We start from the raw sequence: 56,464 nt of genomic DNA, 5'->3' as shown, positions 1-56,464 counted from the left end.
GGCCCGGTCGCCGCGGTTGTGGGCGGCGGCGTCGGAGCCATCCTTGTCACACTGGCATGGGCCAAGCTATTTCCGGAACTCAGGCGGGCTCGCACGTTCGATCCCCCCACCAATCTCGAGATTCCTCCCAAGGAGATGACCACATGAAGGCCAATACGATCCTCGAGACGATCGGCAACACGCCGCATATCCGCGTCCAGAAGCTGTTCCCGGGCTCCGAGGTCTGGGTGAAGTCCGAGCGCTCGAATCCGGGCGGCTCGATCAAGGACCGCATCGCGCTGGCCATGATCGAGGCGGCCGAGCGTGACGGCAGCCTGCAGCCGGGTGGCACGATCGTCGAGCCGACCAGCGGCAACACCGGCGTCGGCCTGGCAATGGTCGCCGCGGTAAAGGGCTACAAGCTCGTTCTGGTCATGCCGGAAAGCATGTCGGTGGAGCGCCGCCGCCTGATGCTCGCCTATGGTGCCACCTTCGACCTCACCCCGCGTGAAAAGGGCATGAAGGGTGCGATCGAGCGGGCGATGGAGATCGTCGAGACGACGCCCGGCGCCTGGATGCCGCAGCAGTTCGAGAACCCGGCGAACATCGATGTGCACGTGAAGACCACGGCGCAGGAGATCCTCAACGACTTCGCCGATGCGCCGATCGACGTGGTGATCACCGGCGTCGGCACCGGCGGCCACATCACCGGGGTTGCCGAAACGCTGAAGAAGGCTTGGCCGAACCTCAAGGTCTATGCGGTGGAGCCCGAGCTCTCGCCGGTGATTTCGGGCGGCCAGCCCGGCCCGCACCCGATCCAGGGCATCGGCGCGGGCTTCGTGCCGCGCAATCTCCATACCGATGCGATCGACGGCGTGATCAAGGTCGATGCCGGCATCGCCAAGGACATGGCCCGCCGCGCGGCACGCGAGGAAGGCATGCTGGTCGGCATCTCCTCGGGCGCAACCCTGGCGGCGATTCTCCAGAAGCTTCCCGACCTGCCGGAGGGCAGCCGGGTGCTCGGGTTCAATTATGATACAGGCGAGCGCTATCTGAGCGTTCCGGATTTCCTTCCGGAGAGCTGAGACCACTGGAATTGCCCCCCGGTTAACGGTAACTTCCCCGAGTCGGGGAAACGTATTTCCGGGGGGGAATTCGTGCGCAATGCGATGATTCTGGTGAGCGTGATGCTCGCCATCTATCTGGGGTGGCCGCTCGCCTTTGGAGGCAAGCCGCGTGGACTGGAGACGCCGGCCGAGGCGCGGGGCGTGACCACTGTCCCAAAACAGGCCAAGCCAGCGGTACTTGCCTCGGCGGCCAAGCCGCCCATGGCGCCCACCCGGCCCGAGAGCTGCTACAAGCGCTATCAGCGCGAAGTGAAGCTCTGCTCGGGTGACGCCGAGGCGGCATGCAAGTTCGGCGCGGCCGATCATTGGGACATGTGCGAAGCCACCGGCTTCTGGCCGAACTGAGCCTTCGTAGGGCAGCTGGCGGGGCATTGCGGCGTTTCGGCGCCGCAATGGTTCCAACCGTGCGACTTCTGCGTTATGGGCGGCGACCCCATGCCGACCCTCCCTTCCCTTCGCACCATCGGAGCGCCCGCGCTTCGCGTCTCGCCCCTGCTGGCGGCGTTGCTCGGTCTCGTCACGATCGTGGCGATCGCGCTGCCGCTCTGGCTGGTCGCGCATACGCCGCGAACGGTCGTCCACAAGCCTGGGCCGGTGAAGGTGTCGCACCGGGTAGTGCCGAAGTCCGAACTGCCCGACGTCGAGCCGGTCGAGCTCCAGGTCGTCAACCCCGACGACGCCCGGACCTATAACGCCTCCATCCCCTTTTCCACCCTGCCCAATCCGTCGGCGCGGCCGTTCAACATCTTCGGCGCCGAAGACAGCCGCGCGCGTGCGGTCGATTGCCTTGCCGCCGCGGTCTATTACGAGGCTGGCGACGACACGGTCGGCCAGCAGGCCGTGGCGCAGGTCATCATCAACCGTGCCCGGCATCCCGCCTTCCCCAAATCGATCTGCGGCGTGGTGTTCCAGGGCTCGGAGCGCTCCACCGGCTGCCAGTTCACCTTCACCTGCGACGGCGCGATGCTGCGCTACACGCCGACCGCTACCGCCTGGGAGCGCGCGCGCTATGTCGCGCGGATCGCGCTGAACGGCTCGGTCTACAAGCCGGTCGGCCACGCCACCCATTATCACACCGACTGGGTGGTGCCCTATTGGAGCGCCAGCCTCGAGAAGATCACCGAGGTCCATACCCATCTCTTCTTCCGCTGGGCGGGCTGGTGGGGCACCCCGCCGGCATTCAACCGCGCCTATACCGGCGTGGAGCCCAACATCGCGCTGATGGCGCGGCTCGCCCCGGCGAATTTTCAGCCCGACCCCGCGCTGGAGGGGCTGCTGCCCGGCGCGGTGGGCACCGATGGCGCGTTCATCGATCCCGCCTCGATCCCGCAAAGTGCCGTCCCCGCGCCGATGGCGGTCGAGGGTGGCGGCGAATCGAACAACTTCATGCTGACGCTCCCCCAGGGCATCAACCCCGATGCCTTCGCCGCCCTCGCCATCCGCACCTGTGGCGAGCGGCCCTATTGCAAGTTCATGGCCTGGGCCGACGGCAAGCAGACCCCGGCCAAATTGCCGCTGTCGAGCGCCCAGGTCTCGACCATGTCGTTCAGCTACCTGCGCGACGAGACGCAGGGCTTCGCCAAGGCGCTGTGGAATTGCGCCCAGTTCCGCCGTCCCAGCCCGGTCCAGTGCATGCGCGCCCAGATCCCGACCGAGGCGGCCACAGCTCCCGCCGCTGCCGCGACGCCGATCCCCGGCGCCACGCCACTGGCCGCACCCACCCCGCTCACCGGCGTGCGGCGCAAGGCCGATGCGATGGTGCCGCCGGCGACCGCGCCAGCCAATGTACCCGCCCAGGGCAGGGGCGCGGTGAGCTTCACCCTGCCCGTGCCCAGGCCCTCGCCGACCCCGCGCCCGACGCCCGAGGCGCGCTAGTCGACCCGGGCGGCGAGCGCCTGCGCCAGAGCGAGTGCGGCATCCAGTGGCGCGTCCGTGACATCGGGCCGATGCATGCCGCTCGCGCCGGCGGTATCCACGCGCACCGTCGCCACACCCAACCGTCGCTGCAGCCAGCTGCGCCGCACGGTGAGCGTCTGGATCGACTCGAACGGCACGATCCAGTCACGCTGCGACAGCACCCCGCGCATCACCTGCAGGCTGGTGTCGCGCAGGGCATAGCGGTGGTGGCTGCGCTGGAAGAGCGCGATGACCACGGAGACCGGGACGAGCAGCAGCCCCCACCAGAGCAGCGGCAGGAACCAGCCGGCGATCCCGAATGCCAGCGCCACCGGCAGGCCGTGACGGAATGCCGAGCGCAGGATGTGCGCCGGAGCCACCGGGCGCAGGCCGATCCGTTCGAAGGGCGGCAAGGGCGTGGCGGCGATGACCTGCGCGGCCTCCTCCGCGGTGGCGAAGGGCGCCAGTTCCTGGCGACCGGTGGGATCGTCGCTGCCGCCGAGCGTCTGCACCGCGACGGTGTTCCACCCCAGGCGGCCGCTGATCGCGCCGCGATGAACCAGACCGAGCTGGATGCGACGATCCGCGATCACGATCTCCGACCGGGTCAGCAGCCCGCGAACGCGGCGGAAGCGGCCCGGCTCATGGGTGAGCGTGAAACCATAGTCACGCAACAGGGTGCGCACGATGCCGGCGATCACGCCGAGCAGCAGCGCCACGACGAGCACCAGCGCCAGCGCCAGGAGGCTGAACTGGGCGATGGCGACGCGCTCGGCCTCGCCGAACCACTTCTCCCAATCGAACTTCACCACCCGATCGAGCGAGTGGATCGCACCATAGATCGCCGCGAGCCAGAGCATCGAGAAGCCGAATACGCCACGCAGAAGCACTCGGCCGAGCGACATTGCATAGACGGTGCGGCGCACCGGCTCGGCATTGGCGGGCTCGTCTCCTGCAACGACGGTAGCGACCGGATGGTAGGAACGCAGCAGGGCGCGCAACCGCTCGGCCTCGGCCAGCGAAACACTGTCCAGCTCACCTTCCTCCGCCTTGCCGCCACCGGTCTCGATCCGGACCAGCGCCAGGCCGAAGATACGGGCAAAGGGGCCGCGCTCGATCGACACGTCCTGGATCCGACCCCGCGGGATCGATCGGCGCTCTCGGCGAAGCACGCCGTGCTGGATCAGCACCTCCTCCTCGCCGATCGTGTAGGTGAAACACCACCAGCCGAGCCAGGTCGAGACGATCACCGCCGCGGCAATGGCGGCGAACGCGCCGAACGCCAGCACGGGATGGAACTCGCGCCCCATGAAGCCAAGCGCGAGCGGCGGTACGACAAGCGTGGAGGGAGCCCGCTTCACGAACCGCATGATCACGGTGAGGATGTGGAGCCGCCGCGGCGCGGCACCCGCGTCAGTCATGGGCGGCGCTGCCGATACGCTGGCGGATCGCGTCGCGGATTTCCTCGGCGGTGGTGCGGGAGACGCCGGGCAGGACGACGATATTGCCGTCGCTCCCCGCGGTGTGGAGGACCAGCGTCGCGACACCGAAGAGTCGTTCGAGCACGTCCTGGGACACGTCGATATGCTGGACCCGGAGGACCGGCACGATGGTGTGGACGCGGGTGAGCAAGCCATATTCGACATGGAGCTCACTGCCGGTGAAGGCATAGCCCCAGCGCCGCCAGCGCCGTCCCGGCGCGAAGACGGTGATCCATAACGCGAGCAGCAGCACCGGCCCCAGGATCACCCCATGCATCGGCAAGTCGGGCACGAAGATTTCCGCAGCGATTGCTGCAGCCAGCAGGATCAGCGCGGTGCGGATCGCGCGCAGGCGGATCACATGAAGCTGCCCACGCTCGAGCGGCGTGAGCGGTACGAACGACAAGGTCATCAAAGGACTATCGATACCCCCGGGTTGCAGCTCAAGTGTCTTACTACACCATAACGGTTCCAGCATGACATATCGCGCCAAACTTTATGAAGCAGACGCCACGGGGGGCCTCATTCCTCCCCGCCGATCTGCCGCCAACGCGTACCCACGCCCTCCCGGATGAGTTTGTAGACGACATTGTTCGGGTGTTTCGGTGCGCAGAAACCCGATAAATTATAGGTCCTGCCCGCCTCGCGCAGTTCGGTGAGATAGCCGGGACCATCGGTACAGATCACCAGCTCGGCAGAATCCTTATTCGGCATGCGCGCGGGATCGAACAGCAGGGCACGGACGCGGCGCGCGATGCCGGCATAGGTGCAATCGCCCTGCAGGCAGAAGGCGAAGTTCGGCGAGCGCTCCGGGACCAGGCGACAGCGGGTCTGCGACAGATTGCACTGGTAGCGGACCGTATCCAGCGAGGCGACCGCCTCTCCCTTCTCGCCCCGAGTGATGGTTACGACATTGCGCTCGCCCCCACGCAGCGCCGGGGTGGTGCTGAAACGAAGGGCGTCGTGGCCAACATCGCCGAGCTTGGGACTGGCGAAGGGATTGCGATCGCCAGGCTTCGTCAGCCAGGAGTCGCCGCTGGTGCGATCGGGGTCCTTGCCGGAGGCGAAATCATCCGTACCCAGCAGCAACAGCAACGCGAATGTGAGCATCGTGCACCTCCCCTCGGGTGGCGCACGCAACCATTTGAAATCCTACATTGCAAGGGGATTGGCGGCGTCCTCTTGCGAAGGCGCCGCCCCAAATCGTCATCCCGGCGAAAGCCGGGATCTCGGGCGGTAGGAACGGCCCGTGGCACGATACCCCGGCTTTCGCCGGGGTTACGACACCTCACGCCGCGCGGAACAGCTCCGGATCGAGCGCCATCACCGTCTCGCTGCCGGCCTCGATCTTGCGACGCAGGCCGCTCGCATCCGGGAAGAAGCGTTCGGCATAGAAGCGGGCGGTGACCAGCTTGGCTTCGTAGAACTTCGCGTCGCCCTCGCCGGTGGCCAATGCAGCGGCTGCCGCCTTGGCCATGCGGAGCCACATCAGGCCGAGCGCCACCGTGCCGGTGAGCTGCATGTACGGATAGGCGCCCGCGCCGACATCGTTCGGGTTCTTGAAGCCGTTCTGGGCGAGCCACATCGTCGCGCCCTGGAGATGGCCGAGTGCCTTCTCCAGCCCTTCGGCCAGCGCAGCGAGCTTCTCGTCGCCCTTGGCCGCGGCGGCTTCCTCGGCGACCAGCTTGAAAAAGGCCTGGACCGCGCGGCCGCCGTTCATGGCGAGCTTGCGGCCGACCAGGTCCATCGCCTGGACGCCGTTGGTGCCTTCATAGATCATCGAGATGCGGGCATCGCGGACATATTGCTCCATGCCCCATTCGGCGATGTAGCCATGGCCGCCATAGACCTGCTGGCTGTCGGTCGCGACCTTGTAGCCGATATCGGTGCCGACGCCCTTGATGACCGGGGTGAGCAGGCCGACCAGATCGGCGGCGAGCTGCCGCTCCTCCTCGGTCGGGGCGGCATGCTCGAGATCGACCTGGAGCGCTCCCCACAGGCACAGCGCCCGCATGCCCTCGGTCTGCGCCTTGGCTTCCATCAGCATGCGGCGCACGTCCGGGTGGACGAACAGCGTGTCGGCCTTTTCCTGCGGCTCCTGCGGACCGGTGAGCGCGCGGCCTTGGCGGCGGTCGTGCGCGTACTGGACGGCGTTCTGGAGGGCGACCTCGCCCACGCCCAAGCCTTGCAGGCCGACGCCGAGACGGGCGGCGTTCATCATGATGAACATCGCGGCGAGGCCCTTCATCTCCTCGCCGACGAGCCAGCCCTTGGCGCCGTCATAGTTCATAACGCAGGTCGAGTTGGCGTGGATGCCCATCTTGTGCTCGATCGAGCCGCAGGTGACTGGGTTGCGCTCGCCCAGCGTGTCGTCGTCGTTGACCAGGAACTTCGGGACCACGAAGAGCGAGATGCCCTTGGTGCTGTCCGGTGCGCCGGGGGTCTTGGCGAGGACGAGGTGGATGATGTTGCTCGTCAGGTCATGCTCGCCCGACGAGATGAAGATCTTGGTGCCGGTAATCAGGAACGAACCGTCGGCCTGGGGCTCGGCCTTGGTCTTGATCAGGCCGAGATCGGTGCCGCACTGCGGCTCGGTGAGGTTCATCGTGCCGCCCCACTCGCCCGAGACCATCTTGGGGACGTACTTGGCCTGCTGCTCGGGCGAGCCCTTGACCAGCAGCGACGCGATCGCGCCGTGGGTGAGGCCGGGATACATGGCGAAGGCCATGTTGGCGGAGATCATATACTCCTGGAACGCCGTGGAGACGACGTGCGGCATCCCCTGGCCACCGAACTCGACGGGTGCGCTCAGCGTACCCCAGCCGCTCTCGACGAACTGGTTGTACGCTTCCTTGTAGCCGGCGGGCGTGGTCACGCTGCCGTCGTCATGGCGGGTGCAGCCTTCCTGGTCGCCCGAATGGTTGAGCGGGAACAGCACCTCGGCGACGAACTGGCCGCCCTGCTCGAGCACCGCGTCTACCGTGTCGGGCGTGGCATTCTCGAAGCCGGGCAGATTGGCGTAGCGATCGAGGCCGATCACCTGATCGAGGACGAAGCGCGTGTCGCGCACCGGCGGGGTGTACTGGGGCATTTCAGGTTCCTCGGGGGTTAGTCGCTGCTCTTGAGCAGTTCGACGAATTGCTGGAGCTCGGTGATGTGCGCGTCGATGTCGCGCTTCTGGTTCTCGAGCAGCTCGATGCGTTCCAGGCAGCGCTCGAGCGTGAACTGCTTCTGGGTGCTGCGGCCGTCGCCGACATCGTAGAGATCTATCATCTCGCGGATCTCGGCCAGGCTAAAGCCGACGCGCTTGCCGCGCAGGATCCAGGCAAGCCGGGCACGGTCGCGGTGCGAATAGATGCGGGCGGTGCCGCGGCGCTCGGGACCGATCAGCCCCTCGTCCTCGTAGAAGCGCAAGGCGCGCGGCGTGACCGAGAACTCGGCGCACAGGTCCGAGATGGTGAAGGAGTCGCGGTCCGGGCGCGCATCGATCGGCGCCAGGGCCTCGAGCGGAAAGGCTGGAGCGTTCATGGGCATGGAAAATACCTTCCCCTTACGTGAACGTCAATCTCGATCGTGGCCGAGATCGACCTTTTCCTTCATCCCGGCCCTATCCGTCATCCCGGCGAAAGCCGGGATCTCGTGCGGCTCCTTTCCGGCACCTTTGCCTGAGATCCCGACTTTCGTCGGGATGACGACTACTGGCCGCCGCAGAGCCTCTTGCCGTTCGCGTCGCGCATCGCGGCGGCCTCGGCGGCCGACTCGCTGAGCCGCGTGACTTCCAGTCCCGCATAGGAGGCCCGTTTTGCGCAGAATTTATTGCAGCCATCGGGCAGCGCGCCCGGAAAGGCGATCTTGTCGCCATCGTATTTGGCGTCGAACGAGCAGCTGCCGTCCTCGCCGAACTCGATATGGAGCGACTCCCCTACCCGGCTCGCCCGGCCCGAGCCGCTGCAGGTGATGCGGTCGCCATAGTCGACGAACGCGCCGATCCGGTAGCCGAGCTCCTCGTCGGGGACGATGCAGATGCGGTCGGTGTCGCGGGCATAGAGGCCGGCGATATCGGTGTCCGCCGGGTTGCGGACCAGGCCGCGCTCGATCGCGGCCTTTTCCAGGTCCTGGGGTTTCTCCGCCTTGCCCGTGGGCGCCTGGCCGCCCGAGCAGGCGGCGAGGAGCAATACGAGGAGGAGCCCTGCCCGCTTCATCCGCGGACGAGCTTTCCGTCCTCGATGATCCGGTAGAAGCAGCTCGGCGCGCCGGTGTGGCAGGCAGGACCGCGCGGCTCGACCTTGAGCCAGACGGCGTCCTGATCGCAGTCGATCCGCGCCTCGATCACCTTGAGGACGTGGCCCGAGGTCTCGCCCTTCTTCCACAGCCTGCCGCGACTGCGCGACCAGAAGGTCGCCTCGCCGGTATCGAGCGTCGCCTGGAGCGCCTCGGCGTTCATATGGGCGAGCATCAGCACCGTGCCGTCGGGGGCTGTACACACGGCGGTGATCAGGCCGGAGGCGTCGTATTTCGGGTCGAGCAGACTGCCCGTTTCGCGATCATTGTCCACGGGGACGCTCTAGCCCAACTCGCCACCCGGGCGAAAGCCGCGGCCTCATGCCTTATCGCGAGATCCCCGCTTTCGCCGGGTTGACGGCTCCTAATGATCGCGGATCGCGTCGACCAACTCGTCCTTGTCCATCCTGGAGCGACCCTCGATGCCGATCTCCTTGGCCTCGTCGTAGAGCTGGCCCTTCGAACGGCTCTCGAGGGTGCCGCCGCGGTGGTCGATGCTGCCTTCGGCCTGGGCGTTGGCGATTCGCGCCGCCTTCTCCTTCGAGTTCCCCGCATCGCGGAGTTTCTCGTAGAGTTCATCGTTCTTGATCTGCGGTCCGTGGTCCTTGGCGGGCATGGAAACGCCTCCTTTCGCCCTGAAAAACCACCGGAAAACCCTGCAAGTTCATTTCTTTGTGACAGACCGGCGACAAATCGCACCGAAGCGCCTATATGCCCGCCCGACAGTTACAAACCCCTCGAGGGCTGATGCTTACCACAAACCCGTTCGACGACGACAAGCTGCGCGAAGAGTGCGGCATTTTCGGTGTTTCCGGCATGGACGGGGCGTCAGCCGCCGTCGCGCTTGGCCTGCATGCGCTGCAGCACCGTGGGCAGGAGGCAGCGGGCATCACCAGCTTCGATGGCCGCCAGTTCCACATCCACCGCGCGATGGGCCATGTCGCGGGCAATTTCGACCGCGATGAAGTGATCCGCGCGCTGCACGGCGACACCGCCTGCGGCCATGTCCGCTATGCCACCACGGGTGGCTCGGACCTCCGCAACGTCCAGCCGCTCTATGCCGAGCTGGCGACCGGCGGTTTCGCAGTGGCGCATAACGGCAACATCTCGAACGCGATGCGGCTGCGGCGTGACCTGGTCCGCCGCGGCGCGATCTTCCAGTCGACAAGCGACACCGAGGTGATCATCCACCTCGTCGCGACCTCGCAATACCGCACGCTGATCGATCGCTTCATCGATGCGCTGAAGCAGGTCGAGGGCGCCTATTCGCTGATCGTCATGACCCCCGAGGGCATGATTGCCTGCCGCGATCCGCTGGGCATCCGCCCGCTGGTGATGGGCAATCTGGACGATGCGATCATCTTCGCCTCGGAGACGGTGGCGCTCGACGTGGTCGGCGCCGAATATGTCCGCGACGTCGAGCCGGGCGAGCTGGTGATCGTCAAGGGCGGCGAGCTCAGCTCGCACAAGCCCTTCGCGCCGGTCAGCGCACGGCCGTGCATCTTCGAATATGTCTATTTCTCGCGCCCGGATTCGATCAGCGACAACCGCTCGGTCTATTCGGTGCGCAAGGCGATCGGCGCGCAGCTGGCGATCGAAAGTCCGGTCGAGGCCGACCTGGTCGTCCCCGTTCCAGATTCCGGCGTGCCGGCGGCGATCGGCTACGCCCAGCAGAGCGGCATTCCGTTCGAGCTCGGCATCATCCGCTCGCACTATGTCGGCCGCACCTTCATCCAGCCGGGCGACAAGGTTCGCCATCTGGGCGTGAAGCTGAAGCACAATGCCAATCGCGAGCTGATCAAGGGCAAGCGCGTGGTGCTGATCGACGATTCGATCGTGCGCGGCACCACCAGCCTCAAGATCGTGCAGATGATGCGCGAGGCAGGCGCGGCGGAGGTGCACATGCGCATTGCCTCGCCGCCGACGCGGCACAGCTGCTTCTACGGCGTCGATACGCCCGAGCGCGCCAAGCTGCTCGCCGCAAAGCTCGACGTGGGCGGGATGACCGACTTCATCCATGCCGACAGCCTGTCGTTCATCAGCATCGACGGCCTGTACAAGGCGCTGGGCGAAGCGCATCGCGCCGACATCCATCCGAAATACTGCGATGCGTGCTTCACCGGTGAATATCCGACGACGCTGACCGACCAGGACGAGAACGGCCCGCCGACCGACCAGTTCGCGTTGCTACACGAGCGCGTGGGCTGACACCGGGATGAGCGAGGGGGCACTTTCGGGGCGCACGGCGCTCGTCACCGGCGCGAGCCGGGGCATCGGCGCCGCGACTGCGCTGGCGCTGGCCGGCCAGGGCGCGCATGTGATCCTCACCGCGCGAACCGCGGGCGGGCTCGAGGAAGTCGAGGAGGCGATCTTCGCCGCCGGTGGGTCGGCAACGATCGCGCCGATGGATCTGACCGAGAATGACAGCATCGCCAGGCTGGCCGAGGCGATCTTGGGCCGCTGGACGGCGCTGGACATACTGGTGCTCAATGCCGCCCAGCTCGGCACGCTGAGCGCAGTGCCGGCGATCGACTTCAAGGAATTCGCCAAGGTGCTGACGCTCAACGTCACGGCCCAGGCGGCGATCCTCGCGGCGTTCGACCCGATGCTCAAGGCGTCGAGCGGCGCGCGGGTGATCGGTGTTACCTCGAGCGTAGGCCGCACCGCGCGCGCCTATTGGGGCGTCTATGGCGCGTCCAAGGCGGCGTTCGAGAACCTCCTGCTCACCTATGGCGAGGAAGTTGCGCACATCAGCAAGGTGCGCGTGGGCATCCTTGATCCGGGCGCGACCCGCACCAAGATGCGCGCACGCGCCTTCCCGGGCGAGGATCCGGCGACGGTGAAGGCGCCGGAAGTGGTGGCCGAGCGCATCGCCGCGCTGGCGGTGTCGGGGTTCGAAGCCGGGCATTTCGAGCGGGTCGCGTAAATCCCGTCATCCCGACGAAAGTCGGGATCTCGTGCGCCTCCTTCCCCGCGCCTTCGCCTGCGATCCCGGCTTTCGCCGGGATGATGGTTATTTGGCAGCAGCCTCGAACAGCCGGTTGAGGAATGCCGTGCGTGCCTGGCCATAGGCGTCGTCGCTGGCCTTGGGCGCCGCGGCGGATACCGCGATCACCACCTTCGACTTCGGATCCACCCGGATCGTCTGGCCGAAAATGCCCTGGGCGCCGAACCGGCCCTCGGGATAGGTCCACCATTGATAGCCATAGCCGCGGCCCGGCACGCCGATATCGGCATGCGCACTGGTCGACTCGCGGAACCAGTCCGGGGTGACGACGCCCTTCCCGCCCTCCAGCGCGAACTGGCCCATACGGGCATAGTCGCGCAGGCTCACCGACAGGCAGCAGCCGCTGACCTCGTGCCCGGACGGATCGACCATCCAGAACGCATCCTGCTCCATGCCATAGGGCTTCCAGATCTTCTCGCTGAGATAGGTGGCGAGCGGCTTCTTCGTCGCCCGCATCACCAGCACGCCGATCAGGTTGGTCTCGCCGGTCTTGTAGACCCATTTGGTCCCGGGCGCGAACTCGCGGGGGAGCTTCTTCATGTAGAAGACCGTGGGGTCCTCCCCCGCCGGCACGGGCTCTAGGAACATGCGGGCGACGTCGGACTTCGCGTCGGTATAGTCCTCATTCCACTTCACACCCGAGGTCATGGTGAGCAGTTGGGCGATGGTCACCCCGTCATAGCCGCTGCCGGCAAGCTCGGAGATGTACCTGGTGACCGGCTCGTCGACAGACTTGATGAAGCCGTCCCGGATCGCCGCGCCGACCAGCGACGAGGTGAACGACTTGGCGACCGAGAAGCTGGTCCAGCGCCCCTGCTGCGAATAGCCGCGAGCATAGCGCTCCAGAATGATCTTGCCGTCCTTGAGCACGACCAGCCCGGCGATGTTCTGCTGGGCGATGAAGGCATCGAGATCGGCATCCGGGAAGGCGAGCAGCTTGCCGGCGGGCAGCGCGCGAACCTTGCCGCCGGCCCGGACGATATGGCCGGGGAAGAGCTTCTCCATGTGCGGGAAATTCTGGTCGCGCTGGGCCTGACTCCAGAACAGCACCTCGGCGCCGACCTTGCGCAGCCCGGAACTGTCGCCGGACTGGATCTTCACGTCGGGCGACACCACCGCCTGGGCCAGCGCCCCATGTCCCGCAAACGTTCCGAGCGCGAGCGCGCCCGCCTGCAGCCAGTTCTTCATCACCCCTCCTCTTTGACCAGGGTGAGCTGGATGACGTCGATACCGCCACCTCTGAACCCACCCTCGCAATACATCAGATAATAACGCCACAAGTTTATGAAATCAGGATCGAATTGCTTGGGTAGCGCACCAGCGGCCACGGCCGCGTCGAAACGTTCGCGCCACAGGCGGAGTGTCTCGGCATAATCGAGACCAAAGCCGGTGCGATCCCGGACCTTGAGGCCCCGAGCCGCGGCCAATGCGCCGAAGCCTTCCTCCGAGAGCAACAGCCCGCCCGGGAAGACATAGGCCTGGATGAAGTCGACGTTCGAGGCATAGTCCTCGAAGAACGCATCGTCGAAGGTGATGACCTGCAGCGCGGCGTGGCCGCCCGGCTTGAGCGTACGCGCAATGGTGTCGAGATAGGCGGGCCAATAGGCTTGGCCGACAGCCTCGGCCATCTCGATGCTGGCCACCGCGTCATAGGTGCCGGTGACGTCGCGATAGTCGGTCAGGGTGAAGCGGGCGTTCTCGGGTACCCGTGCCTCGGCCCAGGCCTTTTGCTCGGTCGACAGGGTGATGCCGTGGATTCTGCGCCCCTCGGCCACCGCCAGTTCGGCGAAGCTGCCCCAACCACAGCCGATCTCCAGTATCTCGTCGCCCGGCCCCGTGTTGGTGCGCGCGAGGATCGCCGCCAGCTTCTCGTGCTGGGCCTGTTCGAGCGACTGGCCGGGCGCGGTGAAGCGCGCGCTCGAATAGGTCATGCCGGGATCGAGCCAGAGCCGGTAGAAGTCGTTGCCCAGGTCGTAGTGGAAATGGATGTTCCGCCGCGAACCGCCGCGATGATTGCGGTTGCGCCAGTGGAGCAGGCGCTTGATCCGCTTCGACGGGCCGGTGGCGCGGGCCTGGCGAGCCAGCGCTGCGCGGTTGAGCCCGAACAGCGCGAAGAGCTGGACCGGGTCGGGGCTCGTCCATTCGCCGAGCGCCCAGGCCTGGTACCAGCCGATCGAGCCGCCGATCGCGAGACGAAGCAGCGCGCGCCAGCTGCGCAGATCGACCACCGCCGCCGGCCCCTCGGCACGCCCGCCGAGCAGCCGGGCGGTGCCGTCAGGCAGGCCGAGCGACAGGCTGCCCTGGAAGATGCCGGCGTCGATCTTGTCGAGCTGGCTGCGGAAAAATGGTGCCAGCGTGCGCGAGAACCAGCCGGGTTTCCGCGGGGAATGGTCAGGGGCGGAAGGACTTAGCGGCGCGTGCATTTCAGGGCGCACAATGCACGCGCTGGCGTATTGGGCAAGCCTAGCTTTGGGGTCGCTTCTTCACCCGCTCGCCATTGAACAGATAGCGCAGCGCCGGGCTCAGCCTGATCAGCTTCCAGATGCCATAGGAGCCGAAAAAGGCAGCGAGGCAGAGCAGGATGAACTTGGGCCAGACCGGGATCGGCAGCAGGTCGAGCCAGGGCGTGAACAGCACGATCAGCGGCTCGTGGAACAGGTAGATGACGAAGGAGGCCGAAACGAGCGCCTTCACCCAGCGACGCTCGCCATGGATGAAGTGGGCGAGCGCGCCCAGCGCTGCCTGGGTGAGGCTGATCGCCGCGACGCCGGTGAGCACCGGCCTCCAGAGGAACGGCACCAGGCGCGGATAGAAGACCACCACGATGCTGGCCGCCAGGCCGGTCAGGAACAGGATCCAGGAAAAGCGGGCGAAGCGCCGGTCGAGCGCAGGAATGCGCTGCAGCACCGCACCGAACAGGAACCAGGGCAGATAGTCGAGCGCATAGCGGGCGGAGAGGAAATTGACCGCGAAATTGTTCAGGTAGCGATAGCGCTCGAGCTGGAGCGAGCCGAGGCCGCACATGCCGAGGACCAGGCCGATGGCAAGGGTGACCGGCACGAACCACCGCACCAGCATGCGCTGCTCGCCCTTGAGCTCGGCATGGGCGAGCGGGGGCAACAGCCAGACCAGGGCGGCGAGCCCCGCCGTGTAGTAGAGCAGCACCTGGACGAACCAGAGATGCTCGAACGGGTTGCGCTCCGTCATGGTCATGATCTCCCACCACCGCGCCAGCGGGTCGGGATGACCGGTCTCGAGCAGCAGCAGGAAATGCATCGCCGGCACCAGCAGGAAGGTGCCCGCCAGGAAGGGCGGCACCAGCCGGTGAAGGCGCGACGGGAGATAGCTCGCCACGGGCCGGCGATGGAGCAGCATCGCGGCGAAATAGCCGGCGATCATGTAGAAGCCCGGCATGCGGAACAGGTGGAGATAGTCGGCGAGCTGGATGAAATCGCGCGACCGATCGTGGAAATTGGCGATCCACGGCCCCGGGCGGACGGTCAGCGAGGCATGGTAGGGAATGCCGAACAGCAGGAACACGGCCCGCAGCGCATCGAGATCATGCCGGCGCGCGCGCTCCTGGGGCGTGCGAAAGCTGCTGGCCGCGGGTTCGCCGGGGTTCATCGCGGATAGACGTTCGGAGCCGGCGCAAGTTCATGCGCTTCGAAACCGGAGATGACACCGATCGACATGAACGGCGCGATAGGCCAGTCCACCGGCAAATCAAGCCGATAGCGATAACCGTCAGACTTTGTGGGGTTCCTTGTCGACCATCCAGGTCTGCCCCTTGCCGACCAGCTTCTGGAGGTCGGCCGTCTTGCCTTCGCTCGCCGCCTTGTTCTGCGCGACAACGGCACTCTCGAAGGTCGGCGCGGGATCGTCGTACAGCACGCCCAGCGCCATCGGGAACGGGCCAAAGGGCATCTCGACGAGCATATGGGCGATGGCCCGGTTGGTGACGTTGTGGACGATCACCCCTGCCCCTTCCCAGTCGCCCTCGGTCACGTCGACCACCTTGAGGGTGAGGCTGTGCATGTCGAGGGTAAGGCCCCTGGTGCCGCCGGCGAAGAGCAGCGGCTTGCCATGCTCGGCCCAGAGCTGGCCCAGCGCTGCATTGGGTTTGGCAGTGAAGGGCTCGAAGACCTCGTCATTGTAGACGATGCAGTTCTGGAAGATCTCGACGAACGCCGCGCCCTGATGCGCATGCGCGGCCTTGAGGACGCTCGGCAGGTTCTTGTGCACGTCGATCCCGCGGGCGACGAAACGGGCTCCTGCCCCCAGTGCGAAGGCGCAGGGTTTGGCGGGATGGTCGACCGAGCCGAACGGGGTGGAGGGCGAGCGGGTGCCTTCCCGACTCGTCGGCGAGTATTGGCCCTTGGTGAGGCCGTAGATCTCGTTGTTGAACAGCAGGAACTGGCAGTTCAGGTTGCGCCGGAGCAGGTGCATCGTGTGGTTGCCGCCGATCGACAGCGCATCGCCGTCGCCGGTGATGATCCACACGTCGAGGTCCGGATTGGCCAGCTTGACCCCCGTCGCCACCGCCGGCGCACGGCCGTGGATGGTGTGGAAGCCATAGGTTTCCATGTAATAGGGGAAGCGCGACGAACAGCCGATGCCGCTGACGAACACCGTGTTCTCCGGCGCGACGCCCAGTTCGGGCATGGTCCGCTGCACGGCTTTCAGGATCGCATAGTCGCCGCAGCCCGGGCACCAGCGGACCTCCTGGTCGGTCTCCCAGTCCTTGGGGGTGCTCGGGCGTATCGTCGTGATCTCGTTCATCGTCGAGTTCCCTAGAAACGGTCCACGGCCTGGCCGGGCCGGAGATAGCCATAGACGCGGAAGCCCTGCTCGGTCGCATGACCGGCGAGACCGATCGCCTTGAGATGGGAGAGAATCTCGGGCCGGTCGGCATCGGTGCGCGGCAGGATGTCGACGAACTCGATGTCCGCGTATCCGCCAATCCGGAAATGATAATACCACTCGCTGTCCGATGCGCCGTAGTGGCCCGAGAGCATCATGCACCGGAAATCCGGCGGCGAGGCCATGCCGTACATGGCGAGGCGCAGCTCATCCCATTTCGTGTCGTTCGCCGCGGAAGTGAGCAGTGCCTTCTGCCGCGCCGCGCCGGCCGGGATCCACTGCGTCATGGGTTCACCGCCTCCGGGCTGGGAAGCTGGCTGTCGCTGGGCGGGAGTTCCTGGTCGAAATCGGCGCCGATGTGCTGGGCGATCGCGGCTTCGATCTCGGCGATGCGGAAGGGCTGGCCCGAGACCTTGGCGAGCGATTTGGCGTCGACCAGATACTGGTCGCGCAGCAGCGTCTTGAGCTGGCCCGTGTTCATTTCCGGTACGAGAACATGCTCATAACTAGCTAACAGATCACCGAGATTACTCGGAAGCGGCCAGATGTGCCGGATATGGACATGGCTGACGTCATGCCCCCTGGCCCGTGCCCGCCGCACCGCCTGGGCGATCGGGCCATAGGTCGAGCCCCAGCCGACCACGACGAGCTTGCCGCCCGCCTGCCCCTGCTCGACCGCCTGGTCGGGGATCTCGATGCCCAGCACCTTGTCGCGGCGGATGTCGGTCATCGCCTGGTGATTGGCGGGGGAATAGTCGATGTTGCCCGACCCCTGGGCCTTCTCGATGCCGCCGATGCGGTGGAGCAGGCCCGGCGTGCCCGGCTTCACCCAGGGGCGCTTGAGCTTGTTGTCGCGACCATAGGGCTGGAACTTCTCGCCCTCGGGCGGGACCTCGGTGTGGAAGCGCACCGGGAACGGCTCGTAGGTCGACATGTCCGGCACCTTCCAGGGCTCGGCGGCATTCTGGAGATAGCCATCGGTGAGCAGCATCACCGGGGTCATGTACTGCGTCGCGATGCGCACCGCCTCGATCGCGACGTCGAAGCAGTCCGCAGCCGAACGGGCAGCGATCACCGGGATCGGGGAGTCACCATTTCTACCGTAAACTGCCTGGTATAGATCCGATTGCTCAGTTTTCGTGGGAAGTCCGGTCGAGGGACCGCCGCGCTGCGCGTTGACGATCACCAGCGGCAGTTCGGTCATGATCGCCAGGCCGATCGCCTCGGTCTTGAGGGCGATGCCCGGGCCCGAGGAGCAGGTGACGCCAAGGCTGCCGGCATAGGCGCTGCCCAGGGCGGAGGCGACCGCGGCGATCTCGTCCTCGGCCTGGAAGGTGGTGACGTTGTACTCCTTGTAGCGCGACAGCGTATGCAGGATCGCGCTGGCCGGAGTGATCGGATAACCACCGAAGAACATCGGCAGGCCTGCCAGCTGTGCCCCTGCGACAAGGCCGAGCGAGATCGACTCCGCCCCTGTGACGGTGCGGTACAGCCCCGGCTCCGCGGGCGCGGCGGCAACTTGGCGCTGGCTGATGCCCATCGCGCCCAGTTCGGCGGTCTCGCCGTAAGCGTGGCCGGCGTTGAGCGCGGCGATGTTCGCCTCGGCCAGGTCGGGCGCCTTGGCGAACTTGGCCTTGAGCCAGTCGACCAGAGGCTGGCGATCCCGGTCGAACATCCAGAGCGCCAGGCCCAGCGTCCACATGTTCTTGCAGCGCAGCGCCTCCTTGTTGCCGAGGCCGAAGGGCTTCACGGCATCGAGGGTGAGCTGCGAGATGTTGAGCTTGAGCAGCTGCCACTTCGCCAGGCTGCCATCCTCGAGCGGATTGGCGGCGTATTTCGCCTTGTCGAGGTTGCGCTGGCCGAACTCGCCCTCGTCGGCGATGATGAGCCCGCCGGGCTTGAGCGCATCGACATTGGTCTTGAGCGCCGCCGGGTTCATCGCGACGAGCACGTCGGGCTGGTCGCCGGCGGTGTCGATCTGGGCCGAGCCGAAATTGATCTGGAAGGCAGACACGCCGAACAGCGTGCCCTGGGGCGCACGGATCTCGGCGGGGAAGTCCGGGAAGGTGGCCAGATCGTTGCCCGCCAGGGCGGTGGAGAGCGTGAACTGGCCGCCGGTGAGCTGCATGCCGTCGCCGGAATCACCGGCGAAGCGAACCACGATCGCCTCAGGTGCGGGATGCGCCGACGCCTCCTCGGGCGTGAGCGTATGCGCGGCAGTCGCCACAGCCGGTCTCCTGCAATTTTATATCGTTGTGCAGATGTCTACGCCCCAAATTCAAAGCTGCAAAGCCCGGCCCGCAACTCCCTGTCCCAGCGCGAGGATCGAGGCGACGTGGCGCCGCGATACTTCGAGCGCATCCTCGCCGTACCCGCCGCCTAATGCACTTGCGAACGGTATGCCGCGTGACGTCATGACGCCGGAAATCCAGCGATCCCGCGCGATCAGCCCGTCATAGGACAGCGCCAGCCGGCCCAGCCGGTCGCCGGCCAGCGGATCGACTCCGGCCTGATAAAGAACCAGATCGGGTGCGAAACTTTCGAGCAAGGGGAGCAGCGTCCGCTCCAGCGTCTCCATATATTCCGCGTCCCCCACCCCATCCCGCAACGGCACGTCGAGCGTTGAGTGCGCCTTGCGGACCGGGAAGTTCTTCTCGGCATGGATCGAATAGGTCGCGATCTCCGGCCGACCGGCGGTGAGCGAGGCGGTGCCGTCGCCCTGATGGACGTCGCAATCGACGATCAGGATGCGGTCGACCGTCCGCTCCTCGACCAGCCGCACCGCGGCGAGCGCCAGGTCGTTGAACACGCAGAAACCCGCGCCGGTGCTGGCGAGCGCGTGATGGCTGCCGCCGGCGGTATTGGCCGCGAAGCCATGCTCCAGCGCCAGGCGCGCTGCGAGCCAGGTGCCGCCGGGCACCGCCTGGGAACGCCGCGCCACCGCCGGCGTGACCGGAAAACCGATGCGACGTTCTTTCTCGGGCGGGACCGAAGCGCTCAGCACCTCTTCGACATAGTCGGGATCGTGCACCGCCTCGAGCCAGCAGCGCGGCATCGGCTCGGGCTGGTGCCAGGTGAAGACGGCCCCTTCCTCGCGCAGCAGGTCGCGGACCAGACCGTTCTTGTTCCACTGATACTGGCTGCGCTTCGGGGCCGGGGCGACATAATCGGGATGGTGGACGAGGTGGATCACGCACTTAATCTAAGAACGCCGTCATCTCGGCGAAAGCCGGGTTCTCAGGCGGCACCTTCCTCGCGCTACGGCACGAGATCCCGGCTTTCGCCGGGGTGACGATAGGGCTAGGTGCGTGCCCATGATCGACATCGCTTCCCTTCCCTATCGCCCCTGCGCGGGCGTGATGCTGCTCAACCGCCATGGCCAGGTGTTCGTCGGCCAGCGGCTCGATTCGGTGGTCGAGGCCTGGCAGATGCCGCAGGGCGGTATCGATCCGGGCGAGGAACCGATCGATGCCGCCTGGCGCGAACTGTGGGAAGAGACCGGCGTCGAGCGCCAGCATGCGGAGCTGATCGCCCAGGCCCCGGAAGAGCTGTTCTACGACCTGCCCGAGGACCTGGTCGGCCGGCTCTGGAAGGGCAAATGGCGCGGCCAGCGCCAGCGCTGGTTCCTGTTCCGCTTCCTCGGCGAGGACCAGGACGTCAACATCGAGACCGCCGAGCCGGAATTCCGCGCCTGGCGCTGGGCGGAGCCGAAAGATCTCCCCGACATCATCGTTCCCTTCAAGCGGGCGCTCTATAAGGAACTGTTGACCGTTTTTGAGCAACATCTCGCCTGATCCTGCCCTATTCTGGTCCCCATGACAGCGCTACGAGCCAAGCCTATGCGAGCCTCGCTTTTCGCCCTGCCATTGCTGATCGCCGCCACGCCAGCCTTTGCCGTGCCGATGGACGACGATGACAGCACCGCTGCCCTCGAAGCAGCGAACGTCTCGCCGGCGCTGAAGGCGATGCTCGAGGCCGCAATGGAATCGGGCAACGAGAACGACGTCGCGGTCATCGTCAAATATGCCCGTGCCGCGGACCCGGAGAGCGCCGACAAGCTGGTGAAGATCGCCGCCGACTGGCGCGATTCCCGGCTGAAAAAGGCGCAGGCCAAGATCCGCAGCGCCGATTTCTTCGCGCTGGTGAAGGGCCATGCCGAGCTGGGCGGCTATGTCACCACCGGCAACACGGAAAACGTCGGCATCGCCGCGGCCATGGAACTGAAGCGCGATGGGCTCGACTGGCGCCACAAGCTGCGCGTCCAGGCGGATTACCAGGAGAGCCTGGGCATCACCACGCGCGAACGCTATCTCGCCGCATACGAACCCAACTGGAAGTTCGACGACCGCGCCTATCTCTATGGCGCCGCCCAATATGAAAGCGACCGTTTCTCGGGCTTCAGCGACCGTGTCTCGCTGTCGAGCGGGATCGGCTACAGCGCGATCAAGTCGCCGGCGGTAAAGCTCGACCTCGAAGTCGGCCCGGCCTTCCGCTACACCCGCTTCATTGCCCAGCCGGCCGAGAGCAATGCCGCCGCGCGCGGCAGCCTGGATTTTGGCTGGAAGATCACCAGGGGCATCTCGGTGACGCAGAACGCCTCGGCCTATCTGCAGAATGCCAACAGCACTGTCTCATCCAAGTCGGCGCTGCTTACCAAGCTCTTTGGACCGCTCTCAGCGCAGTTCAGCTATTCGCTGCAATATGAAAGCACCCCGGCGATCGGTCGCAAGAGCACCGATTCTACCAGTCGCGCGGCATTGGTCGTCGATTTCTGACATCCTATTCCCAGATTGCATGAGCTACCGTGCTGGGCGGGGCTGACGGCAATAATATTTCGCGCTAGGTCCGGTGGATGACCGAGCTTTCCAAGATCGAACGCGCGGCAGTGGAGAGGGTCGCGGCGGCGCCGATGCTGGCGCATACCGAGGCCTGGACGGCGATCAACAGCGGCACCCGCAACATCGCGGGGCTCGCCCGCATGGCCGATGCGCTGGCCGACGCTTTCTCCGTCCTGCCCGGCCACCTCGCGCTGATCGAGCCCGAGGCCGCCAGTAGCGTGACCGCCGACGGGCAGGTGCTGCCGCTGGCGCATGGCCATCATCTCCACCTCGCCGTACGGCCAGACGCGCCGGTACAGCTGCTGCTGACCGGGCACATGGACACCGTCTACGGTGTCGACCATCCCTTCCAGGCGAACAACTGGCTGCCCGACGGCAATCTCAACGCGCCGGGCGCCGCCGACATGAAGGGCGGGCTCGCCCTCATGCTCGCCGCGCTGGAGGCGGTGGAGGAAAGCCCGCTCGCCGCGCATATCGGCTATGAGGTGCTGATCAATTCGGACGAGGAGACCGGCTCTTTCTCCTCCGCCGGCCTGATCGCGGGCGCGGCCAAGGGCAAGGTCGCGGCGCTCACCTATGAGCCCGCCTTGCCCGACGGTACGCTGGCGGGCGCGCGCGGCGGCACCGGCAATTTCTCGATCGTAGTGCACGGCAAATCGGCCCATGCCGGACGCAATCCGGACGAGGGCCGCAATGCGCTGGTCGCCGCCGCGGACCTCGCAATGCGGCTCAACGACGCCAAGGCTCCCGGCCTGGCGGTGAACCCGGCGAAGATCGACGGCGGCGGGCCGAACAATGTCGTGCCCGACCTCGCCGTCCTGCGCATCAATTTCCGGCCGAAGGATGCCGAGGCGATCACCAGGGCCCGGATCGCCATCGACCAAGCAGTGGCGATCGTGTCGGTGAAGCATGACGTGCGTATCCACGTTCATGGCAGTTTCAACCGCCCGCCCAAGCCCCTGGACCCGGGTGCTGAGAAACTGTTCGAACTGGTCAAGGCGTGCGGCGCCGATCTGGGCATTCCGGTCGCCTGGAAATTCTCCGGCGGTGTCTGCGACGGCAACAACATTGCCGCGTGCGGCGTGCCTGTCGTCGACACGATGGGCGCGCGCGGGGGCCTGATCCACAGCGCAGACGAGTTCCTGATCCCGGAGAGCCTGGCCGAGCGCGCCGCCCTCTCCGCCGTCACCATGTTGCGTATCGCCGAGAAGGGGAAATTATGAGCTTCGTGATCCGTGCCGCCCGCGACGAGGATCTGCAGGCGCTCTACGAGATGGCGAAGCTGACCGGCGGCGGCTTCACCAATCTCCAGCCCGAGAAGGAAGTGCTGCGCGCCAAGCTTGCGCGCAGCCACGCCGCGTTCGATCGCCCCGAGGACGAGAGCGGCGACGACGTGTTCGTGCTGGTGCTTGAGAATGTCGACACCGGCGAGGTCCGCGGGACCTGCCAGATCTTCACTGCGGTTGGGCAGCGCTGGCCCTTCTATTCCTATCGCCTCGCCACCGAGACCAAGCATAGCGAGGAGCTCGGCCGCACCTTCCGCGCCGAGACGCTGAGCCTGGTGAACGACCTCGAAGGCGCGAGCGAGGTGGGCGGGCTGTTCCTCCATCCGGGCGAACGCGCCGGCGGGCTGGGCATGCTGCTTGCACGCAGCCGCTACATGTTCATCGCCCGCCACCGCCCGCGCTTTGCCGAGAAGATCCTGGCCGAGCTGCGCGGGGTGATCGACGAGGCGGGCGGCTCGCCTTTCTGGGACGGCGTCGCCGGGCGCTTCTTCGGGATGAATTTCCAGGAAGCCGACAGCTTCAATGCGATCCATGGCAACCAGTTCATCGCCGATCTGATGCCCAAGCACCCGATCTACACCGCGATGCTCTCCGAGAGTGCACGCGGAGTGATCGGCCTGCCCCACCCCTCGGGCCGCGCCGCGATGCGCATGCTGGAGAGCGAGGGCTTCGCCTGGGAACGCTATGTCGACATCTTCGACGGCGGCCCGACGATGACCGCGCGCACAGACCAGGTGAACACCGTGCGCGATGCCAGGACCGCCAAGGTGGTGGCGATCGAGACCGGCGGCGAAGCGGCTTTGGTCGCGACCGGACAGCTCACCGGCTTCCGGGTGACCCAGGGCCGTGTGTCGGTGCGAGACGGCGGCGTGGTGATCGATCCGCGCACCGCCGAACTGCTCGGCGTCGACGTCGGTGACGACGTGATGCACGTGGGCCGCTGATGCACACGGAGATCAACTTCGACGGGATCATCGGTCCCAGCCACAATTATGCCGGGCTCAGCCATGGCAACCTCGCGGCGACGCGCAACCGGGGCGAGATCTCCTATCCGCGCGCGGCAGCGCTGCAGGGGATCGCCAAGATGCGCGGCAATATCGCGCTCGGGCTGATCCAGGGGATATTGCTGCCCCATGCCCGGCCCGATCATCGCTGGCTCGCCGATCTCGGCACCCGCTTCGAGGATGCGCCGCCACACACCCAGGCCCAGGCGCTCTCCGCCTCGCCGATGTGGGCTGCCAATGCCGCGACCGTCTCGCCGGCGCCCGATACCGCCGACGGCAAGTGCCACCTGACCGTCGCGAACCTCGTGACGATGCCGCATCGCAGCCATGAATGGCCCGAGACGCTGGCCCAGCTCCGCCTCGCCTTTGCGGACCCCGCCTTCACGGTGCACGGCCCGGTGCCGGCGCCGTTCGGGGACGAGGGCGCGGCCAATCACATGCGCCTTGCCACCAGCCACGACGCGCCGGGGGTGGAGGTGTTCGTCTATGGGATCTCGGGCGGCCCCTTCCCCGCCCGCCAGCATCCCGATGCCAGCGCGGCGGTGGCACGGCGGCATCGGCTCGAGCGGGTGCTGTTCGTCCAGCAGTCCGAAGAGGCGATCGCCGCGGGGGCTTTCCACAACGACGTGGTCGCGGTGGCGAATGGCCGGGTGCTGTTCGCGCACGAGCAGGCCTTTGCCGACAAGGACCGTTTCTACGCCGATCTGCGCGCGATGCTGCCCGAGGTCGAGATCGTCGAGGTGCCTGCCGCCCAGGTGAGCCTAGCGGACGCGATCAAGTCTTACCTGTTCAACGCCCAGCTGGTCACGCTGCCTTCGGGGGAGATGGCGCTGGTGCTGCCGGGTGAGGCACGCGACACGCCGAGCGTGTGGAGCTGGCTGCAGGACCATGTCGCCGGCAATGGCCCGATCCGGCAGCTCGAGGTTGTCGATGTCCGCCAGTCTATGGCGAATGGCGGCGGGCCCGCCTGCCTGCGTTTGCGCGTGGTCTGCGATCCAGCGACGGTCGATCCGCGCTTCTTGCTCGATGTCGCGAAGGCGGACCGTATCGCGGGCGTCATCGAAACCCATTGGCCCGAGGCGATTCCGTTCGGCGCGATCGCCGATCCGGCGCTGATCGCGCAGGTCGAGACCGCCCGGCGCGCCCTGCTCGAAGCCCTGGACCTGTCGGATTAACTTACAGGTAACCATCCAATTTAACGCGAAACTACGCATTTTCGCGGTTGGCCCGGGGCTTGCTTAACCTTTGGCATGTTCTACCGCATCGGCCGCCTGTTCACGATCAAGACCAAGTTCGAGGCCTTCCTCGTCATCTACGGCCTCGCCTGCGGTGCGACCGAGCGTGGGGTGCATTATCTCGGGAAATTTCCGGGACTTGGCGGCTGGATGCTGTTCGCACTCTGCCCGATCGCGGTGTTCATGGCAGGGGCCAAGATACTCGACAGCTTCGACGTGCCCGATTGACGGGGCAATTGCGTCTGTAACGCTCGGGGGTTAGGGCCGGGAAGCTGGCCTGTGGGGAGGTTTTGAGCGCGTGCGTTTGTTTCGGGGCATCTTTTCTTCTCTGGCGGCGCAGGCGCTGCTCGCGGCCGTCGTGCCGGGCGGCCTGATGGTGTTCGTGATGCACGAAGGCCAGCAGGCCCAACTGGCCCAGCGCGACGGGGAGCGGCTCGACGCCTTTGTCCAGATCGCGGCCGAGGCCGCACGCGCCGGGCGCCCGCTCGATCAGGTCGCGCATCTGCCCGGACCGTTGGCGGGCCGCGTGCTGCTGGTGGATCCGCAGGGCCAGGCGATCGCCGGCCCGACCACCTCCCTCGCAGCAAGCGCCGAACGGCCCGTGGTGGTCGACGGGCGCACCGTGGCGACTGCGAAGCTGGTGCGGCCGCCCGAGCTCTCCGATCAGGACCGCCGCACCCTCGCCGCCCAGTATATCGGCATCGCTGCGATCGTGCTGGTGCTGTTCGTGCTGCTGCTGCTGATGGCCTATGTCTTCGCGCGGCGCTGGTCGAAGCCGCAGCTCCAGCTCTACCGGATGAGCCGCGACGTGGTGAACGGCGACCTGGACCTCTATTTCGATGAGGAAGGCCCCGCCGAAGTGGTCGCGACGATGCGAAACCTGCGGCGAATCGCCAGCCAGTTCAGCCGGCTGGAGACCGCGCGCCGCACCTGGCTGGTGTCGATCTCGGGCGAGCTCAAGGGCCCGACCGAGAATATGGGCGAGCATTTCATCAGGCTGTGCGAGATGGAGCCGCCGCTGCCGCCCGAACTGATCGGGGCGATCGAGAGCGATACTCGCCGGCTTATCCACATGGCCGAGGACCTGAACGCGGTGGCGTTGGCGGATCTCGGCCGCCTGCCGGTCACCTTCGTCCAGGTCGACCCCCGCGCGCTGATCCACAACGCGATCTATGCCGACAGGAAGCGCGCCGAGGCGCAGGGCGTGCGGCTCGAGACCAGCACGCTGCCCGAATATACGGTGATCGTGAAATGGGACGGCGCGCGAATCGAGCAGCTGTTCGGCGCGCTGATCGACAATTCGCTGCGCTACACGCCCAAGAACGGCCGGATCGTGCTGGGCCTGGAAAGCTCGCGCGATGCGTGGCGCTTGATCATCGATGACAACGCGCCAGGCGTGGATGTGATGCTCGCCCAGCGTTTGTTCGAGCCATTTTACCGCTCTTCCGATCGCGCGGACGAATCAGCCGCCTCGGGCCTGGGCTTGGCCACGGCGCGGGCTATCGTTGAGGCGCATCACGGGCGGATCGAGGCGAGCCGCTCGCCGATCGGCGGGCTGCGTGTGACGGTGATCCTCCCTGGCAATCCGCCCACCGCCTGATTCGGCCTGGCGATTCGGAACAGCAAAACCCGGTCGCGCTTGCGCCGAAGGTTTCAGCTGCGTTAGCGTCAGGTCGCCTTGCCGTCTTGGGCAGCATCGATTTTGGTGACTTCCGCCGTTGCCCGCGACGAGGGATTCCGAGCAGGCTCAATCCACCAAGAGCCAAGCCATCTCTACGCACCCGCCCGATCAGGCCCGATATGCAGCCGGTAGTGCCGTCTGGGCGCCGGCATAAGGGCTTTCCCTATCGCGATAGACGCAATCTCAGCCCCAAGGGGCTCGCAAACGGCCAACAATGCAGGGATAGGAAACGGACCGGTATCCGATCCTCCTCTGTGTCACAGCCACGTTGGATGCTGGCGTGAAGGAGTGTGGGATTTGATCGCATTCCGTCCGGATGGCATGGCTCGCGGATCAAAAAAAGGGGGTTTGTATCTATGCGTGCGATGGCTCTTGTTCTTGTTCTGGCGGGCTGCAGCGGAGACACCGGGTCCGTTGTCACGCCCTTCTCGACACCGAGCCCGACGCCTACGCCGGTGACCGCCATTCAGGCCACGCCTGTCGCCACGCTGGATGCGCCCTGGAGTATGCGCTTCACGCCCGACGGCCGTATGCTCGTTACGGAGAAGTCCGGGCGGCTTCGCATCGTCACGCAGACGGGTACCGTATCCGATCCCATCGCCAACGTGCCCGCAGTCGTTTTCTTTGGGTCGCAGGGGGGCCTGATGGACGTAGAGCTCCACCCGAGCTTTGCGACCAACCGTGTCGTGTACCTGAGCTATGTCGAGGGCACGGTGAAGAATGCTCCGATGGCTATTGCCGTTGCCCGCGCCGTGCTCACCGTCTCCGGCAATGGCGGAACGCTCAGCGACGTCAAGGTCGTATGGCGCGCGCCCAAGACCTTGCTTGACGGAAACTTCGGTGGACGGATTCGCTTCGGTCCCGACGGAAAGCTCTACATCACCTCCGGCGACACTTCGGAAGGCGCTTCGCCCGACGACTATTCAACCGGCAGGGGCAAGCTGATCCGCATCAACGACGATGGCAGCGTACCCAATGACAATCCGTTTGTAGGCGTCGCCGGCGCGGCGCCGGAAATCTGGAGCGCCGGCCACCGCAACCCGTACGGCCTCGCCTGGGATGCTGCAGGACGTCTCTGGGAAACCGAGATGGGGCCCAAGGGCGGCGACGAACTGAACCTCATCCAGAAGGGCAAGAGCTATGGCTGGTACTTCGTGTCGGAAGGAACCGCCTATGACGACACGCCGATTCCGAAGCACGGCACCCGACCGGAATATGTTGCCCCGGTCACCTTCTGGACGCCGGTGATCGCTCCCGCCGGGTTCATCATCTATCGTGGAGACCTGTTCACCGGTTGGAAAGGACAGGGCATAATCACCGGGCTGGTGTCGCACGGCCTGGTCCGCGTGCAGTTCACCGGAGATACTGCTGCGGAGGTCGCCCGGCATGATCTCGGCCAGCGCATCCGGGAAGTGGCCGAGAGCCCCGACGGTGCGCTGTGGGTGCTCGAGGACAGCCCTGGCAACCGTTTGCTTCGCGTCACTCCACGCTAGCATCGTCTCGCCCTGCCCCTCGTCTGGAGCGCAGTATCGGCGGCTGCGCCTGCGTCATTGCCCGTTACTGATGACGCAGGCGCCCCCGATGTCGGTTCGACCGGTGGCATCGCCTGCACGTTCACCGAGGCTCGGCCCGAGGGTGCAGTTGAGGTGGATCGGCTGGCCAAATGATTCGGATTGCGGGTTACCGCTTCCGACCGATGCTCCGCGCCTGAGGCTCCGAGAAGAGGGATTGCCCGCCGTGGTGCGAACGGCCGCCCATTCAGACACCGAAACCCCCAAAAACAAAAACCCCGCTAAGCCGTTGGCCTAGCGGGGTTTTCATTGGCGCGCCCGGAACGATTCGAACGTCCGACCCTCAGATTCGTAGTCTGATGCTCTATCCAGCTGAGCTACGGGCGCGCTGTGGAGGGGAGCCTTTAGAAGCGGTTTTCAGATCGTGCAAGCCGTTGCGTGCAGTTTTCCACAGGCATAAGGCGCAAACATGCGATTTATTCTGCTGATCAGCCTTTCCGCCCTCGCCGGATGCACCGAAACCACGGGTCGCTACCCGTCGTTGCTGCCCCGCCCGATCGAATCGACCAGCCTTGCCGAGCCCGAGCGCCCGGTGCCGGTCGCAACGCCGGACGCGGTACTCGACAAGCGAATCGCCGAGATTCGCGCCGGGCTCGACACGGGCACCAAGGCATTCACCGCCGGCGCACAGGACGCGGAGGCCAAGATCGCCGTCTCGCGCGGCCTTGGCCAAGGCTCCGAGCCCTGGCTGCAGGCGCAGGTGGCGATGGGTCAGCTGGCCGAATTGCGCCGCCCCGCCGTCGCTGCCCTGACCGACCTCGAGGAACTGGCGACGCAGCGCGGCGTGGACGGCCTGCCGCCCTATCCGGCGCTCGAGGCAGCCGTGACCGCAGCAGAGCAGGCCGCAGCGTCGCAGCAGGCCAGGATCGATTCGCTCGAAGCCGCGCTGGGCGGCACCCGCAACTGACGACTCAGTCGCCCGCCAGCTCCGGGTGCAGCACCCGGAGCACGGGCACCACAGAGGCATAGTCGTCGGTCCAGGGCTGGAACGCCGGCCAGCTCCCGAGCTTCCGCCAGCCCCCGCCCCGCGCCACCAGCCGATCGAGCATTTTCGGATCATGGCTGAGCGCGATCCATTCGGAAGCCGATTCGGCCTCCGGCTCCACCTGGTCGACCTTGGTGCCGCCACCGAACTTGGGCGTGGCGACGAAATGCGGCTCCGGCTCATAGGACAGCCGCACCGCCTTCCATCCGCCATCGCGCGCCGCGGCCGACACGACCGGTGCCAGCGCCATGAAGCGGTTGGAGATGTGGACGAGCAGCAACCCGTTCGGCGCCAGCACCCGGCCATAGGTGGCAAAGGCCTCGCGCGTCAGCAGGTGCATCGGCACCGTATCCGAGGAAAAGGCATCGAGCGCGAGCAGGTCGAGGCTGGCGGTCTGCGATTCGGTCAGGCGGACGCGCGCATCGCCGATCGAGATGCGCGTCTGCGGCGCACACTGGCTGAGGAAGGTGAACTTGCCCGAATCGCGGGCCAGATGGACGATCGCCGGATCGATCTCGAAGAAGCGCCAGCTCTGGCCCGGCTTCGCATAACAGGCGAGCGTACCGGTGCCGAGACCGACCACCCCGACCCGGGCGGCGGGGCCATAGAGCTCCGGCAAGGCCTGCATCGCCTGCCCCACGCCCGAACCCGGGACATAGTAGGTGGTGGGCTGGGTCGAACGGACGCCCTTGAGCTGGATGCCGTGCAGCGTCGTGCCGTGCGCCAGCTGGTTCTCGTTCTGATATTCGGTGACCGTGTAGACGCCGAAATAGCTGCGGGTACGCGCATCGGTGAGCGAGAGCTGGATCGAGCGATAGCCGCCGAACAGGATCAGTCCGCCGGCAAGCGCCGCGAGATAGGCCGGACGGCGCCCGATCGCGATCAGGCCGAGCATGGCGACCAGCACGAAGGCGACCTGTTCGTGCATCTCGCCGAGCAGCTGGCCGGGATTGGCGATGCCGATCCACACGAGCAACGCGACCAGCGCGCCGATCAGCACCGTCTTGCCGCGGGTGCCATGCCGCCAGAAATCGCCGATCATCGGAAGCAGGAAAATCTGCGGCGAGAGCACCCCCGCCGCAAGGACCAGCAGCGGATACTCATAGGTCCAGTCGAACAGGGTCGGCGCGATCAACCCGGCGAACACGCCGCCCAATGCGCCACCCACCGACATGGCGAGATAGAAGCCGGTCAGCCGGTCCGGCGCCGGCCGCAGCGCATACATGCGGGCATGAAGCGTCACCGAGACGGTGAAGAGCAGCAACAGGCCGATGATCGCGTTGACATAGGCGAGCTGCTGGTGCCCGGCCATCAGCGTGGCGCCGAACATCAGGATGATCACCGGCGCGAATTTGGTCAGGATTTCCGGCAGCACAGCATTGTCACGGAACGCCACCGAGAAGCTGAGCAGATAGAGGCCGAGCGGCAGCACCCACAGCATCGGCACCGCGACGATGTCGGTGGTGAGGAAGGTGGTGGTCGCCAGCATCAGCCCGGAAGGAACGAGGGCGAGCACGATCCAGTGCAGCACCCGGCGCCAGGGCGGCGCGGGCGTGTGGTGGGCGACGTGCGGCTCCCCTTCTTCGCGTGGCGGCAGGCGCGATGCGCAGCCGGCGACGAGGAGCAGGACCAGGACATAGCCGGCGGTCCACAGCCAGCTCTGCCCCTTCAGCGCCAGATTGGGCTCGACGAGCAGCGGATAGGCGATCAGCCCGCCAAAGCTGCCGATATTGGAGGCGGCATAGAGCGCATAGGGATCGCGGCCATGGCTGGCGATGCTGTACCAGCGCTGGAGCAGGGGCGCCTGGGCCGAGATGGCGAAGAAGAGCGGGCCGATCGAGGCCACGAGCAGCCAGGGCACCCAGAGCGCGGGCTCGGCACCGCCGGGCAGCTCCATCGCGATCACGCCGATCGGCAGCCACAGGGCGGCGATGACCAGCACGGCGATATGGATGGTCGCCTGCATCCGCGGCGGCACCCGGCCGATCCAGTGGGCATAGGCATAGCCGCCGAGCAGCAGTGCCTGATAGACCAGCATCGCGCTGTTCCACACCGCCGGCGCGCCGCCGAGCTGGGGCAGCGCCATGCGCGCCACCATCGGCTGGACGAGGAAGAGCAGGAAGGAACCGGCCAGGATCGCGGCAACGAACAGCCAGCGCGTGGCGCGCACGCCGTCCCGTGTCGTCACCCCGTCGATCGCGCCCTCCATTGGTTCAATCCCCCACTCTGCCTTGCAGCGATTCGCCTTGCCGCCGGCTGAATGGAGCGCGGAAGTTTACGAAACATACGCGACGCTGCCCCCGTTTCCCCTTCCCCGAAAGCTGGCCCGGGCCGGATAGGGCGAGATACTGGATGCGCGACGCGATCATGCGGCCGACGCAAGCAGAGGAAATCCTACTAGTAAAGGGCTCGCATGTTCCCCGTCTTGCCAGGCAATGGCGAGAGGCGTAGATCGCCGCCGTCGCGAAAAACGACGGCCCGCCGCGCCCACCATGCCCCGCGAGCCGACGAATACACGCCAGCCATGGTCCACATGGCTCGGCCAGCGTCTCCAGAAGCAACCGTCCGGCAGCAGCCGGACATCCGTGATCGGCACGTCTTGTGCCGGCTGCGGCAACAGGAGCGCGAAATGCGAAATCCGATCACCATCATCGGCGCCGGCCTTGGCGGGCTCACCCTTGCCCGCATCCTCCACCTGAACGGGATCCCGGCAATCCTCTACGAGGCAGAACCCTCTCCCGAGGCGCGCAGCCAGGGCGGACTGCTCGACATCCATGCGCATAGCGGCCAGCGGGCGCTGCGCGATGCCGGGCTCTACGACCGCTTCCTGAAGCTGATCCGGCCGAGCGAAGACGCAAAGCGCGTTACCGACGCGCAGGGCAACATCCTGCTCGACCGGCCCGGCTCGGGCGAACGCCCCGAAGTCGACCGGGGCGCATTGCGCAAGCTGCTCCTCGACTCGCTGCCCGCCGACCAGATTCGTTGGGGGCACAAGCTGGCATCGGTGTCGGCAATCGGTGACGGGCGGCACGAGATCGCCTTCGCCAATGGGTCCCGCGTCGCGAGCGACCTGCTCGTCGGCGCCGATGGCGCGTGGTCGCGGGTGCGTCCGCTGCTCTCCAGCGCTTTGCCCGACTATACCGGGACCTGCTTCGTCGAGACCCACCTGCGCGATGGGAATGGACGCCACCGGGCAAGTGCCGAGGCCATCGGCAGTGGCACGCTGATGGCGGTGGCGCCCGGCAAGGGCATATTGGCGCACCGCAATGCCGATGGCAGCCTGCACGTCTATGCCGCGCTGAACCGGCCCGAGGCATGGATCGCCGGGATCGATCTCAGTGATGCCCGGTCCGGGCTGGCGCAGATCGCCGCAGAGTTCGAGGGATGGGCGCCGGAGCTGACCGCGCTGATCACGCAGAGCGATACCCCGCCCCTCCTCCGCCCGATCCATGCGCTGCCCGCGGCGCATCGCTGGAGCCGCGTGCCGGGCGTCACCCTGCTCGGCGACGCGGCGCACCTGATGTCGCCCTTTGCCGGAGAAGGCGCCAATCTGGCGATGCTGGACGGTGCGGAACTGGCGCGCGCCCTTGTCTCCCATCCCGATGATGCGGAGGCCGCCATCGCTGCCTATGAGCGCGCGCTGTTCCCGCGCAGCGCCGGGATCGCCCGTGAGAGCGCGGAGAATCTGGAACGCTTCTTCGGCGACGCGGCGCCGCAGAGCGTGGTCGCGCTGTTCAGACCGGACGCACGATCCGATAGGTGATGTGCGGGTTGAGCCCCTCGGGCGCGTTCGGGTGGATGAAGTCCTGTTCGGGCACGCGGACCATGCCGAGCCGCTCCATCAGGCCCCAGCTGCGGCTGTTTTCGATCACCGTCATCGCCGCGACCGTCGGCACGTCGAGACTGGCCCAGGCCCAGTCGAGGCTGGCCTGGGCCGCCTCGCGCGCATAGCCCTTGCCCCAATAGGCGGGGGCGAAGCGCCAGCCGATCTCGACCTCGCCGAACAGCGGCGTACCCTCGGGGCCCGGCTTGAGCCCGCAAAAGCCGAGGAACGCGCCATCCTCCTTGCGCTCGACCGCCCAGAAGCAGTGGCCGTGCGCATCGAGGATCGCGTTCTGCCGCGCCATCGCGGCATCGGCAGCCTCGGGGTTGAGCGCCGGGCCGAGGAACTCCATCACTGCCGGATCCTGGCCCATGGCGTGCCACGCGGGACGATCGCTGTCCTGCCAGCGACGGAGGATGAGGCGTTCGGTCTCGATCATTGCGGGCGCTCCAACAGGTAGACGATCATCGCCCCTACGGGATCGTCCTGCGCATAGCCAAGGAGGCGGAAGTCGAGAGCGGGGCGACGGGACATGCGGAGCCGTTCCATCAGCCCCCAGCTGCGATCGTTCCCGATCGTGGTCCAGGCGCCGATCGCGGGGGCGTCGAGGTTCGTCCAGCCCCAGGCGATGCTCGCCTCGGCCGCCTCGCGGGCATAGCCCTTGCCCCAATGCGCTTCCGACACCCGCCAGCCGATCTCGGGCATGTTGGAAATCGGCAGGTCGTCGCCATAGTTGCTGGCGATGCGGATGCCGCAGCTGCCGATCAGTTCGCCGGTGTCGCGCAACTCGGTCGCCCAATAGGTGCAGCCGTGCTTCGCCTGGTCGTTCAGCCGCTTCTCGAACATCGCATCGATGCCGGCGGCGTCCCTGAGCCCGCCGAGCCGCGCCATCATCGCCGGCGTGTTGACCAGCGCCTCGAAGGGCGCGCGATCCTCGGGCGTCCAGGGGCGCAGGCGCAGACGGGCCGTCTCGATCATGCCGGGCGGTCGATCGTGTAGACGATCATCGCGCCGAAAGGATTGTCGGCGGGGTATTCGGGATGATGAAAATCGAGATCGGCACGGCGCACCATGCCGAGCCGTTCCATCAGGCCCCAGCTGGGCTTGTTGCCGATCACCGTCCAGGCGGCGATGCGCGGGCGATCGGTATTGGCCCATCCCCAGGCCATGCTCGCCTGCGCCGCTTCCCGGGCGATGCCCTGGCCCCAGAATTTCTCGCCGATTCGCCAGCCGATCTCGAGCTCCTCGGGCACCGGGGTGTTCGGATGGCCGCCGATGCGCAGGCCGCAAACGCCGGCCATCTCGCCGGTCTCGCGCAGTTCGACCACCCACATGCAATGGCCGTTGCGCGCCTGCTGATCGATCATCCGATCGACGATCGCATCGTGCCTGGCCTGGGGCACCGGGCCGCCGAAATGCTCCATCATCGCCGGGGTGTTGGCGAGGGCATGGAAGACGGGCTTGTCCGCCTCACGCCACGGGCGGAGGTGCAGGCGTTCGGTGGTGATCATGTTTTCCCCTCTCCGGCCTCTCCCCTGGATGGGAGAGGCATGATTATCCCAGCAGCTTCGCCGCCAGCGGCGCGTGGTAGGTGAGCACGCCCGCACAGCCGGCGCGGCGGAAGGCCATCAGCGTCTCGAGCACCAGCGCCTCGCGGTCGCCCGCGCCGACTGCTGCTGCAGCCTCGATCATCGCATACTCGCCGCTCACCTGATAGGCGAAGACCGGCACCTGGAACTCGCTCTTCACCCGCAGGATGATGTCGAGATAGGGCAGGCCCGGCTTGACCATCACGCTGTCCGCGCCCTCGGCGATGTCGAGGGCCACTTCGCGCAGGGCCTCCTCGGCATTGGCCGGGTCCATCTGATAGGTCTTCTTGTCGCCCTTGAGCAGCCCGCGCGAGCCGACCGCGTCGCGGAACGGGCCGTAAAAGGCCGAGGCGTATTTGGCGGCATAGGCCATGATCTGGACGTTGACGTGGCCGTTCGCCTCCAGCGCGGCGCGGATCGCGCCGACGCGGCCGTCCATCATGTCCGAGGGAGCGACGATGTCGGAACCTGCCTCGGCCTGGAGCAGCGCCTGGTCGACCAGCACCGCGCTGGTCTCGTCGTTGAGGACATAGCCCTGCGCGTCGACGATGCCGTCATGGCCGTGCGCGGTATAGGGATCGAGCGCCACGTCGGTGAGGACGCCGATATCGGGGACCGCGTCCTTGATCGCCCTGATCGCGCGGCACATCAGGTTGTCCGGGTTCAGCGCCTCGCGGCCGTCGTCGGTGCGCAGGGCGCGCGGGGTGTTGGGGAAGAGCGCCAGGCAGGGGATGCCGAGGTCGCGGGCCTCGCGGGCACGCGCGACGATGCCGTTCAGGCCCCAGCGCGAGACGCCGGGGAGCGCGGCGATCGGCTCCTCTTCGGTGCCTTCGGTGACGAAGAGCGGCCAGATCAGGTTCGCCGGGGTAAGAACGGTCTCGGCATGCATCCGGCGGCTCCACTCGGAAGCACGGGTGCGGCGGAGGCGGAGCGCGGGATAGTGACTCATGGAGGCGCTGATGCGCCCTCAGCAATTGGGTTGCAAGCGTCCCGCGGGCTCGGTGGTGGCGAGCGTTTCCTCCTCGACCGTAGCGGGCTCGGGCGGCACTTCGAGTATCTGGGTGCGCCAGCGGCCATGGCGGTAGTAGAGCCCGGCGAAGAGCAGCGAGAAGGCCGAACCGATCGGGAAGGACAGCCACAGCGCGTCGCTGCCGAACCAGCGCTGGCCGAAAAAGGCGAAGCCGAAGCGGATCGGGAAGAGCGTGATCGCCAGGATGACGAGCGGCGGCACGGTGGCGCCATTGGCGCGGACGGTGGAGAACAGCACCATGGTCGCGCCGAACATCACGAAGGTCCAGCTGGCGAGCAGCTGGATATGGCGGGCGATCGGGATCGCCGGGCTGTCGGCGCCGACGAACAGAGCCATGACCGGGCGGTCGAACAGGATGATCGCGCCGATCACCACGAGCGTGATGACGGTGTTGAAGACCAGGCCGGAGCGGGTGATCGCCCCTACCCGCTCCCATTTGCCGGCGCCGATATTCTGCGCGGCCATGCTCGAGACCGCGACGCCGATCGCCATCGCGGGCATCTGGATATAGGTCCAGAGCTGCTGCGAGACGGCATAGGCCGCGGCGGTATCGACGCCGAGGCGGTTGACGAGGCCGATCATGGTGAGGCCGGCGGTGGACATCACGAGCATCTGCGCGCCCATCGGCAGGCCCTTGGCGACGATCGTGCGGACCAGCGCCCCCTCGGGGACCAGATAGCGCAGTTCGGCGCCGCGCAGGCGGATCGGCAGGTCGCGCAGATAGACGTAGAACAGCAGGCCGAGCGACGAGACGATGCCGGCGATCAGCGTCGCGGTAGCGGAGCCGGCGATCCCCATGCGCGGGAACGGGCCGATGCCCTCGATCAGCAGCGGGTTGAGGCCCGCGTCGATGATCACGCTGAGCAGCATGAACCAGAGCGGGGTGATCGAATCGCCGGTGCCGCGCAGGCTCATCTGGATGAGCACGCCGAGCATGCTGAACGGCAGGCCGAGGAAAATGACGCGCAGATAGGCGAGCGCCATGGCCTGCGCCTCGCCCGGCGTGGCGAGCAGGTGGAGGATCTGCGGGGCGAACAGCCAGCCCAGGATCGCGATGACCACCGCGCCGCCCATCACTAGCCCGATCGCCGAACCGAAGGCACGCCGCGCCGCCTCGACGTCGCGCCGGCCCATCGACTGGCCGATCAGGATCGTCGCGGCCATGCCGAAGCCGAACACCGCCGAGAACATCAGGAACATGATGATGTTGGCGTTGCTGGTCGCCGCCAGCGCCTGCTCGCCCAGGAAGCGCCCGACCCAGATCGAGTTGATCGAGCCGTTCAGAGACTGGAGTATGTTTGAGCCGAGCGTAGGCAGCGCGAACAGCAACAGGGTCTTGCCGATCGGGCCCTGGGTCAGATCGTGGCGTTGGGGAGGACCGGCCATTTCGCTCGCTTCGCTGGGGCGGGAAGAGGACCTCCCCGCCCGCCCTTCACCAGCACCCGGCGGCGGTCAGGTCAAGCCGCCTGGGGTCGCCTGCGGCGCATCATCCAGATCGCGAGGGTGCCCAGGGCGAACAAGCCGATCGCCTCTTCCGGGATCGGGCTGGGCCCGCCGCCGGGATTGCCGGTGCTGGGCGGATTGTAGGTGCCCGTATAGGTGCCGAGGTGGAACTCGCCATTCTGGACGAGGCTGCCGAACACCGCCGATCCCTGGATGTAGTTGCCCGTGGTCGCGGCCGCGTTCGGCGCGAGCACCGAGCCGCCCCAGGCAGTGGTGGCGTTCAGCGTCTTCGCGTCGGGGAAGTTCCAGACGACATGCTCGCCCAGCCCCTGGGTGCCGCCGAAGAAATTGTCGTTGAGCGTGACGTTCGCGCCGCTGACGTTGACGATCGCGGTGTCGGCGCCGTTCAGGTTGAACTGGATCTCCCCGATCTTGTCGAGGTCGGCGGCGCTGATGTTGAACACCGCCACGCCGTCCGCATTGGGCACGGCGTTGAAGGTGCCGCGATTGCCGGCGATCGCCAGGTTCGAATTGCCGTCGAGCCCGCCCAGCGTCTTCGACAGGTCGGTCAGGCTGGAGCTGAGCAGGCTGCCCTGCTGCTTCAGGTTCACCGAGAAGGCCGGATCGCTGGTGGCGAGGCCCGACTGGACGGTGTTCTGGTTGACGTTGGTGTTGGCGATCGTCCCGCCGACCTTCACCGTCTGCGCCGCGCCATTGAGGTTGAAGCCGCTGTTGACGTTGCCGCCGATCACCGCGCCTGAGCCGTTGTTGAGGTTCTTGGTCGAGCCGTTGACGTCACCCACCACGGTGAGACCCGGGATGCCGAGCGCGTTCGGCTTCGGCGTGCCGATCTGATAGTTGGACGAATTGCCGTTGAGGTTGCCGCCCACGAACGTGCGCCCCTCCACTTCCGACGAGGACGTCAGGTCCCCGAGCACGACCAGGTTCCAGGTGCGCAGCGCATCGAGGCCGGCAACGGACTGGGCAGAAGCCGGCACAGCAGCGAACAGCGCCGCCGCCGCGACGCCGGCGGAGAGCAGGAAGCGGTTCATGGGAACTCCGAGGGGGTTAACGATACCGAAGTTCGTTAACGGCCCCTGCCGCCCGGAGGGTATGGATAAGCTTGGTTAACGGCGTCCCGTTTCGGGAGTTTCGTAAAAACCTGTAACGTCACCCCGGCTTTCGCCGGGGTGACGATATATGTTCAGCCCAACCGCTTGAGCGCGGCGCCCAACCGTTCGGCCTCGGCGGCCTTTTCGGCATGGTCGGCACGGGCCTTCTCGACAGCCTCGGGCTTGGCCTTTTCGACGAAGCTCGGGTTGTTCAGGCGACCGGCCAGGCCGTCACGCTCCTTCTCGGCCGCCGCGATTGCCTTGGCGAGACGGGTCTTTTCCGCTTCGATGTCGACCACGTCGCCGAGGGGCACCACGAAGGTCGCTTCGTCGACGACGATCTGCAGCGAACCGCCGGCGGGCACTTCACCCGAAGCCTGATCGACACGGGCCAGACGCGCCAGCGCCGCGTCCTGGCGACCGAGGCGGGCGGTGGTCTCTGCCGAAGCATCGCGCACGAAGATCGGCAGGCGGGCGCCCGGCGGCACGTTGAGCTCGGTGCGGGCGGCGCGGATCTCGCTGACCAGGCGGATCAGCCAGTCGATCTCCTGCGCGGCCGCAGGATCGAGCGCACGGGCATCGGCCATCGGCCACTTCGCGACGATCAGCTCATGATCGCGCGGGCCCATCTTCGACCACAGCTCTTCGGTGATGAAGGGCATGAACGGATGGAGCATGACCAGGATCTGGTCGAGCACCCAGCCGGCGACCGCGCGGGTCTCTTCGACGCCCTCGGCGCCTTCGCCCTGGAGCACCGGCTTGATGAGTTCGAGATACCAGTCGCAGAAGCGGCTCCAGACGAACTGGTAGATCGTGTTGGCAGCCTCGTCGAAGCGCAGGTCCGCCAGCGCCAGGTCGAGCGCCTGCACGGTGGCAACCGTCTCAGCGATGATCCAGCGGTTGACCGCCAGCGCCGCCTCGGGCGCTTCGATCGTGGTCGATGCCGAGATGCCGTTCGACTGGGCAAAGCGCGCGGCGTTCCACAGCTTGGTCGCGAAGTTGCGATAGCCCTCGATCCGGCGCTCATCCATCTTGATGTCGCGGCCCTGGCTTTCCATCGCCGCCATGAAGAAGCGCAGCGCATCGGCGCCGTAATTGTCGATCAGCCCGAGCGGATTGACGACATTGCCCTTCGACTTGGACATCTTCTGCCCGTCCGCAGCGCGGACAAGACCGTGGAGATACAGCGTCTTGAAGGGCACTGCCTTCATGAACTGCAAGCCCTGCATCATCATGCGGGCATCCCAGAAGAACAGGATGTCGAAGCCCGAGATCAGCACGTCGTTCGGGTAGCGCCCGCCGAGCGTGGGATCGGGGTTCTCCGGCCAGCCCATAGTCGCGAAGGGCCAGAGCGCGGAGGAGAACCAGGTGTCGAGCACGTCGGGATCGCGGGTGAGCGCAACGCCCTCGCCTGCCTGCGCCTGGGCTTCCGCTTCGGTCTCGGCGACATAGGCAGTGCCGTCAGCGTCGAACCAAGCCGGGATCTGGTGACCCCACCAGAGCTGGCGCGAGACGCACCAGGGCTGGATGTTTTCCATCCAGTTGAAATAGGTCTTCTCCCAGCTCTTCGGCACGACCTTGGTCGCACCCGAGCGGACCGCCTCGATCGCGGGCTTCGCCAGCGTCGCGGCATCGACATACCATTGATCGGTCAGCCAGGGTTCGATCACGTCGCCCGAGCGGTCGCCGAACGGCGTCGCGATCGTGCGCGGCTCGGCATCATGCTCCTCGCCGTCCTTGTCGACATGCGGGATCAGGAAGCCCTCGGCCTTGAGCCGCGCGACCACCAGCTTGCGCGCCTCGAACCGGTCGATGCCGAGCAGCTCGGCGGGGATCAGCCCGTCGGACGTCTGGGTGATGCGGGCCTTGGCGTCGAGCATGTTGAGCATGCCGCGCGCTTCGATCCCGGCACGGCGGCCGACCTCGAAGTCGTTGAAGTCATGCCCTGGCGTGATCTTCACCGCGCCCGAGCCGAGCTCGGGATCGGCATGCTCGTCGGTGACGATCGGGATCAGGCGGCCGGTGATCGGCAGCTTGACCATCTTGCCGACCAAAGCGGTGTAGCGCGTATCCTCGGCGTTCACCGCCACGGCCATGTCGGCGAGCATCGTCTCGGGTCGCGTGGTCGCGACCTCGATGAAGCCCGATCCGTCGGCGAGCGGGTATTTCAGGTGCCAGAAGCTGCCCTTGACGTCCTTGGTCTCGACCTCGAGGTCGCTGATCGCGGTGCCGAGGCCCGGATCCCAGTTCACCAGGCGCTTGTCGCGGTACAGCAGCTTCTGCCGGTGCAGCTCGACGAACACCTTGAGGACGGCCTTGGAGAAGCCCTCGTCCATGGTGAAGCGCTCTTCGGACCAGTCCATCGAGCAGCCGAGGCGGCGGAGCTGCTGCGTGATCTCGCCGCCGCTCTCTTCCTTCCATTCCCAGACCTTCGCGACGAATTCCTCGCGCGTGAAGTCGGTGCGCTTCTGCTGCCTGAGGTTCATCTGGCGCTCGACGACCATCTGGGTCGCGATGCCGGCATGATCGGTGCCTACCACCCAGCGCGCGTCCTTGCCCTTCAGCCGGGCATGGCGGACCAGAATGTCCTGCAGCGTGTTGTCGAGCGCGTGCCCGATGTGGAGGCTGCCCGTCACATTGGGCGGCGGGTTGACCAGCGTCCAGGGATCGGCGCCGTCGCGCTCGGGGCGGAACAGGCCGTTGCTTTCCCAATGCTGGTACCAGCGGGATTCGAGTTCGGCGGGGTCGAAGGTCTTCGGAAGCTCGGTCATGATCGAGCGGCTTTAGCGGCGAGCCGGGGCCCGGGTCGATACAAAACTCGCAGGAAATGCCGGTTGTTGATACAAAGGCGCAACGATCGGGCCTGGGAGGGAGATCACGATGCGTCTGGAAATCGCCGTTCTGGTTTGGAGCTGCCTGTTGGCGCTGGTGCACATCTTCGGCGCCGCGCAGGTGAAGACGCGGCAATATGGGCCGAAGTGGAACATGGGCGCCCGTGACGAGGAACTGCCGCCCCCTGCCCCGATCGTCGGCCGGATGATGCGCGCCCAGGCCAATTTCTTCGAGACCTTCCCGCTGGCGATCATCGCAGTGATCGCGCTGAGCGTCACCGGAACCCAAACCTTCTGGACCCAGCTCGGCGCCCTGCTCTGGCTGGGCGGCCGGATCGTCTACCTGCCGCTCTATGCCGCCGGCGTGCCGGTGGTTCGCACGATCGTGTTCCTGATCAGCCTGGTCGGCATCCTGATGATGCTATGGCCGTCGCTGGCGATGGGCATCGGCACGACCACGCTGTTCGGCTGATCGGCCCGCGCTACAGGGTTAGGTCGATGTCGACGATCGCGCGGTCGGCCAGCGCATAGGGCCCCCAGGCGGGCGAGACGATCACGGTGCCGTCGGTCTTGGTCCAGCTCAGCCGCACCTGGATCGGCGTGCCCGGGGTCACGACATAGCCGCCCGTCCGCGGAAAGCGGCTGCGGTCGCGCAGCAGCCAGCGCGCGAAACCGGTCAGCGGCGTGCCGCCGGTGACCTGCCCGGCGATCATCCAGGTCGTGCTGCCGTCCGCCGCGCTGGTGCCGATCTCGACGTCCACCGGGCCGATGCTGTGGTCGCGGTGATGGATGACCGCGATCCAGGCATCGAGCGGTTGCGGCGTGGGGTTGCGCTCGGCGACGGGATCGATCGGGCGGATGCCGAGATTGCGGAGCAGCCGGTTCACCCCCGCGCTGCCGCCGGCCAGCACCAGCGACTCGATCAGCCGGCAGAGGAAATGCGCGTCGCTGCCGGTCGTGTCGTAGCCGTACTTCGCGAACAGATCGATCAGCAGGATCGACTGGAAGCCATAGGTGACCGCCAGCGCCAGCGCACAGGAGATGATCGGCTTGACGCTGCGTCCGTTGAAGACGTTGGCGATGAACGAGAGGTTGAACAACCAGGCCAGCGCCGATTCCAGGATCGCCGCTAGCACGAACAGCACGATGAGCGCCTTGCCCGATTCGGCGATGACCTGGGATGCAGCCGGATTGTCCGCACCCCCGTCCGGCTGGTTGGCAACCGGGGCCGGCTGGGCCGTGGCCACGGGCTGCGGCACCACCGTGGCATCGGGTGCTGCCTGATTGACGAGGGCGATGCTGTCCTGCGCCAGGGCCGGTGCCGAAGGAACAAGGCCAATGGCGAACAGGAACAGAATGGCAAGCAGGCCGCGCATCGCGTGTCTCCCCCAAAGACGAAAGGGGAGTCTATCCGATACGCAGCCCGTCAGCTAAGGGGCTTTCGCCCATTTCCGAGCGAAATTACTTCGCTGTCTTGTCCGTGTACTTGTCGAGCCAGCCCAGCACCGTGCGATACCACTGGAGCGAGTTCTTCGGCTTGAGCACCCAGTGGTTCTCGTCCGGGAACACCAGCAGCTCGGACGGGACTTCGCGGCGCTGGAGCGCGGTGAAGGCGGCCAACCCCTGCGTGTAGGGGATGCGGAAGTCCTTCTCGCTGGTGATCACCAGCTGCGGGGTCTTCCACTTGTCGACATGGTTGACCGGGTTCCACTTCTCGAACGCGGCGGGGTCTTCGAAATAGGCCTTGCCGCCATGTTCCCACTCGTCGAACCACAGCTCCTCGGTCTCATAGGCCATGGCGCGGGCGTCGAACACGCCGTCATGCTGGACGATGCACTTGAACCGGTCCGGCCACTGGCCTTCGATCCAGTTCATCATGTAGCCGCCATAGGAGGCGCCGAGCGCACAGGCATTGTCGGCGTCGAGGTACGCGAACTTGTCCGTCGCGGCCTTGAGGCCCTTTTGCAGGTCCTCGAGCGGCCAGCCGCCCCAATTGTTGCGGATCGCGTCGGTGAAGGCCTGACCGTAGCCGGTCGAGCCGTGGAAATCGACCGCGACCACCGCATAGCCGGCACCGGCGAACACCGCCGGGTTCCAGCGATAGGACCAGCTGTTGTTGCTGCTCCCCTGCGGGCCGCCATGGACGATGAAGGCGATCGGGGCTTTCTTGCCCTCGGCCAGGCTGGCCGGGCGCACCGAATAGCCCCAGACGGTGTCGTTATTGGCACCGGTGAAGCTGAACCGCTCGACCTTGGGCAGGTCGATGCCGGCGAGCTTCTCGGCGTTCACCGAAGTGAGACGGGTGCTGGCCTTGCCCTTGAGCGCGTAGAAATCGTCCGGCGCGGTAAGGCTGTTCATCGCATAGACCACCCCGCCCTTCACCGGCACGATCGCCGAGACATTGCCGAGCTGGGTGAGCCGGGTGACCTTGCCTCTGGCCGGATCGACCGACCAGATCGGGTTCTCCTGCGTGTCCTCGGCGGTGACGTAGATCGTCTTCGAGTCCGGCGCCCAGGCGATCGAGCCGACCGAACGGTCCCAGGCCTGGGTGAGTGCCTTCACTTCGCCGGTGGCGAGGTTGCGCAGCTGGAGCACCTGGCGGTCGGCCTCATAAGTGGCGCGGGCCATCGAGAAATAGGCGAGCCACTTGCCGTCGGGCGACACGGTGGGGAGATTGTCCATCCCCTCGTTCGCCTTGGTCAGGTTCACCGGGGCCGAGGACCCGTCCGCCGGCGCCGCGAAGATGTCGAGATTGGTCGACTTGGACTCGATCCGGCCCGCCTCGCGAAGGGCGAAATAGACGGTCTTGCCATCCGCGCTCCAGGTCACTTCCTCGCCGCCGCCGAAGGGCTTGGAGGGGGTGTCGCCGATCAGGCTGCCGACGATCGGCGTGCCGTTGCCGGTGGCGCCGCTCGCGCCGAAGGGCAGCACGAAGAGCTGCGAGCGCTCGCCATTGCTCCACGTATCCCAATGGCGGACGAAGAGCTGGTCATAGGTGCGGCCCGAACCGGCATTGGGGTCCTTCTTGACCATCGCGGGCTCGAGGCTGGGCGCGCCGGGCTTGCGATCGGCCCAGACGAGCAGTTTCGAGCCGTCGGGCGAGACCTTGAAGCCGCTGAATCCGCCCGGGATATGGGTGAGCTGGGTCGGCGCACCGCCGGTGACCGCCACCCCCCACACGGCATCGTCGCCGCCCTTGTCCGACTGGAACCACACGGTCTTGCCGTCGGCGGAGAATTGCGGGCTGGTCTCGTTGACGTCGGCTTCGGCGACCAGCTTCTCGGGCTTGGCGCCCTTCACGGTGAGGTCGAGGCGCCACAGGTCGTAGCGGCCGCGATTGGCGGCGAGATCGGTCTCGCGCTGCTGCCAGACGAGCCAGTGGCCGTCGGGCGATACCGCGGGGGCACCGACGCGCGACAGGGTGGCGACGTCCTGGATGGTGAGATCACGCGCCAGCGCGGGCGCGGTGGTGGCGACGGCGAGCGCAACGCCCGCGAGCAGGATGTGCTTCATGGGGCGGGACGATAGCCGGAAGGTTGCGGAGGTTACAATCGGTCGCGCGCAACAAAATATCGTCATCCCGGTGAAAGCCGGGACCTCAGGCGATGGTAGGAAAAGAGCCGCACGAGTCCCGGCTTTCGCCGGGATGACGGATTGGCCTTGGAACTGGAAAGTGGCTCGCGGCTTACTGCCGCCCGGTGATCCGGGAGATTTCCTTCGCGACCATGTCTTCCACCAGACGCGGCAGATTGGCGTCGAGCCAGTCGCGCAGCATCGGCTTGAGCATTTCGCGGACCATGCCCTCAAGCGTGTCCGATCCGGTCACCTCGGGCTTCACCACCATGCGCGACAGCGCCTCGAGCGGGCCGCGAGTCGCCTGTACGGCGCTCTCGGAGACAATGGGCTCGGCCGGAGCTTCGGTTGCAGGCGCGGCGGCCGCACCGGCTCGCGCCGGCTTGGCGGGCGCCTCGGGCTGCGTGGGGGAACCCATCGACATCGGGGTCGGCGTCTCCAGTCTGTCTTCGTCGACCGGTTGGCTCAGCTCGAGGATTTCGTCAACGGTAGCGGGCTTGTCCGCCACTGTCGTCGCCGACCGTCCACCGCGGCGCGCACGCGTCGCGATGGCAGCATCGCCTTCCTCGGCGATGATGCGTTTGATGGAAGAGAGAATCTCCTCCATCGACGGCTCGCTACTGATGTCCCCCATCAACCGGCTACTCCAAAAAGCCCCGGAGGCGGGTAATCACGGCTTTTTACGGTTAATGTCAACCGGTCGCGTGGCATCATTACGCTGAAGCACCGGATCGAGCGACGTTCCGCCGACCTCTGGGGTCTGCGCCGGGGTCTGGTTGGTACGGGTACCCACCGTCTGCGGATCGGGATCGTCGTTGCGATCGGACCAGCGATTCTTCACGCGCTTGTAGTTGACATCGGGGTCGTAGAGCGGCCCGCCGTCAAGGTTAAGATCGCGCGCCTCGGCCCGGCCCATCGCCGCGAGCAGCTGGAAACCCGCGACATAGGCGTCGCGCTCGGCGGTGACGTAGTTGACCTGGCTGTTGAGCAGTTCCTGCTCGGCGTTCAGGATGTCGAGGATCGTGCGGGTACCGACACTGTTCTCGGCGCGGACGCCTTCGAGGCTCAGCTTGTTGGCATCGACCGCGACGCGGGTCGATTCGATCACCCGGAGCGCCGACTGGTAATTGGCATAGGCCGACCGGACCTGGGCGATCACGCCGCGCTCGGTGAGCGTGACGGTCTCCAGCGCCGCGGCACGGCGCGCCTGGGCCTGTCGGACCTGCGCCGCCGGGCGACCGCCCTGGAACACCGGCAGCGTGACCTGGGCGCCGACCGTGTTGGCGATGCCGTTCGCGTTGATGCCGCCCAGCGTATGGGCCTGGTCGCTCAGCGAGCCGAGATAGTTGTAGTAGGTCGTACCGGCAGTGAGGCTCACCTGCGGCGAACGCGTCGCCTGGGCGGCCTTGATGTCGAACGCCGTGGCGTCGCGCTGCTTCTGCGCCGCCTCGAGATCGGGATTGTTGGCGACGGCGGCCTGTTCGGCATCCTGTACGTCGTTCGGCAGGTTCGGCAGCGCCGGCGGCTGGGCGAGCACGCCCGGAGGGGTGCCGATGATGCGGATATAGTTCTCGCGCGAACCGATGAGCGCGGCCTCGGCGGTGCGAAGCTGGCTCTGCGCGAGCGCGAGACGTGCCTCGGACTGGGCAACGTCGGTGCGGGTCAGGTCGCCCACCTCGAAGCGATCACGAGTCGCCTGGAGGTTGACCTCGAGCACATGGACGTTCTGCTGGTTCAGCCGGACGATCGCCTCGAAACGCAGCACGTCGACATAGGACGTCACGGAATCGGTGAAGAGCTGGGCTTCCGAACCGCGCAGGCTGGCCTGGCCGGCATCGACGCGGGTCTCCGCCGCGCGAACCGAATTGCGCACCGCACCGCCCGCATAGACCGGCACCGAAAGGTTGAGGCCCAGGCGGCCCTGGCGGGTCGGCCCCGCCAGCGGACCCGACTGCGCGTCGCTGTCATAGATGCTGTCGCTGAGCGAGCCGGTGCCGTTCACGCCGGGACGGCCTGCGGCACGGGCGATCGGCACATTCTCGTCATTGGCGCGCTGGGTCGCGCGGTCCGACTGGAGGCCCGGATTGGTGTTGTACGCCTGAACCAGGGCGTCGCGCAGCGTGGTCGTCGGCTGCGCGGCCTCGGCCGGAGCAGCCGTGCCGACTTCGACACGCACAGACGTGCTGGTGCCCGATCGTGTCGTCGTGGTCTGCGCAGCGGCAGGCACGGCGATCGCGACAAGGCTGACGCCCAGGAACAGAGAGGAAATTCGCATGAGCCTCTTTCAGAAATCAGAATTGAAAGGTTCGTAGGCGCTCGAAACCAGGAAGAATTGCACATTCGATGTCGGCGAAATCGGAAAGGCCGAAGCCCCCTTCGGTCCGACGACCCGAAGCGAGGCGAGTCACGCCGCGATCCACCACGCCGGTCACCACGCGCCCTTCGGGCTTGAGCTGATCGAGCAGTGCGGCAGGAATCTCCTCGACCGCACCGTCGACGACGATCAGGTCATAAGGGCCTTCCTGGGCATTGCCGGCGGCGAGCGGCGCTTCGACCAGCTCGACATTGGCATAGGCAGCGAGCGCGGTGCGGGCGAGCGTGGCGAGCGACGCCTCCTCCTCGACCGCGACCACGGCATTGGCGAGACCGGCGAGCAGCGCCGCCGAATAGCCGCCCGCGGCGCCGATCAGCAGCACCTTGTCGGTCGGGCGAACGTCGGCGGCGGTCAGCAGCCGGCCCGTAGCCAGCGGCAGGTTCTGGCGGCGGCCGCCGGCGAGCGGCAGCAGCGTGTCGCGATAGGCGATCGCACGGTGCTCTTCCGGAAGGAAGTCCTCGCGCGGCAGGCGCGCCATCGCCTCCACCACGCGCGTGTCGTTCACGGCGTTGGTGCGCAGCTGGCTGGCAACCATCGCATGGCGCATCGTTTCGAAGCGGTTCGCCTCGGCAGGCGCGGAATCTACCGTAAGAGCCATCATTACCCCGGCTATCTGGCACAACCGTGTTAGTTGCGCAATACACTGTTTATGTAGCGCGGCTTGTATCCCCTTCGCAACGCTTCGCCAAGCAAGGCGCGCAGCTATTTTTGCACTGCAATGTTGACATGTCGGCAACAGCCTGCGCATTGCCGCCGCTCGCTCCGAGGCCCGATGGCGGAGTGGTGACGCAGAGGACTGCAAATCCTTGCACGCCGGTTCGATTCCGGCTCGGGCCTCCACTTTTTCAGCGTCACATTTCACCCCCGCACGGCATCGCGCCCGCCGGGCATGTGTGGCTTTCGCGCCACTTATCCACAGTTTTGCACGGCTCGTCGGGCCCGTACTGAGCCGGACGCGGAACAAATCACGATTCGCTGCGATTGAGTCCCCGAGTATCGGGAGACGAAGCATGTACGATTTCGGCATCCGAAATGTCCTTACCGGCTATCGCGTCGCGTATCGGTCACAGGAGCGGAACTATTGTCCGGGCTGTGGCGGGTCGCACTGGATGATCGGCCGGCTCACTGCGGAATGCGCCTATTGCGCCACCGCACTGCCCCTGATCGCGGGCGGCAGCACCGGCAACGGACTGATCCGGCGCAGCGAGCCAGCGCTCGCCGCCTGAACCGTTTCGCCGGACGCGCGTTTTCGCGGGTCGGAACTCCGCGAATGGGAGCGCTCATGACCGATATTGCCGTCACTTCGCCCGTCGAGCGCATCGCGCGCGTCATCGCCGCCGAGATGGTCAGCCCGAATGGCGAGGCCTTTGAAGGCCCCGACGAGCCGGTGAGCGTGATCGTCGAGCGCATCTGGCGGGCGGAGATCAACCGCGCCGTCGCCATTCTCCACACCCTGCGCGAGCCGACTCGCGGCATGGTCGAGGCGGGGCGTGCGGCCGGCGAGGATCCGGCGGAGATCTGGAGCGCGATGGTGCGCGCGGCGCTGGACAGCACGGTCGAGGTGATGCCCGAGCCCGCCTGAGGCTTGCAGCGGACCGCCGAGCCGCTATGCCGCCCGGATGACCGCGCAACTCACGCTCTACAATTCGCTGACCCGCAGCCTGGAAGCATTCCAGCCGCTCGACCCCGCCAAGGGGGTTCGCGTCTATTCGTGCGGGCCGACGGTCTACAACTATGCCCATCTCGGCAATCTGCGCGCCTATGTCTTCACCGACACGCTGAGCCGGGTGCTCAGCTGGAAGGGCCATGCCCTCACCCATGTCATCAACATCACGGACGTGGGCCATCTGACCAGCGACGCCGATGCCGGCGACGACAAGATGGAAGCGGCGGCCAAGGCCCAGGCGAAGAGCATCTGGGATATCGCCGCGCACTATACGGCTGCGTTCAAGCAGAACATCGCCGATCTCAACATCCGCCAGCCCACCCGCTGGTCGGTGGCGACCGATCACATCGCCGAGATGATCGACTTCGCCGAGAAGATCGCGCCGGAGCATTGCTACGAACTCGATTCGGGCCTGTATTTCGACAGCACCACCGTGCCCGACTATGGCAAGCTCGCCGGATCGCAGGACGATGCGCGCGAAGGCCGGATCGAGGCGGTGGAAGGCAAGCGCCATCCGCAGGACTTCGCGATCTGGCGCAAATCCCCCGAAGGCGAGCAGCGCCAGATGGAATGGGACAGCCCCTGGGGCAAGGGTGCGCCGGGCTGGCACCTCGAATGCTCGGTGATGAGCATCAAGTATCTCGGCGCGCCGTTCGACATCCATACCGGCGGCATCGATCACCGCGAGATCCACCACCCGAACGAGATCGCGCAGAACCAGGCGTTCTGCGGCTGCTCCGACACGGGTTCGCATTTCTGGATGCACAACAATTTCCTGGTCGATCGCCAGGGCAAGATGTCCAAGTCCAAGGGCGGGTTCACCACGCTCCAGTCGCTGATCGACGCGGGCGTGCATCCCCTCGCCTATCGGCTGCTCTGCCTTCAGGCCCAGTATCGCAGCGAGCTGGAATTCTCGGCCGAGAACCTGGCTGCGGCACTGACCCGGCTCAAGCGGCTGGTGATGACGGTGACCGCGCTCAAGGCCCGCGCCGAAGGCGAAGGTACCGCACCTGCCGTCTGGATCGAGCGGCTGGATGAGGCCGTGTCGGACGATCTCAACACGCCCAGGGCGCTGCCCGCCCTCGACGAGATGCTCGCCGAGAAGAAGCTGTCGCCGGCCGATCGCCTGGCCGGGCTCGCCGCCTTCGACGCGGTGCTCGGCCTCAAGCTGCTCGAACTCGGCCGCGAGGACCTGCGCGTGCGCCCCACAGCGGCAACGATCACCGCGCAGGAGATCGAGGACCGGCTGGTCGAGCGCAAGGAAGCGCGGCTGGTCAAGGACTTCCAGCGCTCCGACGCGATCCGCGACGAACTCGCCGCCGCGGGCGTCGAGGTGATGGACGGCGATCCGATGGGCTGGGACTGGAAGCCGATACTCGGCGGATAATCGCGGCCGCCAACGCGTTGCACTCCGTGCCGCGCCTCTCGGGAAGAGGGGCGTCAACGGAGTATGCGCGTATGCCGAAGTCTCTGCCCCTCGCCACCCTGGCCGCCACCCTGGCGCTGGGCGCCTGCAACCAGGCGCCCAGGACCACCGACAATATCGCGGTCGATGTCGACAATGCGATCGCCCCCGACGACGCGACGCTCAACGACGTGCCGGTGGTCGAGGATGCCGACGATGCGACGGCGGTAACCGTCGCGGCAGTGCCCAAGGCCGCCGCCGGCACCAGCGCCGCCGATGCCGCCCCGCTCCATGATGCCGGCACAATCGAGGACGAGATCCGCGAGGGCAGGAACGTCCAGCGCATCCGCTATGGCGAAGGCTGGGCCTGGACGCGCGGCGGCAAGATCGTCCGCACCGCCGATCGCGACGGCAAGGAAGTCGCCTATTTCCGTGCCAGCGATAACAAGCCCTTTTTCGTCCAGCGCGGCGGCCGCAGCTATGCCTTCCAGGGCGGCAGGCCCAGTCGCGAATTCGATGGCGACGGCAAGGCGCGTGCGCCAGGGCCGGGCCGCGTCCGCGAGGCCGACGAAGCGGCAAAGGCGGCGCATGATCGCCGCGAGCAGGCCGAGAAGGCGCGCGACAATGCCCGGGACAATCCGCGCGGGGATCGCGACCGCGGTGACCGTCGCCCGGGTGCGACGCCCTCCCCCACGCCCACCGCAACGGCCACGCCGGACGGCCCCCGGCGGGATCACGACCGGGATCGTGACCGCGAGCGCGACCATCAATAAGTCCCTTTGAACCCGGGCCGGTGGCGCGCTAGCCTCCGGCCCATGAAGGCCGTGCTCCCTGCCCTCGCCCGCCCGCTCGTGGAGCCGCAGCTCCCCGCCGGGCTCGACGTCCATTGGTTCGCCTCCACCGACGAGGCCATCGCGCTCGTCGGCGATGCGGACATCGGCTGGCTCGACAACAACAATCCGCGCGAATGGGCGCGCGCCGTGGCGGCAGCGGGCAAGCTCCAATGGCTCTCGACCATCTATGCCGGGCTCGATGTGCTCGACACCGAGCTGCTGCGCGAACGCGGCACGCGCGTAACCAATGGCAGCGGGGTCAATGCGCACACCGTGGCCGAATATGCCGTGATGGGCGCGCTGGTCGCCGCCAAGCGCTTTGACCAGGTGGTCCGCGCCGCCGACCGCCAGGAATGGCCGACCGACGCGCCGGGCAAGCTCGAGCTGTTCGAGAGCAAGGCGCTGGTGATCGGCTATGGCACGATCGGGCGGCTGATCGGCGAGCGGCTGAAGGGCTTCGGTGTCGAAGTGACCGGCGTCACCCGCTCGGGTGCCGAGGGTACCGTGGGAGCCGACGCGTGGCGCGCGCTGCTACCCGAGACCGACTGGGTGTTCCTGGCCGCTCCGTCGACCGACGAAAGCCGCGCGATGATCGGTGCCGAGGAACTCGCGGCGATGAAGCCCAGCACCTGGATCGTGAATGTCGGCCGCGGCGAGCTGATCGACCAGGACGCGCTGATCGATGCCTGCAGCAGGCGGCGGATCGCAGGCGCCTTCCTCGACACCGTCACGCCCGAGCCGCTGCCGCCCGAACATCCGCTCTGGACCACACCCAACGTGATCCACTCGATGCACCTGTCAGGCCGCAGCCAGACGCGGATGTTCCTGCGCGCCGCCGCGCTGTTCGTCGAGAATGCGCGGGCATTCGTGGAGGGACGACCGCTCAGCAACGAAGTCGATCTGGCGGCGGGCTACTAGTTTCCCCTTGCCCGATCCGTTCGCAACGCGTTAGTTAGGCTCATGCCTAACCAAATCGACGCTGCCTTCGCTGCCCTCGCCGACCCCACGCGCCGCGCGGTGGTCGAGCGTCTCGGTGACGGCCCGGCGAGCGTCAGCGAACTGGCCGGTGGGTTCACCATGGCGATGCCGAGCTTCCTCCAGCACGTCCGGGTACTCGAAGGCGCCGGGCTCGTCCGCACCGAGAAGCAGGGGCGCGTGCGAACCTGCACGCTCGAGCCGCTGGCGCTCGCCGCGGTCGAGCAATGGATCATCGAGCGCCGCCGCGCGACCGAGGCGCGCTACGATCGCCTCGCCAAATTCCTCGACGCCCAGGACCAGGAGAATGACCATGGCTGAAGCCGTCCACGACAAGTTCGTCATCGATCGCCGCTTCAGGCAGAGCCCCGCCAGGGTCTTCGCCGCCTTCGCCACCGAGGAAGGCAAGGCACGCTGGTTCTCCGGCCCGAACGAGCTGTGGGACATGGTCGATCGTCATTTCGATTTCCGCGTCGGCGGGACCGAGCATCTGGAAGGCAAGTGGCAGAGCGGCACGGTGACGCGCTTCGACTGCTCCTATCATGACATCGTGCCCGACAGCCGCATCGTCTACGCCTATCGGATGAAGCTGAACGGCAAGCCGATCTCGGTGAACCTCTGTTCGATCGAGCTGCTGCCCGACGGCGAGGGCACCCGGCTGCTCCATACCGAGCATGGCATCTATCTCGACGGATATGAGGACAATGGCTCCCGCCTGCACGGGATCGGCCTGCAGTACGACAAGCTGGGCGAAACGCTGCCGGACTAGCCCCCTCCGTCACCCCGCGAAAGCCAGGGTCTCAGGTGATGGCGGGGAAAGAGCTGCCTGAGATCCCGGCTTTTGCCGGGATGACGGAAATTGTGCATTTACCCCAGCGGGGAAATTTTTTGCTTGCGCATTTTTACCCAGCGGGGGTAAGTCGCCTCCGTTATGACAACACTGGCAGGCACCAAGATTCGCCGCTTCCGCGAGGAGCGCTCCCTCACCCGAGCCGCATTCGGCGCGTGGTTCGATATCCCCGGCTCCACCGTCCAGGGCTGGGAGAAGGACGGCAAGCGCGCGAACGCAAAGGTGATGAACCTGATTGCCGCGCACGGCATCGCCGGTGCCGCCGACTGGAACATCACCGTACGTGACGCGGAGAATGACATGCATGCGAGCTGGAGCCCGTCGAGCTGGAAGGCCGCCGAAGCGCGCCAGCTGCCCAATTACCCCGATCAGGGCGCGCTCGACGCCGCGACCAACCAGCTGACTTCGTTCCCGCCCCTGGTCTTCGCCGGCGAGGCGCGCGATCTGACCAGCGAGCTGGCCAAGGTGTCGCGCGGCGAGGCGTTCCTGCTCCAGGGCGGCGACTGTGCCGAGAGCTTCGCCGAGTTCCACCCGAACAACATCCGCGACACGTTCCGCGTGCTGCTCCAGATGGCGGTGGTGCTCACCTTCGCCTCGAAGCTGCCGACGGTGAAACTCGGCCGCATGGCAGGCCAGTTCGCCAAGCCGCGCTCGGCCGACACCGAGACGATCAACGGCGTCGAGCTGCCGTCCTACCGCGGCGACAACGTCAACGACATCGCCTTCACCCCGGAAGCGCGCATTCCCGATCCGCAGCGCATGCTCCAGGGCTATTCGCAGTCGGCGGCGACGCTCAACCTGCTGCGCGCCTTCGCGCAGGGCGGCTATGCCAACCTGCACCAGGTCCACAAATGGACCCACGACTTCATGGGCCGCAGCCCCTGGGCCAAGAAATATGCGGATGTCGCCGATCGGATCGGCGAGGCGCTCGACTTCATGGCCGCCTGCGGCATCGACGCGGACAGCGTGCCGCAGCTCAAGGCGACCAGTTTCTACACCAGCCACGAGGCGCTGCTGCTCCCCTATGAGGAAGCGATGACCCGCCAGGATTCGCTGACCGGGGACTGGTACGACACGTCGGCACACTTCCTGTGGATCGGCGATCGCACCCGGTTCGAGGGCTCGGCGCATGTCGAGTTCCTGCGCGGGATCGGCAATCCGATCGGCATGAAGTGCGGGCCGAGCCTCGAGCCCGATGCGCTGCTGCGCCTGCTCGACACGCTCAACCCGGGCCGCACGCCGGGCCGGATGACGCTGATCACCCGCTATGGCCATGACAAGATCGAGGCCGGCCTGCCCAAGCTCGTCCGCGCCGTGAAGCGCGAAGGGCATCCGGTGGTGTGGAGCTGCGATCCAATGCACGGAAACGTCATCAAGGCGGCCAATGGCTACAAGACGCGGCCGTTCGAGCGGATCCTCGCCGAAGTGCGCGGTTTCTTCGCCGTGCACCGGGCCGAAGGCACCTTCGCGGGCGGTATCCATGCCGAGATGACCGGGCAGAACGTCACCGAATGCACCGGCGGCGCGATCGACATCACCGAACAGGGACTGGCCGATCGCTACCACACGCATTGCGATCCGCGTCTCAATGCCGGACAGAGCCTGGAACTCGCTTTCCTGCTCGCCGAAATGCTCAACGAGGAAATGGCGGAACGCCGCAAAGCCGCAGCTTGATAAATTATTGCGCAACCATTCCGTAAATTAGCGGATTTACATCGCTGTCAGTATTTCCGATGGGCTTCCGCCGGAACGGAGATCGGATGGCAACGGTGAGGGAGCGTCTGCCGGAAGACTGGATTGCGGCGGTGCGTCCGGCGCTGATGTTGTTCGCCGGTGCCCTGGCGGGCTGCATCAGCTGGGCGCTGTGGTACCGGGTGATGGGCCATAGCCCGCCCCTGGGTCTCGCCATTGGCGTTTCGGTGGGCGGACTGATGCTGACCAGCACGCGGTTCTGGCCGCTGCTCGCCCTGGCCGTGCTGGTCACCTACTGGCTGTTCCAGTCCCCCTTCCCGCTGATCGAGCAGGGCTTCCGCGCAATGGGGCTGGCGCTCGGCGCGCTGCTCACCGCGGTGCTGATCAAGCGCCGCGGCATCAACCCGAACGAGTTGCTCGATCCGCGGTCGATCCTCTGGGTCTTCGTCGCCGCGGTTGCCGGCTCGCTTCTCGCTGCCGGGATCGTCGCATTCGGTGCGATCGCGGTGGGGCGCGCACCGGCATTCGTCGACAAGTTCGCCCAGCAAGGGCTCGGCATGATCCTGGTGGCGCCGCTGGTGCTGGTCTGGGCAACCCCGCCGCGCGAGCGCTGGTCGCCACTGCGCTGGGCCGGCTTCGTCGCCGTCATGCTGTTCTGCGGCGCCATTGCCGCCCATGCCTTCCTGACGACGACCGGCAGCCCGATGAGCTGGGCGATCTTCCCGCCCCTGGTCCTCGCTGCGCTCGGCTGGCACCTGCGCGGTGCGACGACGTCGGTGGCGATCAGCGCGCTGGTGGTGCTGTGGAGCACCGAGATCGACACCGGGCCCTTCTCCACCGCGGCGTCGGACCATCGCCAGCTCCTCGCGCAGATATTCGTGGCGGTGACCTGTGCGACGATATTCCTGCTCGCCGCCTATGCCGATGAACGCCATGCGGAGGACAAGCTGAGCCTCGCGGCGCGCCGGCTCGAGATCGCGCGGCGGAACCTGACCAACATGGCGCGCGATGCCACCTCGGCTGTGGCGATCCTCGACCGGGACCTGCACTTCGTCGCCGCATCGAAGCGCTTCGTCACCGATTTCCGCCTGCCCGAGGGCGTTTCGGTGGAGGGGCGCAGCCATTTCGAGGTCTTCCCGGTCTGCGCTCCGGAGCGTCGCGACCAATATGCGCGCGTGCTGGCGGGCGAGTCGCTGTCGGGCAATGGCGATGCCTTGCGCCATCCGGACGGCACCGTCGACTATGTCCGCTGGAGCTTCCGCCCCTGGCGCGACGAGGACAACCACATCGCCGGCGTCGTGATAACCAGCGAGTTCGTCACTGCCGAAATGGAGGACCGGCGCAGGCTCGAGGAAGCTGAGCGCCGCTATCGCGCGGTATTCGAGCAGGCCGGCGTCGGCGTCGGCCGATTGTCGCTCGACGGCACGTTCCTCGAGGTCAACGACCGGATCTGCGCGCTCACCGGCTATCCCCGCGAGGAGCTGATCGGCGAGAGCTGCCGCAAGACCAGCACCGCCGAGGAATGGGAATCGAGCCTGGAGGGCATCCAGGCGCTTTCGCGCGGCGAGGTCGCCTTCTATTCCGACGACCGGATGCTGCAGCTTCCCGACGGCACGCAGCGCCCGGTGCATTGCACCGCCAACCTCGTCCGCACCGGCGATGGCACCGGCGACTATATCGCCATCGTGCTCCAGGACATCTCGCCGCGCGTCGCCGCCCAGCGCGCGCTCCAGGAGAGCGAGAAGCTGCTCCGCCTCGCCCAGGAGGCAGCCGGTGTCGGCGTGTGGCAGATCGACCTGATCCGCGGCGGATCGCGCCATTCGCCGGAGAGCGCGCGCCTGTTCGGCCTCGAATGGCACGAAGGCACCTACCGCATGGCCGATGTCGCCGATCGCCTCGGCGTCGACCAGGTGATCGAGCTGCGCAAGGCGATCGTGAATGCCCGGCGAATCCGCGGCCCCCTGGAGATGACGCTGCAGCTCACCATGCCCGATGGCGAGAGCCGCTGGGTGACGCTGCAGGGCCGCTACGACGGGC

General features: G+C 66.7%; 54 protein-coding genes and 2 tRNA genes (2 of these 56 cut by a window edge). 27 read left to right on the top strand and 29 right to left on the bottom strand.

Annotation, left to right across the window (positions count from 1 at the left end; all coding sequences use genetic code 11):
- The 4 genes from GGR46_RS07045 to GGR46_RS07030 form a co-directional block, all read left to right on the top strand.
- Positions 1–147, top strand: partial view of an MFS transporter gene (locus GGR46_RS07045; protein WP_183995858.1) — the final stretch only. 1,185 nt of this gene lie to the left of the window's left edge; only the last 147 of its 1,332 coding nucleotides appear in the window; the start codon falls outside the window, past its left edge; its stop codon occupies positions 145–147.
- On the top strand, positions 144–1,064 hold the full coding sequence (cysK, locus tag GGR46_RS07040; protein WP_183995856.1) for a cysteine synthase A: 921 nt from the start codon (positions 144–146) through the stop codon (positions 1,062–1,064). Before GGR46_RS07045 ends, cysK begins: the two co-directional genes overlap by 4 nt.
- 72 nt (positions 1,065–1,136) lie before the next feature.
- A complete protein-coding gene (locus GGR46_RS07035) occupies positions 1,137–1,451 on the top strand; it encodes a hypothetical protein (RefSeq protein WP_183995854.1) in 315 nt (104 codons plus the stop codon).
- Between the two features lie 90 nt (positions 1,452–1,541).
- On the top strand, positions 1,542–2,981 hold the full coding sequence (locus tag GGR46_RS07030; protein ID WP_183995852.1) for a cell wall hydrolase: 1,440 nt from the start codon (positions 1,542–1,544) through the stop codon (positions 2,979–2,981).
- On the opposite strand, the gene GGR46_RS07025 is transcribed toward GGR46_RS07030, so the two are convergent.
- The 8 genes from GGR46_RS07025 to GGR46_RS06990 form a co-directional block, all read right to left on the bottom strand.
- A complete protein-coding gene (locus GGR46_RS07025) occupies positions 2,978–4,423 on the bottom strand; it encodes a PH domain-containing protein (RefSeq protein WP_183995850.1) in 1,446 nt (481 codons plus the stop codon). The genes GGR46_RS07030 and GGR46_RS07025 overlap by 4 nt on opposite strands.
- On the bottom strand, positions 4,416–4,895 hold the full coding sequence (locus GGR46_RS07020; RefSeq protein ID WP_183995848.1) for a PH domain-containing protein: 480 nt from the start codon (positions 4,893–4,895) through the stop codon (positions 4,416–4,418). Before GGR46_RS07020 ends, GGR46_RS07025 begins: the two co-directional genes overlap by 8 nt.
- A gap of 110 nt (positions 4,896–5,005) precedes the next feature.
- The gene (locus tag GGR46_RS07015; protein ID WP_183995846.1) at positions 5,006–5,593 is read right to left on the bottom strand and encodes a hypothetical protein; all 588 of its coding nucleotides are present in this window, start codon (positions 5,591–5,593) and stop codon (positions 5,006–5,008) included.
- A 178-nt stretch (positions 5,594–5,771) separates the two neighbouring features.
- Entirely contained in the window at positions 5,772–7,574 is a 1,803-nt protein-coding gene (locus GGR46_RS07010; protein WP_183995844.1) for an acyl-CoA dehydrogenase C-terminal domain-containing protein, read from the bottom strand.
- A 17-nt stretch (positions 7,575–7,591) separates the two neighbouring features.
- Positions 7,592–8,011, bottom strand: coding sequence for a MerR family transcriptional regulator (locus GGR46_RS07005; protein WP_183995843.1), 420 nt, complete (start codon positions 8,009–8,011; stop codon positions 7,592–7,594).
- Between the two features lie 167 nt (positions 8,012–8,178).
- The gene (locus tag GGR46_RS07000) at positions 8,179–8,685 is read right to left on the bottom strand and encodes a hypothetical protein (protein ID WP_183995842.1); all 507 of its coding nucleotides are present in this window, start codon (positions 8,683–8,685) and stop codon (positions 8,179–8,181) included.
- The gene (gene hisI / locus GGR46_RS06995) at positions 8,682–9,038 is read right to left on the bottom strand and encodes a phosphoribosyl-AMP cyclohydrolase (protein ID WP_183995841.1); all 357 of its coding nucleotides are present in this window, start codon (positions 9,036–9,038) and stop codon (positions 8,682–8,684) included. The genes GGR46_RS07000 and hisI overlap by 4 nt, the downstream gene beginning before the upstream one ends.
- 90 nt (positions 9,039–9,128) lie before the next feature.
- A complete protein-coding gene (locus GGR46_RS06990) occupies positions 9,129–9,380 on the bottom strand; it encodes a Rho termination factor N-terminal domain-containing protein (RefSeq protein ID WP_183995840.1) in 252 nt (83 codons plus the stop codon).
- 131 nt (positions 9,381–9,511) lie between these two features.
- On the opposite strand from GGR46_RS06990, the gene purF reads away from it, so the two are divergent.
- Together purF and GGR46_RS06980 are read left to right on the top strand one after the other, a co-directional pair.
- Positions 9,512–10,972, top strand: a complete 1,461-nt coding sequence (gene purF / locus GGR46_RS06985; RefSeq protein ID WP_183995836.1) for an amidophosphoribosyltransferase — start codon at positions 9,512–9,514, stop codon at positions 10,970–10,972.
- 7 nt (positions 10,973–10,979) lie between these two features.
- A complete protein-coding gene (locus GGR46_RS06980) occupies positions 10,980–11,690 on the top strand; it encodes an SDR family NAD(P)-dependent oxidoreductase (protein ID WP_183995834.1) in 711 nt (236 codons plus the stop codon).
- Positions 11,691–11,777: 87 nt separating this feature from the next.
- On the opposite strand, the gene GGR46_RS06975 is transcribed toward GGR46_RS06980, so the two are convergent.
- The 7 genes from GGR46_RS06975 to GGR46_RS06945 all read right to left on the bottom strand — a co-directional run bounded on the left by GGR46_RS06975 (position 11,778) and on the right by GGR46_RS06945 (position 19,824).
- Positions 11,778–12,959 carry a serine hydrolase domain-containing protein gene (locus GGR46_RS06975; RefSeq protein WP_183995832.1) on the bottom strand — a complete coding sequence of 394 codons (1,182 nt, stop codon included), beginning with the start codon at positions 12,957–12,959 and terminating at the stop codon, positions 11,778–11,780.
- Positions 12,959–14,194, bottom strand: coding sequence for an SAM-dependent methyltransferase (locus GGR46_RS06970; protein WP_183995830.1), 1,236 nt, complete (start codon positions 14,192–14,194; stop codon positions 12,959–12,961). Before GGR46_RS06970 ends, GGR46_RS06975 begins: the two co-directional genes overlap by 1 nt.
- Positions 14,195–14,234: 40 nt before the next feature.
- On the bottom strand, positions 14,235–15,395 hold the full coding sequence (locus GGR46_RS06965; RefSeq protein WP_183995827.1) for an acyltransferase family protein: 1,161 nt from the start codon (positions 15,393–15,395) through the stop codon (positions 14,235–14,237).
- 120 nt (positions 15,396–15,515) lie between these two features.
- Positions 15,516–16,550 carry a 2-oxoacid:ferredoxin oxidoreductase subunit beta gene (locus GGR46_RS06960; protein ID WP_183995825.1) on the bottom strand — a complete coding sequence of 345 codons (1,035 nt, stop codon included), beginning with the start codon at positions 16,548–16,550 and terminating at the stop codon, positions 15,516–15,518.
- A gap of 11 nt (positions 16,551–16,561) precedes the next feature.
- A complete protein-coding gene (locus tag GGR46_RS06955) occupies positions 16,562–16,918 on the bottom strand; it encodes a DUF6678 family protein (protein ID WP_183995823.1) in 357 nt (118 codons plus the stop codon).
- On the bottom strand, positions 16,915–18,858 hold the full coding sequence (locus GGR46_RS06950) for a 2-oxoacid:acceptor oxidoreductase subunit alpha (RefSeq protein WP_183995821.1): 1,944 nt from the start codon (positions 18,856–18,858) through the stop codon (positions 16,915–16,917). The genes GGR46_RS06955 and GGR46_RS06950 overlap by 4 nt, the downstream gene beginning before the upstream one ends.
- A 51-nt stretch (positions 18,859–18,909) precedes the next feature.
- The gene (locus GGR46_RS06945; protein ID WP_183995819.1) at positions 18,910–19,824 is read right to left on the bottom strand and encodes an arginase family protein; all 915 of its coding nucleotides are present in this window, start codon (positions 19,822–19,824) and stop codon (positions 18,910–18,912) included.
- A 121-nt stretch (positions 19,825–19,945) separates the two neighbouring features.
- On the opposite strand from GGR46_RS06945, the gene GGR46_RS06940 reads away from it, so the two are divergent.
- The 8 genes from GGR46_RS06940 (at position 19,946) to GGR46_RS06905 (ending at position 28,168) form a co-directional block, all read left to right on the top strand.
- Positions 19,946–20,425, top strand: a complete 480-nt coding sequence (locus GGR46_RS06940) for an RNA pyrophosphohydrolase (RefSeq protein WP_183995817.1) — start codon at positions 19,946–19,948, stop codon at positions 20,423–20,425.
- A gap of 45 nt (positions 20,426–20,470) precedes the next feature.
- Positions 20,471–21,406, top strand: coding sequence for a DUF481 domain-containing protein (locus tag GGR46_RS06935; protein ID WP_183995815.1), 936 nt, complete (start codon positions 20,471–20,473; stop codon positions 21,404–21,406).
- Between the two features lie 77 nt (positions 21,407–21,483).
- Complete coding sequence (locus GGR46_RS06930; protein WP_183995813.1) at positions 21,484–22,692, top strand: hydrolase; 1,209 nt, start codon at positions 21,484–21,486, stop codon at positions 22,690–22,692.
- A complete protein-coding gene (locus GGR46_RS06925) occupies positions 22,689–23,699 on the top strand; it encodes an arginine N-succinyltransferase (protein ID WP_183995811.1) in 1,011 nt (336 codons plus the stop codon). The genes GGR46_RS06930 and GGR46_RS06925 overlap by 4 nt, the downstream gene beginning before the upstream one ends.
- Entirely contained in the window at positions 23,696–24,934 is a 1,239-nt protein-coding gene (locus GGR46_RS06920) for an N-succinylarginine dihydrolase (RefSeq protein ID WP_183996835.1), read from the top strand. The genes GGR46_RS06925 and GGR46_RS06920 overlap by 4 nt, the downstream gene beginning before the upstream one ends.
- A gap of 75 nt (positions 24,935–25,009) precedes the next feature.
- Positions 25,010–25,222 carry a hypothetical protein gene (locus tag GGR46_RS06915; protein WP_183995809.1) on the top strand — a complete coding sequence of 71 codons (213 nt, stop codon included), beginning with the start codon at positions 25,010–25,012 and terminating at the stop codon, positions 25,220–25,222.
- A 70-nt stretch (positions 25,223–25,292) separates the two neighbouring features.
- Positions 25,293–26,594, top strand: coding sequence for an ATP-binding protein (locus GGR46_RS06910; RefSeq protein ID WP_183995807.1), 1,302 nt, complete (start codon positions 25,293–25,295; stop codon positions 26,592–26,594).
- 536 nt (positions 26,595–27,130) lie between these two features.
- Entirely contained in the window at positions 27,131–28,168 is a 1,038-nt protein-coding gene (locus GGR46_RS06905; protein WP_343058052.1) for a PQQ-dependent sugar dehydrogenase, read from the top strand.
- 328 nt (positions 28,169–28,496) lie between these two features.
- On the opposite strand, the gene GGR46_RS06900 is transcribed toward GGR46_RS06905, so the two are convergent.
- Positions 28,497–28,573 (bottom strand) — tRNA-Arg (locus GGR46_RS06900).
- An 82-nt stretch (positions 28,574–28,655) separates the two neighbouring features.
- Here GGR46_RS06900 and GGR46_RS06895 point away from each other — a divergent pair.
- Positions 28,656–29,153 carry a hypothetical protein gene (locus GGR46_RS06895; protein WP_183995803.1) on the top strand — a complete coding sequence of 166 codons (498 nt, stop codon included), beginning with the start codon at positions 28,656–28,658 and terminating at the stop codon, positions 29,151–29,153.
- A gap of 4 nt (positions 29,154–29,157) precedes the next feature.
- Here the strand turns inward: GGR46_RS06895 and GGR46_RS06890 are convergent, their stop codons facing one another.
- On the bottom strand, positions 29,158–31,440 hold the full coding sequence (locus GGR46_RS06890) for a fused MFS/spermidine synthase (RefSeq protein WP_183995801.1): 2,283 nt from the start codon (positions 31,438–31,440) through the stop codon (positions 29,158–29,160).
- 420 nt (positions 31,441–31,860) lie between these two features.
- On the opposite strand from GGR46_RS06890, the gene GGR46_RS06885 reads away from it, so the two are divergent.
- Entirely contained in the window at positions 31,861–32,994 is a 1,134-nt protein-coding gene (locus tag GGR46_RS06885) for an FAD-dependent oxidoreductase (protein WP_183995799.1), read from the top strand.
- On the opposite strand, the gene GGR46_RS06880 is transcribed toward GGR46_RS06885, so the two are convergent.
- The 7 genes from GGR46_RS06880 to GGR46_RS06850 all read right to left on the bottom strand — a co-directional run bounded on the left by GGR46_RS06880 (position 32,966) and on the right by GGR46_RS06850 (position 40,999).
- On the bottom strand, positions 32,966–33,493 hold the full coding sequence (locus GGR46_RS06880; protein ID WP_183995797.1) for a GNAT family N-acetyltransferase: 528 nt from the start codon (positions 33,491–33,493) through the stop codon (positions 32,966–32,968). The two genes, GGR46_RS06885 and GGR46_RS06880, sit on opposite strands and share 29 nt — an antisense overlap.
- Complete coding sequence (locus tag GGR46_RS06875; protein ID WP_183995795.1) at positions 33,490–34,032, bottom strand: GNAT family N-acetyltransferase; 543 nt, start codon at positions 34,030–34,032, stop codon at positions 33,490–33,492. Before GGR46_RS06875 ends, GGR46_RS06880 begins: the two co-directional genes overlap by 4 nt.
- On the bottom strand, positions 34,029–34,565 hold the full coding sequence (locus tag GGR46_RS06870) for a GNAT family N-acetyltransferase (protein ID WP_183995792.1): 537 nt from the start codon (positions 34,563–34,565) through the stop codon (positions 34,029–34,031). The genes GGR46_RS06875 and GGR46_RS06870 overlap by 4 nt, the downstream gene beginning before the upstream one ends.
- A gap of 43 nt (positions 34,566–34,608) precedes the next feature.
- Entirely contained in the window at positions 34,609–35,592 is a 984-nt protein-coding gene (gene hemB / locus GGR46_RS06865; RefSeq protein WP_183995790.1) for a porphobilinogen synthase, read from the bottom strand.
- Positions 35,593–35,610: 18 nt separating this feature from the next.
- Positions 35,611–37,059 carry an MATE family efflux transporter gene (locus GGR46_RS06860; RefSeq protein ID WP_183995788.1) on the bottom strand — a complete coding sequence of 483 codons (1,449 nt, stop codon included), beginning with the start codon at positions 37,057–37,059 and terminating at the stop codon, positions 35,611–35,613.
- Between the two features lie 71 nt (positions 37,060–37,130).
- Complete coding sequence (locus GGR46_RS06855; RefSeq protein WP_183995786.1) at positions 37,131–38,168, bottom strand: choice-of-anchor A family protein; 1,038 nt, start codon at positions 38,166–38,168, stop codon at positions 37,131–37,133.
- Between the two features lie 152 nt (positions 38,169–38,320).
- Positions 38,321–40,999 carry a valine--tRNA ligase gene (locus tag GGR46_RS06850; RefSeq protein WP_183995784.1) on the bottom strand — a complete coding sequence of 893 codons (2,679 nt, stop codon included), beginning with the start codon at positions 40,997–40,999 and terminating at the stop codon, positions 38,321–38,323.
- A gap of 109 nt (positions 41,000–41,108) precedes the next feature.
- Between GGR46_RS06850 and GGR46_RS06845 the strand changes: the two genes are divergently transcribed.
- Positions 41,109–41,531 carry an MAPEG family protein gene (locus GGR46_RS06845; RefSeq protein ID WP_183995781.1) on the top strand — a complete coding sequence of 141 codons (423 nt, stop codon included), beginning with the start codon at positions 41,109–41,111 and terminating at the stop codon, positions 41,529–41,531.
- A gap of 10 nt (positions 41,532–41,541) precedes the next feature.
- On the opposite strand, the gene GGR46_RS06840 is transcribed toward GGR46_RS06845, so the two are convergent.
- The 5 genes from GGR46_RS06840 to GGR46_RS06820 form a co-directional block, all read right to left on the bottom strand.
- Entirely contained in the window at positions 41,542–42,435 is an 894-nt protein-coding gene (locus GGR46_RS06840; protein ID WP_183995779.1) for a hypothetical protein, read from the bottom strand.
- Positions 42,436–42,520: 85 nt separating this feature from the next.
- Positions 42,521–44,572: a S9 family peptidase gene (locus GGR46_RS06835; protein WP_183995777.1), complete on the bottom strand. Its 2,052-nt coding sequence runs from the start codon at positions 44,570–44,572 to the stop codon at positions 42,521–42,523.
- 172 nt (positions 44,573–44,744) lie between these two features.
- Positions 44,745–45,266: a DUF2497 domain-containing protein gene (locus tag GGR46_RS06830; protein WP_183995775.1), complete on the bottom strand. Its 522-nt coding sequence runs from the start codon at positions 45,264–45,266 to the stop codon at positions 44,745–44,747.
- A gap of 36 nt (positions 45,267–45,302) precedes the next feature.
- A complete protein-coding gene (locus GGR46_RS06825) occupies positions 45,303–46,907 on the bottom strand; it encodes a TolC family outer membrane protein (protein WP_183995773.1) in 1,605 nt (534 codons plus the stop codon).
- A gap of 16 nt (positions 46,908–46,923) precedes the next feature.
- A complete protein-coding gene (locus GGR46_RS06820) occupies positions 46,924–47,607 on the bottom strand; it encodes a protein-L-isoaspartate O-methyltransferase family protein (protein WP_246425908.1) in 684 nt (227 codons plus the stop codon).
- A gap of 165 nt (positions 47,608–47,772) precedes the next feature.
- On the opposite strand from GGR46_RS06820, the gene GGR46_RS06815 reads away from it, so the two are divergent.
- The 10 genes from GGR46_RS06815 to GGR46_RS06770 all read left to right on the top strand — a co-directional run.
- Positions 47,773–47,846, top strand: a tRNA-Cys gene (locus tag GGR46_RS06815).
- 170 nt (positions 47,847–48,016) lie between these two features.
- Entirely contained in the window at positions 48,017–48,232 is a 216-nt protein-coding gene (locus GGR46_RS06810) for a hypothetical protein (RefSeq protein WP_183995771.1), read from the top strand.
- A 56-nt stretch (positions 48,233–48,288) separates the two neighbouring features.
- Complete coding sequence (locus GGR46_RS06805) at positions 48,289–48,588, top strand: hypothetical protein (RefSeq protein WP_183995769.1); 300 nt, start codon at positions 48,289–48,291, stop codon at positions 48,586–48,588.
- Positions 48,589–48,625: 37 nt separating this feature from the next.
- The gene (gene cysS, locus GGR46_RS06800) at positions 48,626–50,059 is read left to right on the top strand and encodes a cysteine--tRNA ligase (RefSeq protein WP_183995767.1); all 1,434 of its coding nucleotides are present in this window, start codon (positions 48,626–48,628) and stop codon (positions 50,057–50,059) included.
- A 71-nt stretch (positions 50,060–50,130) separates the two neighbouring features.
- A complete protein-coding gene (locus GGR46_RS06795; protein WP_183995765.1) occupies positions 50,131–50,850 on the top strand; it encodes a hypothetical protein in 720 nt (239 codons plus the stop codon).
- A gap of 42 nt (positions 50,851–50,892) precedes the next feature.
- The gene (locus GGR46_RS06790; protein ID WP_183995763.1) at positions 50,893–51,828 is read left to right on the top strand and encodes an NAD(P)-dependent oxidoreductase; all 936 of its coding nucleotides are present in this window, start codon (positions 50,893–50,895) and stop codon (positions 51,826–51,828) included.
- Between the two features lie 42 nt (positions 51,829–51,870).
- Positions 51,871–52,206, top strand: coding sequence for an ArsR/SmtB family transcription factor (locus GGR46_RS06785; RefSeq protein WP_183995761.1), 336 nt, complete (start codon positions 51,871–51,873; stop codon positions 52,204–52,206).
- Positions 52,199–52,654, top strand: a complete 456-nt coding sequence (locus tag GGR46_RS06780; protein ID WP_221262573.1) for an SRPBCC family protein — start codon at positions 52,199–52,201, stop codon at positions 52,652–52,654. Before GGR46_RS06785 ends, GGR46_RS06780 begins: the two co-directional genes overlap by 8 nt.
- A gap of 381 nt (positions 52,655–53,035) precedes the next feature.
- Complete coding sequence (locus GGR46_RS06775) at positions 53,036–54,409, top strand: class II 3-deoxy-7-phosphoheptulonate synthase (RefSeq protein WP_183996831.1); 1,374 nt, start codon at positions 53,036–53,038, stop codon at positions 54,407–54,409.
- Between the two features lie 86 nt (positions 54,410–54,495).
- On the top strand, positions 54,496–56,464 hold the 5' portion of the coding sequence (locus GGR46_RS06770; RefSeq protein WP_183995757.1) for a PAS domain S-box protein. The gene runs 794 nt beyond the window's last position; 1,969 of the gene's 2,763 nt are visible here — the first part of the coding sequence; it begins with the start codon at positions 54,496–54,498; its stop codon lies beyond the right edge, outside the window.

Origin of the sequence: Sphingomonas kyeonggiensis (genome assembly GCF_014196745.1) — a bacterium.
Lineage (GTDB): Bacteria > Pseudomonadota > Alphaproteobacteria > Sphingomonadales > Sphingomonadaceae > Sphingomonas > Sphingomonas kyeonggiensis.
The sequence above is the reverse complement of the archived record's forward strand: the minus strand, read 5'-3'. Positions and strand labels throughout refer to the sequence as shown.

Bases quoted from the DNA above. Each gene is read 5' to 3' on its own strand.
- cysK (WP_183995856.1), top strand. From the start codon at position 144: ATGAAGGCCAATACGATCCTCGAGACGATCGGCAACACGCCGCATATC.
- GGR46_RS07030 (WP_183995852.1), top strand. From the start codon at position 1,542: ATGCCGACCCTCCCTTCCCTTCGCACCATCGGAGCGCCCGCGCTTCGC.
- GGR46_RS07025 (WP_183995850.1), bottom strand. From the start codon at position 4,423: ATGACTGACGCGGGTGCCGCGCCGCGGCGGCTCCACATCCTCACCGTG.
- GGR46_RS07020 (WP_183995848.1), bottom strand. From the start codon at position 4,895: ATGACCTTGTCGTTCGTACCGCTCACGCCGCTCGAGCGTGGGCAGCTT.
- GGR46_RS07015 (WP_183995846.1), bottom strand. From the start codon at position 5,593: ATGCTCACATTCGCGTTGCTGTTGCTGCTGGGTACGGATGATTTCGCC.
- GGR46_RS07010 (WP_183995844.1), bottom strand. From the start codon at position 7,574: ATGCCCCAGTACACCCCGCCGGTGCGCGACACGCGCTTCGTCCTCGAT.
- GGR46_RS07005 (WP_183995843.1), bottom strand. From the start codon at position 8,011: ATGAACGCTCCAGCCTTTCCGCTCGAGGCCCTGGCGCCGATCGATGCG.
- GGR46_RS07000 (WP_183995842.1), bottom strand. From the start codon at position 8,685: ATGAAGCGGGCAGGGCTCCTCCTCGTATTGCTCCTCGCCGCCTGCTCG.
- GGR46_RS06990 (WP_183995840.1), bottom strand. From the start codon at position 9,380: ATGCCCGCCAAGGACCACGGACCGCAGATCAAGAACGATGAACTCTAC.
- purF (WP_183995836.1), top strand. From the start codon at position 9,512: ATGCTTACCACAAACCCGTTCGACGACGACAAGCTGCGCGAAGAGTGC.
- GGR46_RS06980 (WP_183995834.1), top strand. From the start codon at position 10,980: ATGAGCGAGGGGGCACTTTCGGGGCGCACGGCGCTCGTCACCGGCGCG.
- GGR46_RS06975 (WP_183995832.1), bottom strand. From the start codon at position 12,959: ATGAAGAACTGGCTGCAGGCGGGCGCGCTCGCGCTCGGAACGTTTGCG.
- GGR46_RS06970 (WP_183995830.1), bottom strand. From the start codon at position 14,194: ATGCACGCGCCGCTAAGTCCTTCCGCCCCTGACCATTCCCCGCGGAAA.
- GGR46_RS06965 (WP_183995827.1), bottom strand. From the start codon at position 15,395: ATGAACCCCGGCGAACCCGCGGCCAGCAGCTTTCGCACGCCCCAGGAG.
- GGR46_RS06960 (WP_183995825.1), bottom strand. From the start codon at position 16,550: ATGAACGAGATCACGACGATACGCCCGAGCACCCCCAAGGACTGGGAG.
- GGR46_RS06955 (WP_183995823.1), bottom strand. From the start codon at position 16,918: ATGACGCAGTGGATCCCGGCCGGCGCGGCGCGGCAGAAGGCACTGCTC.
- GGR46_RS06940 (WP_183995817.1), top strand. From the start codon at position 19,946: ATGATCGACATCGCTTCCCTTCCCTATCGCCCCTGCGCGGGCGTGATG.
- GGR46_RS06935 (WP_183995815.1), top strand. From the start codon at position 20,471: ATGCGAGCCTCGCTTTTCGCCCTGCCATTGCTGATCGCCGCCACGCCA.
- GGR46_RS06930 (WP_183995813.1), top strand. From the start codon at position 21,484: ATGACCGAGCTTTCCAAGATCGAACGCGCGGCAGTGGAGAGGGTCGCG.
- GGR46_RS06925 (WP_183995811.1), top strand. From the start codon at position 22,689: ATGAGCTTCGTGATCCGTGCCGCCCGCGACGAGGATCTGCAGGCGCTC.
- GGR46_RS06915 (WP_183995809.1), top strand. From the start codon at position 25,010: ATGTTCTACCGCATCGGCCGCCTGTTCACGATCAAGACCAAGTTCGAG.
- GGR46_RS06895 (WP_183995803.1), top strand. From the start codon at position 28,656: ATGCGATTTATTCTGCTGATCAGCCTTTCCGCCCTCGCCGGATGCACC.
- GGR46_RS06890 (WP_183995801.1), bottom strand. From the start codon at position 31,440: ATGGAGGGCGCGATCGACGGGGTGACGACACGGGACGGCGTGCGCGCC.
- GGR46_RS06885 (WP_183995799.1), top strand. From the start codon at position 31,861: ATGCGAAATCCGATCACCATCATCGGCGCCGGCCTTGGCGGGCTCACC.
- GGR46_RS06880 (WP_183995797.1), bottom strand. From the start codon at position 33,493: ATGATCGAGACCGAACGCCTCATCCTCCGTCGCTGGCAGGACAGCGAT.
- GGR46_RS06875 (WP_183995795.1), bottom strand. From the start codon at position 34,032: ATGATCGAGACGGCCCGTCTGCGCCTGCGCCCCTGGACGCCCGAGGAT.
- GGR46_RS06870 (WP_183995792.1), bottom strand. From the start codon at position 34,565: ATGATCACCACCGAACGCCTGCACCTCCGCCCGTGGCGTGAGGCGGAC.
- hemB (WP_183995790.1), bottom strand. From the start codon at position 35,592: ATGAGTCACTATCCCGCGCTCCGCCTCCGCCGCACCCGTGCTTCCGAG.
- GGR46_RS06860 (WP_183995788.1), bottom strand. From the start codon at position 37,059: ATGGCCGGTCCTCCCCAACGCCACGATCTGACCCAGGGCCCGATCGGC.
- GGR46_RS06855 (WP_183995786.1), bottom strand. From the start codon at position 38,168: ATGAACCGCTTCCTGCTCTCCGCCGGCGTCGCGGCGGCGGCGCTGTTC.
- GGR46_RS06850 (WP_183995784.1), bottom strand. From the start codon at position 40,999: ATGACCGAGCTTCCGAAGACCTTCGACCCCGCCGAACTCGAATCCCGC.
- GGR46_RS06845 (WP_183995781.1), top strand. From the start codon at position 41,109: ATGCGTCTGGAAATCGCCGTTCTGGTTTGGAGCTGCCTGTTGGCGCTG.
- GGR46_RS06840 (WP_183995779.1), bottom strand. From the start codon at position 42,435: ATGCGCGGCCTGCTTGCCATTCTGTTCCTGTTCGCCATTGGCCTTGTT.
- GGR46_RS06835 (WP_183995777.1), bottom strand. From the start codon at position 44,572: ATGAAGCACATCCTGCTCGCGGGCGTTGCGCTCGCCGTCGCCACCACC.
- GGR46_RS06830 (WP_183995775.1), bottom strand. From the start codon at position 45,266: ATGGGGGACATCAGTAGCGAGCCGTCGATGGAGGAGATTCTCTCTTCC.
- GGR46_RS06825 (WP_183995773.1), bottom strand. From the start codon at position 46,907: ATGCGAATTTCCTCTCTGTTCCTGGGCGTCAGCCTTGTCGCGATCGCC.
- GGR46_RS06820 (WP_246425908.1), bottom strand. From the start codon at position 47,607: ATGATGGCTCTTACGGTAGATTCCGCGCCTGCCGAGGCGAACCGCTTC.
- GGR46_RS06810 (WP_183995771.1), top strand. From the start codon at position 48,017: ATGTACGATTTCGGCATCCGAAATGTCCTTACCGGCTATCGCGTCGCG.
- GGR46_RS06805 (WP_183995769.1), top strand. From the start codon at position 48,289: ATGACCGATATTGCCGTCACTTCGCCCGTCGAGCGCATCGCGCGCGTC.
- cysS (WP_183995767.1), top strand. From the start codon at position 48,626: ATGACCGCGCAACTCACGCTCTACAATTCGCTGACCCGCAGCCTGGAA.
- GGR46_RS06795 (WP_183995765.1), top strand. From the start codon at position 50,131: ATGCCGAAGTCTCTGCCCCTCGCCACCCTGGCCGCCACCCTGGCGCTG.
- GGR46_RS06790 (WP_183995763.1), top strand. From the start codon at position 50,893: ATGAAGGCCGTGCTCCCTGCCCTCGCCCGCCCGCTCGTGGAGCCGCAG.
- GGR46_RS06785 (WP_183995761.1), top strand. From the start codon at position 51,871: ATGCCTAACCAAATCGACGCTGCCTTCGCTGCCCTCGCCGACCCCACG.
- GGR46_RS06780 (WP_221262573.1), top strand. From the start codon at position 52,199: ATGGCTGAAGCCGTCCACGACAAGTTCGTCATCGATCGCCGCTTCAGG.
- GGR46_RS06775 (WP_183996831.1), top strand. From the start codon at position 53,036: ATGCATGCGAGCTGGAGCCCGTCGAGCTGGAAGGCCGCCGAAGCGCGC.